At 57.8% G+C, this 57671-nt stretch carries 47 protein-coding genes and 1 pseudogene (1 of these 48 running past the window's edge); 34 read left to right on the top strand and 14 right to left on the bottom strand.

What is annotated here, in order from left to right; genetic code table 11:
- Positions 1 to 15 carry the 3' end of an SRPBCC domain-containing protein gene (locus tag ACIP02_RS22340; protein WP_400620697.1) on the top strand. 519 nt of this gene lie to the left of the window's left edge, so 15 of the gene's 534 nt are visible here — the last part of the coding sequence; its start codon lies off the left edge, out of view; it ends in the stop codon at positions 13 to 15.
- A gap of 54 nt (positions 16 to 69) precedes the next feature.
- Here ACIP02_RS22340 and ACIP02_RS22335 read toward each other — a convergent pair whose 3' ends face one another.
- From ACIP02_RS22335 to ACIP02_RS22320, 4 genes are all read right to left on the bottom strand, one after another.
- Positions 70 to 333, bottom strand: a complete 264-nt coding sequence (locus ACIP02_RS22335; protein ID WP_400620695.1) for a LysR family transcriptional regulator — start codon at positions 331 to 333, stop codon at positions 70 to 72.
- A 43-nt stretch (positions 334 to 376) separates the two neighbouring features.
- Positions 377 to 2002, bottom strand: a complete 1626-nt coding sequence (locus ACIP02_RS22330) for a methyl-accepting chemotaxis protein (RefSeq protein ID WP_400620692.1) — start codon at positions 2000 to 2002, stop codon at positions 377 to 379.
- Positions 2003 to 2095: 93 nt separating this feature from the next.
- The gene (locus tag ACIP02_RS22325) at positions 2096 to 2854 is read right to left on the bottom strand and encodes a TerC family protein (protein WP_400620689.1); all 759 of its coding nucleotides are present in this window, start codon (positions 2852 to 2854) and stop codon (positions 2096 to 2098) included.
- A 702-nt stretch (positions 2855 to 3556) separates the two neighbouring features.
- Complete coding sequence (locus ACIP02_RS22320; protein WP_400620686.1) at positions 3557 to 4615, bottom strand: AbrB family transcriptional regulator; 1059 nt, start codon at positions 4613 to 4615, stop codon at positions 3557 to 3559.
- A gap of 165 nt (positions 4616 to 4780) precedes the next feature.
- Here ACIP02_RS22320 and ACIP02_RS22315 point away from each other — a divergent pair, with 165 nt between their 5' ends.
- The 13 genes from ACIP02_RS22315 to ACIP02_RS22255 all read left to right on the top strand — a co-directional run bounded on the left by ACIP02_RS22315 (position 4781) and on the right by ACIP02_RS22255 (position 23285).
- The gene (locus ACIP02_RS22315) at positions 4781 to 5692 is read left to right on the top strand and encodes an FCD domain-containing protein (protein ID WP_400620683.1); all 912 of its coding nucleotides are present in this window, start codon (positions 4781 to 4783) and stop codon (positions 5690 to 5692) included.
- A 263-nt stretch (positions 5693 to 5955) separates the two neighbouring features.
- On the top strand, positions 5956 to 8694 hold the full coding sequence (acnA, locus tag ACIP02_RS22310; RefSeq protein ID WP_400620680.1) for an aconitate hydratase AcnA: 2739 nt from the start codon (positions 5956 to 5958) through the stop codon (positions 8692 to 8694).
- Positions 8695 to 9008: 314 nt separating this feature from the next.
- Entirely contained in the window at positions 9009 to 9752 is a 744-nt protein-coding gene (gene phbB, locus ACIP02_RS22305) for an acetoacetyl-CoA reductase (protein ID WP_400620677.1), read from the top strand.
- A 111-nt stretch (positions 9753 to 9863) separates the two neighbouring features.
- Positions 9864 to 11198 carry a CitMHS family transporter gene (locus ACIP02_RS22300; protein WP_400620674.1) on the top strand — a complete coding sequence of 445 codons (1335 nt, stop codon included), beginning with the start codon at positions 9864 to 9866 and terminating at the stop codon, positions 11196 to 11198.
- A gap of 55 nt (positions 11199 to 11253) precedes the next feature.
- Positions 11254 to 12150: an NAD(P)-dependent oxidoreductase gene (locus ACIP02_RS22295; RefSeq protein ID WP_400620671.1), complete on the top strand. Its 897-nt coding sequence runs from the start codon at positions 11254 to 11256 to the stop codon at positions 12148 to 12150.
- A 46-nt stretch (positions 12151 to 12196) separates the two neighbouring features.
- Positions 12197 to 12982, top strand: coding sequence for a 2-keto-4-pentenoate hydratase (locus ACIP02_RS22290; RefSeq protein ID WP_400620668.1), 786 nt, complete (start codon positions 12197 to 12199; stop codon positions 12980 to 12982).
- 84 nt (positions 12983 to 13066) lie between these two features.
- On the top strand, positions 13067 to 13957 hold the full coding sequence (locus tag ACIP02_RS22285) for a LysR substrate-binding domain-containing protein (protein WP_400620665.1): 891 nt from the start codon (positions 13067 to 13069) through the stop codon (positions 13955 to 13957).
- 196 nt (positions 13958 to 14153) lie between these two features.
- On the top strand, positions 14154 to 16826 hold the full coding sequence (acnA, locus tag ACIP02_RS22280) for an aconitate hydratase AcnA (protein WP_400620662.1): 2673 nt from the start codon (positions 14154 to 14156) through the stop codon (positions 16824 to 16826).
- Between the two features lie 119 nt (positions 16827 to 16945).
- Positions 16946 to 17998, top strand: a complete 1053-nt coding sequence (locus ACIP02_RS22275; protein ID WP_400620659.1) for a lactonase family protein — start codon at positions 16946 to 16948, stop codon at positions 17996 to 17998.
- A 63-nt stretch (positions 17999 to 18061) separates the two neighbouring features.
- Positions 18062 to 19378: an MFS transporter gene (locus tag ACIP02_RS22270; RefSeq protein WP_400620656.1), complete on the top strand. Its 1317-nt coding sequence runs from the start codon at positions 18062 to 18064 to the stop codon at positions 19376 to 19378.
- Between the two features lie 112 nt (positions 19379 to 19490).
- Positions 19491 to 20744, top strand: a complete 1254-nt coding sequence (locus tag ACIP02_RS22265; RefSeq protein ID WP_400620653.1) for an OprD family porin — start codon at positions 19491 to 19493, stop codon at positions 20742 to 20744.
- A gap of 97 nt (positions 20745 to 20841) precedes the next feature.
- Positions 20842 to 21570, top strand: coding sequence for a transporter substrate-binding domain-containing protein (locus tag ACIP02_RS22260; protein ID WP_400620650.1), 729 nt, complete (start codon positions 20842 to 20844; stop codon positions 21568 to 21570).
- 71 nt (positions 21571 to 21641) lie between these two features.
- A complete protein-coding gene (locus ACIP02_RS22255) occupies positions 21642 to 23285 on the top strand; it encodes an acetolactate synthase large subunit (protein ID WP_400620647.1) in 1644 nt (547 codons plus the stop codon).
- 285 nt (positions 23286 to 23570) lie between these two features.
- On the opposite strand, the gene ACIP02_RS22250 is transcribed toward ACIP02_RS22255, so the two are convergent.
- The 6 genes and pseudogenes from ACIP02_RS22250 to ACIP02_RS22225 form a co-directional block, all read right to left on the bottom strand.
- Complete coding sequence (locus ACIP02_RS22250) at positions 23571 to 25322, bottom strand: bifunctional 3-(3-hydroxy-phenyl)propionate/3-hydroxycinnamic acid hydroxylase (RefSeq protein WP_400620644.1); 1752 nt, start codon at positions 25320 to 25322, stop codon at positions 23571 to 23573.
- Positions 25312 to 26346 carry a VOC family protein gene (locus ACIP02_RS22245; protein WP_400620641.1) on the bottom strand — a complete coding sequence of 345 codons (1035 nt, stop codon included), beginning with the start codon at positions 26344 to 26346 and terminating at the stop codon, positions 25312 to 25314. The genes ACIP02_RS22250 and ACIP02_RS22245 overlap by 11 nt, the downstream gene beginning before the upstream one ends.
- 9 nt (positions 26347 to 26355) lie before the next feature.
- The gene (locus ACIP02_RS22240; RefSeq protein WP_400620638.1) at positions 26356 to 26958 is read right to left on the bottom strand and encodes an alpha/beta fold hydrolase; all 603 of its coding nucleotides are present in this window, start codon (positions 26956 to 26958) and stop codon (positions 26356 to 26358) included.
- Positions 26942 to 27226: an alpha/beta fold hydrolase gene (locus tag ACIP02_RS22235; protein WP_400620635.1), complete on the bottom strand. Its 285-nt coding sequence runs from the start codon at positions 27224 to 27226 to the stop codon at positions 26942 to 26944. Before ACIP02_RS22235 ends, ACIP02_RS22240 begins: the two co-directional genes overlap by 17 nt.
- 259 nt (positions 27227 to 27485) lie before the next feature.
- The gene (locus ACIP02_RS22230; RefSeq protein WP_400620822.1) at positions 27486 to 27902 is read right to left on the bottom strand and encodes a hypothetical protein; all 417 of its coding nucleotides are present in this window, start codon (positions 27900 to 27902) and stop codon (positions 27486 to 27488) included.
- Between the two features lie 36 nt (positions 27903 to 27938).
- Positions 27939 to 28094 (bottom strand): annotated as a pseudogene (locus tag ACIP02_RS22225) (TetR/AcrR family transcriptional regulator); the annotation flags it as partial.
- Positions 28095 to 28284: 190 nt separating this feature from the next.
- Here ACIP02_RS22225 and ACIP02_RS22220 point away from each other — a divergent pair.
- From ACIP02_RS22220 to ACIP02_RS22175, 10 genes are all read left to right on the top strand, one after another.
- Positions 28285 to 29358, top strand: coding sequence for an amidohydrolase family protein (locus ACIP02_RS22220; RefSeq protein ID WP_400620632.1), 1074 nt, complete (start codon positions 28285 to 28287; stop codon positions 29356 to 29358).
- Between the two features lie 115 nt (positions 29359 to 29473).
- Entirely contained in the window at positions 29474 to 30769 is a 1296-nt protein-coding gene (locus tag ACIP02_RS22215; RefSeq protein ID WP_400620629.1) for an OmpP1/FadL family transporter, read from the top strand.
- A 443-nt stretch (positions 30770 to 31212) separates the two neighbouring features.
- Positions 31213 to 32880 carry a bifunctional 3-(3-hydroxy-phenyl)propionate/3-hydroxycinnamic acid hydroxylase gene (locus ACIP02_RS22210; RefSeq protein ID WP_400620626.1) on the top strand — a complete coding sequence of 556 codons (1668 nt, stop codon included), beginning with the start codon at positions 31213 to 31215 and terminating at the stop codon, positions 32878 to 32880.
- Position 32881: 1 nt separating this feature from the next.
- Positions 32882 to 33826 (top strand): 3-carboxyethylcatechol 2,3-dioxygenase, encoded by a 945-nt coding sequence (gene mhpB, locus ACIP02_RS22205; protein WP_400620623.1) that lies wholly within the window; start codon positions 32882 to 32884, stop codon positions 33824 to 33826.
- A gap of 19 nt (positions 33827 to 33845) precedes the next feature.
- On the top strand, positions 33846 to 34709 hold the full coding sequence (locus tag ACIP02_RS22200) for an alpha/beta fold hydrolase (RefSeq protein WP_201176047.1): 864 nt from the start codon (positions 33846 to 33848) through the stop codon (positions 34707 to 34709).
- 15 nt (positions 34710 to 34724) lie between these two features.
- Positions 34725 to 35519: a 2-keto-4-pentenoate hydratase gene (mhpD, locus tag ACIP02_RS22195; protein ID WP_400620620.1), complete on the top strand. Its 795-nt coding sequence runs from the start codon at positions 34725 to 34727 to the stop codon at positions 35517 to 35519.
- An 11-nt stretch (positions 35520 to 35530) separates the two neighbouring features.
- Positions 35531 to 36463 carry an acetaldehyde dehydrogenase (acetylating) gene (locus ACIP02_RS22190; RefSeq protein WP_400620617.1) on the top strand — a complete coding sequence of 311 codons (933 nt, stop codon included), beginning with the start codon at positions 35531 to 35533 and terminating at the stop codon, positions 36461 to 36463.
- Positions 36460 to 37470 (top strand): 4-hydroxy-2-oxovalerate aldolase, encoded by a 1011-nt coding sequence (gene mhpE / locus ACIP02_RS22185; RefSeq protein ID WP_400620614.1) that lies wholly within the window; start codon positions 36460 to 36462, stop codon positions 37468 to 37470. Before ACIP02_RS22190 ends, mhpE begins: the two co-directional genes overlap by 4 nt.
- A 127-nt stretch (positions 37471 to 37597) precedes the next feature.
- On the top strand, positions 37598 to 38779 hold the full coding sequence (gene mhpT, locus ACIP02_RS22180) for a 3-(3-hydroxy-phenyl)propionate transporter MhpT (protein WP_400620611.1): 1182 nt from the start codon (positions 37598 to 37600) through the stop codon (positions 38777 to 38779).
- 82 nt (positions 38780 to 38861) lie between these two features.
- A complete protein-coding gene (locus ACIP02_RS22175; RefSeq protein WP_400620609.1) occupies positions 38862 to 40145 on the top strand; it encodes an OprD family porin in 1284 nt (427 codons plus the stop codon).
- A 160-nt stretch (positions 40146 to 40305) separates the two neighbouring features.
- Here the strand turns inward: ACIP02_RS22175 and ACIP02_RS22170 are convergent, their stop codons facing one another.
- Complete coding sequence (locus ACIP02_RS22170; protein ID WP_400620607.1) at positions 40306 to 41100, bottom strand: DNA-binding transcriptional regulator; 795 nt, start codon at positions 41098 to 41100, stop codon at positions 40306 to 40308.
- 175 nt (positions 41101 to 41275) lie between these two features.
- Here ACIP02_RS22170 and ACIP02_RS22165 point away from each other — a divergent pair, with 175 nt between their 5' ends.
- The 7 genes from ACIP02_RS22165 to ACIP02_RS22135 all read left to right on the top strand — a co-directional run bounded on the left by ACIP02_RS22165 (position 41276) and on the right by ACIP02_RS22135 (position 49485).
- Positions 41276 to 42406: an amidohydrolase family protein gene (locus tag ACIP02_RS22165; protein ID WP_400620605.1), complete on the top strand. Its 1131-nt coding sequence runs from the start codon at positions 41276 to 41278 to the stop codon at positions 42404 to 42406.
- Positions 42407 to 42524: 118 nt separating this feature from the next.
- Positions 42525 to 44219: an FAD-dependent monooxygenase gene (locus ACIP02_RS22160; protein ID WP_400620603.1), complete on the top strand. Its 1695-nt coding sequence runs from the start codon at positions 42525 to 42527 to the stop codon at positions 44217 to 44219.
- A gap of 11 nt (positions 44220 to 44230) precedes the next feature.
- The gene (locus tag ACIP02_RS22155) at positions 44231 to 44413 is read left to right on the top strand and encodes a DUF2783 domain-containing protein (protein WP_400620600.1); all 183 of its coding nucleotides are present in this window, start codon (positions 44231 to 44233) and stop codon (positions 44411 to 44413) included.
- A gap of 80 nt (positions 44414 to 44493) precedes the next feature.
- Positions 44494 to 45291, top strand: coding sequence for a helix-turn-helix transcriptional regulator (locus ACIP02_RS22150; RefSeq protein ID WP_400620597.1), 798 nt, complete (start codon positions 44494 to 44496; stop codon positions 45289 to 45291).
- A 143-nt stretch (positions 45292 to 45434) separates the two neighbouring features.
- A complete protein-coding gene (locus tag ACIP02_RS22145; protein WP_400620594.1) occupies positions 45435 to 45938 on the top strand; it encodes a PaaI family thioesterase in 504 nt (167 codons plus the stop codon).
- Between the two features lie 44 nt (positions 45939 to 45982).
- On the top strand, positions 45983 to 47716 hold the full coding sequence (locus ACIP02_RS22140) for a long-chain-fatty-acid--CoA ligase (RefSeq protein ID WP_400620591.1): 1734 nt from the start codon (positions 45983 to 45985) through the stop codon (positions 47714 to 47716).
- Entirely contained in the window at positions 47713 to 49485 is a 1773-nt protein-coding gene (locus ACIP02_RS22135) for an acyl-CoA dehydrogenase (protein ID WP_400620588.1), read from the top strand. The genes ACIP02_RS22140 and ACIP02_RS22135 overlap by 4 nt, the downstream gene beginning before the upstream one ends.
- Positions 49486 to 49562: 77 nt before the next feature.
- Here ACIP02_RS22135 and ACIP02_RS22130 read toward each other — a convergent pair whose 3' ends face one another.
- From ACIP02_RS22130 to ACIP02_RS22120, 3 genes are all read right to left on the bottom strand, one after another.
- Positions 49563 to 50822, bottom strand: coding sequence for an OprD family outer membrane porin (locus ACIP02_RS22130; protein WP_400620585.1), 1260 nt, complete (start codon positions 50820 to 50822; stop codon positions 49563 to 49565).
- 89 nt (positions 50823 to 50911) lie between these two features.
- Positions 50912 to 52126, bottom strand: coding sequence for a 3-(3-hydroxy-phenyl)propionate transporter MhpT (gene mhpT / locus ACIP02_RS22125; protein ID WP_400620581.1), 1215 nt, complete (start codon positions 52124 to 52126; stop codon positions 50912 to 50914).
- A gap of 186 nt (positions 52127 to 52312) precedes the next feature.
- Positions 52313 to 52786, bottom strand: a complete 474-nt coding sequence (locus ACIP02_RS22120; RefSeq protein WP_400620579.1) for a MarR family winged helix-turn-helix transcriptional regulator — start codon at positions 52784 to 52786, stop codon at positions 52313 to 52315.
- 134 nt (positions 52787 to 52920) lie between these two features.
- On the opposite strand from ACIP02_RS22120, the gene ACIP02_RS22115 reads away from it, so the two are divergent.
- The 3 genes from ACIP02_RS22115 to ACIP02_RS22105 are packed head-to-tail and all read left to right on the top strand — an operon-like array spanning position 52921 to position 57617.
- Positions 52921 to 54696, top strand: a complete 1776-nt coding sequence (locus tag ACIP02_RS22115) for an acyl-CoA dehydrogenase (RefSeq protein WP_400620576.1) — start codon at positions 52921 to 52923, stop codon at positions 54694 to 54696.
- Positions 54697 to 54733: 37 nt separating this feature from the next.
- Positions 54734 to 56761: a 3-hydroxyacyl-CoA dehydrogenase NAD-binding domain-containing protein gene (locus ACIP02_RS22110; protein ID WP_400620573.1), complete on the top strand. Its 2028-nt coding sequence runs from the start codon at positions 54734 to 54736 to the stop codon at positions 56759 to 56761.
- 10 nt (positions 56762 to 56771) lie between these two features.
- The gene (locus ACIP02_RS22105; RefSeq protein WP_400620571.1) at positions 56772 to 57617 is read left to right on the top strand and encodes a beta-ketoacyl synthase N-terminal-like domain-containing protein; all 846 of its coding nucleotides are present in this window, start codon (positions 56772 to 56774) and stop codon (positions 57615 to 57617) included.
- Positions 57618 to 57671 lie beyond the last annotated feature (54 nt).

Here is a 57671-nt window from a genome sequence, read left to right as displayed (position 1 = left end):
GATGAGTCGGCTTGACGTTCAATCGTCTGCTCGACGCCTTCTGAAATTCACTGTGACTGAAGCATCGTTTCAGGATCGTGAAGGTACTATCAGTCGGTCGAGCTCCTCAAAGATTCGTTCAACGCCTTCAGCGATCACTTTTGCCCGTTCAGTTGCCACCACTCCGCCCGCACTCTGCACCAACAGGGGATCACACAAAGCTAGCCTTAGCCTGGTCAACATTGCATCCATGACAGCTTGCGGTACTCCGATCTGCATAGCTGCCGCTTCAACGTCTTGTTCTCCCAGGAGGGCCCGCAATGCACGGAGCAGGTTCAAGTCAAAATTGCGCATGTGTCATCCCCTCTCATCAAGCTGCAGATCATCAGCTCAATGGTCAATCCGTGCGGAATTTCTTCACCATGGAATGCAGCTCCACTGCTAGCTCTGCTAGAGCTTGTGAGGCTGCGGTGACCTGCTTCGCTCCCTCGGAGGTCTGAACAGAGACATTGCGTATGGTCAGAATATTCTGGTCTACCGCACGTGCAACACGAGCCTGCTCTTCGGTTGCAGTGGTGATCTGAAGGTTCTGACGGCTGATCTCACTGCTGTTTTCGACGATGCTTTCCAGTGCAGCACTTGCCTGCTCTGCTTTGACCAGTACCTCTTGGGAGCGGGCGTTGCTGAGCTGCATAGATTTGACCGCCTTCTCGGTGCCCAATTGGATACTCCCTATCATCTCCTCGATTTCTCTCGTTGATTGTGATGTGCGGTGTGCGAGCGCACGAACTTCGTCAGCGACAACTGCAAAGCCCCTGCCAGCATCACCCGCTCTGGCAGCCTCGATAGCAGCGTTAAGCGCTAGAAGATTGGTTTGCTCGGCAATTGTCCTAATGACCTCTAATACCTTTCCAATTCCCTGCGCTTGATCAGCAAGCCCTTCCACCTCTTGAACACTAGACAGTACCTCATTCGCCAGGTTGCCAAGTGATGCCAACGTTTCTTCCATTGAACGTTGCCCATTGACCGCATTTTGTTGCGAGGTTTGAGTGAGCTCCAAGGTAAAGGCCGCATTACGTGCAACCTGCTCGATGGCGACAGACATCTCGGTTACAGCGGTTGCAGCCTGTTCAATTTCCAGGTGCTGGCGATGAGTCTCGCGGCCGCCTTCTTCGGTGACCGCATTCAACTCTTCAGCCGCAGACGCCAGCTGGGTGGAAGTACCACCTATTTGCCTGAGGGTCGATAGCAGCACTCGCTGCATCGAGCTCAACGCTTCCAGAAGCCGAGTAGCTTCATCGTTACCTGATGGACTGATTGCATTGGTCAGATCACCAGAAGCCACGGTTTGAGCGCACTTGAGTGCTTCGTTTAGCGGCTGGATGATGCTGCGGGTCAGCAGCCATGCGATGACGATCGTCCCAAGCAGTACTAGCCCTATGACGGCTAATACTCCGATTTTGGCGTCTGCGTATGAGGCTGAAGACTTATCTGCTGCGGCTTTCGCCCCTTGATCAGCCTGGGTGATCAAAAGCTCAAAACTTTTGGTCATCTGGTCGTAGGCATCACGGATTGATGCCAGGTGGCTTCTTGCACCTGTTTTGTCGCCGGCTCGGGACACTTGCAGCAGTTCCTGATGCCTTGTGGCATATGCATCCAGGCTCTGGTTGAAGGCCTGGAGCTGCTCCCTCTCGCTGTCAGTACGCAACAGCTTGCTGTACTCGGCCATCTGCTCGCGGATTTGGGATAAGCGTAATGTTGCCTTCGCTTCGTAGCCGTTCATTTCCTCGGAGGAATTGGTGAGAATGTGCTGCATCGAACCCATGCGATAGCGGTTCAAGGAGGTATTGGCAGCGGCGAGGGCTCGTACGCGTTGAAGCCAGTTGTCCTGGATCTCCAGCGCTTGTGTGCGAACCTCACTGATTTGCTGCAGAGCGAAGAACCCCAAGAAGAAACTGAGGGCTGTGATGCATGAAAAACCCAAGGTAGCGCGCAGCGCAATCCCAATTGATCTCGTGCTCATGGCGTCCTTTTCCTAATCGTGACGAACACCTCCCCGATCGCTTGAGCCTGGGCTTAGCGAAGTATCGGGAAGGTGATGGGACTTACGGGGTGATCAGTGGTCGATCACGTCTTTTCGCAGCTTCACAGGATCTTGCTTGCGAGCGTGAGCTGTACGCATACGGATGTTGAGTGCTTCAACAGCCAGGGAGAATGCCATTGCAAAGTAGACGTATCCCTTCGGCACGTGAACATCGAAAGCCTCTGCAATGAGGACGGTACCCACAACGACCAAGAAGGAGAGGGCAAGCATTTTCAAGCTGGGATGACGGTCAATGAAACCGCTGATGGCCCCGGCGCACGCCATCATGACCAACACCGCGACAACAATCGCTGCCACCATCACCGGCACGTTGGAAACCATGCCAACTGCGGTAATTACCGAGTCCAGAGAGAAAACGATGTCGATTATTGCAATCTGGATGATCGTCCCGATGAAGCCGCCGGCCAAGCTTTTAGGGTTGCTTTCAGATTCTTCTTCCCCTTCGAGACTTTGATACATCTCGGTGCTGCTTTTCCAGAGCAGGAACAGCCCGCCAAAGAATAGGATCAGATCGCGCCCGGAAAATCCTTGACCGGCGATTTCGAAAAGGTCGTTGGTCAGCCGCATGATCCACGTGATCGACAGCAAAAGCATGATTCGCGTGACCATCGCCAGTGCAAGGCCGAAGAAGCGCGTGCGTGCTTGCATATGGGGAGGCATTCGACCGACTAGAATGGCGATCATGATGATGTTATCGATGCCGAGGACGATCTCCAGAGCAGTCAACGTGAAAAAGGCGATCCAGATTTCTGGGTTCGTCAGCCATTCCATAATGCACATTCTCTCGGGTGTTTCAGGGCTTGGAAAGGCCGCATAGCGGCCGGTTTATTATTGTCAGGCCAGTGCATGAGCTGGATCTGTGGGCGGCGAATCAGCCTGTCAGCTCTCCACGCGCCACTCTTCATCCGGCCTCGATACCGAAGTGATGCCGATCATCCGTGCGCAGAGGCTTCGATCGGGTACAAGCTGGAGTGATCGGAAGGATTGGGTAAGCAAAGCTATACCGGCATTTCAGATGCCCCGCGGTGGGTGGGGCAGGCCTGCTAATCGTGTGATCGGCTCAAGCAGTCAATACAAAATCAGATTGCATTTTGTTTTAAGTAAAGTCAATATGATTTGGATGATTCAAGGATGGCTGGTGATTCGATCTATGCACATGCTCTTATTGTGCATTTGGTGCAATTTAGGCTGAGCTTTGCCATGCTGCACGTCCTGGCAGGGCTTATCCAGAGGCTGTCGCAAAGATGCGCAACCTGAATCGCCTGTCCTGCTGGTTTGTTCGGCCGTGTCACCGCGTCAAGATTTGCTCCTATGTGTTTCCTCCTCTCCCGCGACAAGGGAATGCGTGACTGCATTCATTGGCCAAAAGCTTCCTTGATCGCGGTTTTTTTCAGTCCCTCCACAGAAACCTTGGTCGCACATAGACTTGGGCTCGAAGGCAATTGTTGAATGCACGATAGGCGGGGAAGGTCGCTAGCTCTCGTCTTCTCGCCCGGGATAACGCGTACTGCCTGATTTGAGCCACAACTTTAGGATGGGCTCGGCACAAGCCATGACGACTACCAGTCGCATGATTTGCATCGCTGTCACCATACCCGCACCCAGATGCAGAGCCTCTGCGGTGAGATACATTTCAGTGCTGCTTCCCGGCATCATGCCCAGCGCCACTGTCGGCTGGGCAAAATCAGAGATCGCGCCAAAAACCCAGGCGAACAAAAATGTGCCAGCGATCATGCTGAGGGTGAATATGAGGACCTTCAGCAGGTACAGAGGTGCTTCTCGGAAAAAACTTCGGTCGATGAAACTGCCAAGTGAGCAGCCAATCATCAGCTGCGCGAAGTGACTAATTTCCGCAGGGAGCGCCATGTGCAAATCGAAGCTGGCAGTTATCAAGCCGCAAAGTGTGAGCGGCCCGAACATCCATGGGTTTGCCCATCCCATCCGTTTCCAGGCCCGAGCTGCCACTACGCCTGCTGCGAGCATGGGAACTAGCCAGTGCCAGTCCGTCGGCATGTGAGCTTGAACTGCATTCGGCGAAACGTCCGCCATGTAAAACATTGCCGCCGGAACGGTCAGGATAATGACGACCATTCGTACGCTGTGGGCGGCGGCGATCTGGCCCACATTCGCCCGGTAGCGAATGCCGATCTGGATCATTTCTGAAAAGTTCGCAGGCATGAAGGCTAGGTATGCAGTAGTTCGATCCATACCAAAACGGCTCATTAGCCCGATGCCTAGCAGCGCAAGGAGTAACGTCAAAAACGCGGCAATCAGCATGAGCGGGAAGTGCCCCACGATCTGCATCACCATGCTTTCGGTCAAGTGCAGGCCGATAGAGGTAGCAATCAGCCACTGGCCGGTTTGGCGTCCATGAGGGACTTCAATCACCAGCCAGCCTGCACATCTCACGAGGATTACAGCCAGCATGGAGCCGATGATCCAGGGCAATGGCCAGTTGGCTAATTGAGCGAGGATCGCACCTGTGATGCCTACAAATGGCGTAGGCCACCATTTTTTCCAGGTCGTGAACATGCGCGAGTAACCCCTGATTTGAGCGTCAGTCTGCATTGTTGCGTTTATGTTATCGCAAAGGCAATATGTAATTGAAAGGGGTCGTGTGGGGCGCTTTCACGCAACGATCGCGCCCGGCTCCAGCTTGTGTTTATTCTTGCTTATCTTGAAATGTAGAATCCTCGGATGACCCTCGATCTCACCTCAAGTCAGCGCAAAGCGTTGCGAGAAATCATCAGCTACGTCAGGCGCGAACGCCTTGCGCCAGGTGCACATTTGCCTGAGTGGACGTTGGCCAAGCTCATCGGGACTTCACGCTCCCCAGTCAAGGTTGCCCTGGAATGTCTAGTAGATGCAGGGTTGATGCGCTTTGATCGCAATCGTGGCTATCGACTCGAAGGTGAGTTCGACCCGTTGCCTGTAACGCTCAAGGCGTACCTGCAAGAGGTAGATGACCCTCTTTATTTGAAGTTGGCGGAAGCGCGCTTCGATGGACTCGTAGCTGACTCGGTTACCGAGGCTGATTTAACCCGTCTGCTTGATGCGTCTCGTGGAGAGGTGGCTAAGGTCCTCAATCGGGTACAGAGCGAGGGCTGGGTGGAGAAGGAAGTCGGCTATGGCTGGCGTTTCCTGCCGATGATCGACTCACTCGACGCGTATGATGATATGTATAGTCTGCGCCTTGCGATTGAGCCCGCGGGTATTTTGAGTCCGAAGTTCAGACCTGACTTGAGCCAGCTGCAGGCGTTAAGGCATGAGCAACAGGCGATTCTCGATGGTGGTTATGAGACCATCAGTGGCATCGAGCGTTTCGAGTCCAATGCCCGTTTCCATCAGACGATCGCTCAGTGGTCAGGTAACCTTTTCGCCCTCCAGACGATTCGTCGTCTCGATCAGCTGCGTCGACTTGCAGAGTACCGTCAGTCGCGCCAAGACCTCCCGCGTCAGGCATTGGCTCGCGAGCACCTGGATATCCTCAGCGCTATTGAAGTTGGTGATAACCTTCTGGCTGCCAGCTTGATGCGCCAACATATCGAGGCCGCGAGGCGGAAAAAAGCGATATCTGCTGTGTTTCAGCACCCGCTTAAGGCCGATTGAGCGCATACCCAATTTTTCTTTCGAACCGCCGCAAGGCGGTTTTTTTTCGCGAAGGGAAAACTATTATTGCGTTTTCGCGTTGACATCTACAATTTTTACAGCCTACTCTGATTGCGCTTTAGGTAGAAAATAAGCAATCGGTTGAGGGCTTGGTGCTGTCGAGGTGGTGGATGTCACTCGGTGCACAGGTCTTAGAACCTGCCAACTGCAATGGGGACCCCGTTGGGCCGAGTCTCCGAATGCACAGCCTGTCGAGATAGAGCATGAATGCAAATCACCCGTTCAGCAGTCTTCGTACCTTTGAAACCCCGGATCGCCGCCAGCACGCTTTCCACGACCTGACGACCCTTGAAGAGGTGGGATTTCAGGGAATCAATCGCCTCCCAGTGGTGATTCGGATTTTGTTGGAGTCGGTGCTGCGCAATCGAGACGACAAGAAAATCTTGATGAGCCACGTCACGGAATTGGCGAGTTGGAAGCCCAATGCGGCGCGTGAGAAGGAAATTCCCTTTGTTGTCGGTCGCGTCCTTCTGCAGGACTTCACCGGTATACCTCTGCTGACCGATTTGGCAGCCATGCGCAGCCAGGCTGCTGCACGTGGCGTTGACCCTAAAGCGATCGAGCCTCTCGTGCCCGTTCACATGGTGGTGGACCACTCAGTTCAGACAGAGCATTCCAACGTGCCAAATGCTCTACGCAAAAACATGGAAGTCGAATTTCATCGCAACCGTGAGCGATACGAGTTGATGAAGTGGGGCATGCAGGCGTTCGATACCTTCAAGGTGATACCGCCGGGGATCGGCATTTGCCACCAGATCAACCTGGAATATCTCGCCCAAGGCGTGATCGAGAAAAACGGACTGATCTACCCAGACACCTTGGTCGGCACCGACAGCCATACCACGATGATCAATGGGATCGGGGTACTTGGCTGGGGCGTTGGGGGAATCGAAGCAGAAGCCGGCATGCTCGGTCAGCCGGTGTACATGCTCATGCCTGATGTCGTAGGGGTTGAGTTGAAAGGTCAGCTACGCCCCGGCGTGACGGCCACAGATGCAGTTCTGCAGATCACGCAGACCCTTCGCGCCGCCAAGGTCGTCGGCAAGCTGGTGGAATTCTTCGGTAATGGCGCCGCCTCCCTCACCGCCACTGACCGCGCCACTATCGCCAATATGGCACCCGAGTATGGGGCAACTACCGGTTTCTTCCCTGTCGATGAGAAGACTCTCGACTACTACGCCCAGACCGGACGTAGCGAAGAGCAAGTGGAGTTGATCCGCGCTTACTTCAAAGCACAGGGACTGTTCGGCTCGCCAGCCAGGGGGGCTATCGACTATTCCGAGGTAATCGAGATCGACCTCGAAAGTATCATTCCCTGCGTTTCGGGTCCCAAACGGCCACAGGATCGCGTCGAGCTTGGTGACCTTAGTCGACGCTTCGACGAAGTGATGCTCCAGGATGCAAAGAGCGGTGGTTATGCCAAGCACGCCGATCAACTCGAAAGACGCTTCCCGGTTGACGAGCATGGCTACGATATCGGGAATGGCGACGTACTGGTCGCTGCAATCACGTCCTGCACCAACACATCAAACCCGGAGCTACTGATTGCCGCTGGCCTTCTCGCGCGCAACGCGATCCGCCGCGGACTAAAAGTGAAACCTTGGGTTAAAACCCTGTTCACACCTGGCTCCCGTGTGGTCACCGCCTATTTGAGAGATGCCGGCCTCATTGAGCCCTTGAGTGAGCTCGGTTTCGATATTGCGGCCTACGGATGTGGTGCCTGCGTGGGCAATATCGGGCCGCTCGACCCGGCCCTGGAAAAAATTGTGGTGGGCCAGGACCTGGTATGCAGCGCTGTGCTTTCGGGCAATCGCAACTTCGAAGCGCGCATCCACGGTAACCTGCGCGCTAACTTCCTCGCCAGTCCCCCGCTGGTGATTGCCTTTGCTTTAGCGGGTAGCAGCCGCTGCGATCTATCCACTGAACCTCTTGGGTACGATGTTGAAGGCCGCCCGGTCATGCTCAGCGACCTCTGGCCAAACAACGATGAGGTCAAAGCGCTTTCGGTCAAGGCTGCGAACCCCAAACTCTACAATGAGTGGTACGCCGATCTGACCCGTGACCATGATCTGTGGAACAGCATCGCTGCCGCTACCGGTGATATCTATGATTGGCCAGCTTCCACTTATGCGGCTGAGCCCGATTTCTTCGACACGCGGGACGTGGGCAAGCCGATCCTTAATGCTCGGGCTTTGGCAATTCTGGGCGATTCCATCACGACTGACCATATCAGCCCTGCAGGCAGTATCGCCAAAGATTCAAGCGCCGGCCGTTGGCTCGCGGAGCAGGGCGTCGACATTCAGGACTTCAATACTTATGGAGCCCGCCGCGGGCATCATGAAGTGATGGTGCGTGGCACCTTCGCCAACGTGCGGCTAAAGAATCTGATGTTGCCGGCCAAACTAAACGGTGCCGCGGATGAGGGGCCTTTCACTCTGCTGCAACCCTGCGGCACACGTACCGACCTGTTCGAGGCATCTCGGATGTACCTCAACGATGGTGTTCCGGCAGTAATCTTTGCCGGCGATGAATACGGTACTGGATCGAGCCGTGATTGGGCGGCCAAGGGTACCCGTCTGCTTGGGGTTCGGGCCGTGATCGCCAAGAGCTTCGAGCGTATTCACCGCAACAATCTTGCAGGCTTAGGCGTATTGCCGCTCCAGTTCCAGCCGGGTGAGGATGCGCGTAGCCTGGGCTTGGATGGCACAGAATCCTTCGATTTTCTAGGAGTCGATGGCGGTGTAGAGCCTGGTCAAAACGTGATTATGCGCATCACTCGCCGAAATGGATCTGTTCTGGATGTGACATTGCGGGCGCGCATTGATACTGCGATTGAGGCGGTTTATTTCCAAAGTGGCGGCATTCTGCCTTTTGTGCTTGAGCAGTTGATTGAGCAAACGCAAGAAAGGCAGCAGTTGGATTCAGTAACCCTGGTCGTGTGAAAGTGCATCTGTAGTGATAGCGCCCGGCGGGCCGACAGGCCTACCTCTAGAGTGCTGTTTAGTAAGTCCGTCTCAATATGAAATATATTGTTACAGATAGATGTGGTTTCATTGAATTTTGGTCCTGCCTCAGCGCAAGCTGAGGCATTCATGATTGTTCTCCAATGGAGAACGGACCCTTGCGCAAAGCTCAATTCTCAATTGCCGTGTAGTCGGTAATATGTGGTGCTATTGACTATTTAATTAGTAGATGGTCGAGCATTTTCACGTTGTTGCTCGAATAAAAATAATTATTTGTAATAAGAGAGAACGATATGAAAAAGCGGATTGCGTTTGTCACTGGCGGCATGGGCGGTATCGGTACCGCGATATGCCAGCGCCTGTTCTCGGATGGGTTTTTGGTAGTTGCGGGGTGCGGTCCCGATTCGGCTATACGTGCCGAGTGGCTGGAGCAACAACAGGGCCTTGGCTTTGAATTTGTCGCTTCCGAAGGCAATGTTGCCGATTGGGCATCTACGGTTGAAGCCTTCGCCAAAGTGAAGCGTGATGTCGGGCAGGTTGATGTGCTGGTCAATAACGCAGGAACAGCGTGCAATGTGCGCTTTAGCGATATGGGGCCCTCGGATTGGCGGACGGTAATAGACACCAATTTGAACTCGCTGTTTAACGTCACCAAACAGGTAGTCGACGGTATGACGTCCCAGGGCTGGGGGCGCATTATCAATATTTCATCAGTCAATGCACAGTTAGGTCATGTAGGCCAAGTAAACTACGCAACAGCTAAGTCATCCATTAGAGGTTTTACCCGAGCCTTGGCTAGGGAAGTAGCCTCTCGTGGTGTGACAGTCAATACGGTATCGCCGGGTTATATTGGAACTCAGCGGCTCAAAGCAATTACACGAAGCGAGCTCATGGATCGCGTAATTCAAGATATCCCTGCCCGACGACTTGGCACGCCGGAAGAAATTGCTTCCATCTGCGCTTGGCTGGCTTCTGAAGAGTCAGCCTATGCGAATGGAGCGGATTTCTCTCTCAATGGCGGTTTGCATATGAGTTAAAGGCTAGTTGTAAATAATGAATGTCGCAAAGCCTTTGAGCCAAGCGGCAACCTTGAGGCGCGATGGCGCTATTGTACAAAAATAAAATCGATTTAAATCAAGGTGTCTCATATGCTTTCATTTCTCGGTTATGCCATGATCGCGACCTTTATGGCCTTGATCATGACCAAGCGCCTTTCGCCTTTGGTTGCGTTGACTACAGTTCCTATTGCGTTTGCATTGATGGGCGGGTTTGGTCCAGAGATGGGTGACATGATTATCGAGGGGCTGCGAAAGGTGGCCCCTACGGCAATCATGGTCATGTTTGCGATCATGTACTTTGGAGTGATGTTTGATACTGGTCTTTTTGATCCGATTATCAGGACGTTTCTGAAGCTTATCAAAGGCGATCCGCTGAAAGCGGTGGTGTATGCCACTTTGCTTGCGGGCCTTGTTTCACTCGACGGTGATGGCTCCACGACCTACATGATCACCGTGACTGCCATGTTGCCCTTATTCAAGCGTCTTCGCCTGGACCCGCTATGCCTGACCTGCATGGTTATCCTCGCAGCCAGTGTTACCAACTTGCTACCTTGGAGTGGTCCACTGGCGCGGGCTGCCTCTTCGCTCCAAGTGGAAACTTCTGAACTATTCCTGCCTTTCGTTCCCGTGCTCATCATCAGCTTCCTCGGCGTCTTGGCCCTGGCCTATTTCGTAGGGCTGAGCGAGCGCAAGAGGCTGGGTACGCTTCGCTTGTCCGTAGGCGCTGCAGCAACGGTATTCGATGAAGATGCAAATGAAGGATGGACCCCTGCAATGTCCGAGGAAGATGCGGAACTGCGTCGACCTAAGATGTTTTGGCTTAATGCGATTCTCACACTGGGGCTGATGGCGGCTTTGGTGATGGAAGTTTTACCTGTTGCCGTGCTTTTCATGGTGGCCTTCTCCATTGCCCTGCTTATCAATTACCCACACATTCATGATCAGCGCAGGCGTATTTCGTCGCATGCGCCGACTGCCCTGAATCAGATCTCGATATTCTTGGCGGCAGGTATTCTTGCGGGAATTTTATCGGGAACAGGTATGGTAGATGCAATGTCTACAAGCTTCCTGTCGCTGTTGCCGGAAACGTGGGGCCCATATATGGCTCCCATAACTGCACTGGCTAGCATTCCAGGCACGTTCTTCATGTCCAATGACGCGTTTTATTACGGCGTACTGCCTGTACTGGCCAAGGCGGCAGAGGTGTATGGCATCACGCATGCAGAGATCGGCCGGGCATCTTTGATCGGTCAGCCCGTTCACTTGTTGAGCCCCTTAGTCGCCTCGACATATTTGCTCTGTGGGCTGGCCGGAGTCGAGTTCAGCGATCATCAAAAGTTTACAATGAAATTGGCATTTGCATTGAGCTTCCTGATCATGGCGCTCTCGTTGATGTTCGGATTGTTTCCAATGAGTTCGACTTGATCGTGGGGAGGGTGGCTGGATGCCACCCTTTAAAATTTAAATCATGGTGAATCGTATGAAAATAGCGTTTATTGGGCTGGGGCAGATGGGCAAGCCGATGGCGGCTAATCTTCTTCGCTACCATTCCCAGTTGACAGTAATCTCTCGAAGCACTCGAGCGTACCCTGATTTAACCAAAAGCGGAGCGACAATCGCTTCCAGTATGGACGACCTGAGTGCCAGCGATATTGTCTTCCTCTCATTGCCAGACGACCATGTGGTGTCGGAGGTATTGTTTGGTTCAAACGGATTGGCGAGCCGACTCAAGCCTGGAAGTCTTGTAGTTGATACAAGCACTATCAGTCCAGAGGCTGCATTGCGAGTGAATGATAGGCTTGCGGTGACGGGGATTAGGTTCCTAGATGCTCCCGTTTCCGGCATGGCAAAGCGAGCTCATGACGGTACGCTAACTATGATGTGTGGGGGTGATCGGGGAGCGTATGACGAAGTGCTGCCCTATTTGCATTCGATGGCAAGTAAAACCTTGTACATGGGTGATGCTGGGATGGGTCAGCTTTCAAAGCTGATCAATCAGCTTCTGTACAATATAAACTGTGCAGCCCTGGCTGAAATTTTACCATTGGCTGTCAAGCTCGGTCTGGATAGCGAAAAAGTAGCCGAGATTGTGAACAGTGGTACTGGTAGAAGTCATGCGTCTGATTACTTCTTGGAGCGTATCCTTAAGGGTGACTTTTCCAGCGCCTATCCATTGCAAGACGCTTACAAGGATTTGGTAAATGCTTCTGCTATAACCTACAGGCATGGTCTTCCGACTCCGTTGCTATCGGCGGCCTCTGGGATCTATCAAGCCGCTTTGCTTCAGGGGTATGGCAATGAGGACAAAGGCGCCATGATCAAAGTTTATGAGCAGTCTCTTGGTGTGAGATTCCGAGCAGCTGCTAATGAAGCGTGAACTGAATTTTACCTAAAGCGTATGTTCTTGAGTTGTTGGAGTCGCGATGAATCTACCGTCAATTGATACCAACGCTACAGCATCCCTGCTTCTTGAGACGTGGCGCTCAAGAAATGTGCTGGCGGAGTTGCCAGCCAGCATTCGGCCCGTTTCTCTATCGCAGGGTTATGACGCCCAGGACCAGCTGTTCAAAGCAGTTGGGTGTGAGCGTGGTGGATGGAAGCTAGGGGTGGGCAGCCGTGCGGCGATGGACACGGCAGGGTTGTCTCGTCCATTGATCGGTCAATTAGACCGGGTTCGCTGCCATGAGAGTGGTGTGCACTTGGCTTGGTCCGGCCCCAGTCCTCTGACCATTGAGTGTGAGATTGCCTTCATAATTGATCGCGATCTGCCCCCGCTCCTTGGCAGAACTATCCAGGCAGAAGATATCCGCAGTACCTTGCTGACCTTCGAGATCGTCCGATCACGCTTCATTAATCGCAAGACAGTGGGATGGCCAAGCTTCGTGGCTGATAATGTTGGATTCGAGGCCTTGGTCTTGGGCCCTTCGGCATGTTCAGGGTTCAGCCAGCAGATCCTGGATAAGCTTGTCGAGACGACGGTGGTGTCGGTTGACGGCGTTGAGAGGTCTAGAGCATTGCGGGGGGATTTGGCAACCGATCCGGTCATGGCGCTTCAATCCCTTTATGCGCATGCAGCCGAGCGGGGGATCACGATACGTGCGGGTGAAGTCATTTCAACAGGGGCGCTGTGCGAGCCATTCGATCTCTTGGAGAAGGGGCATGTGATTCAGGCGCGCTATCTGGACCGAGAGCTATCGTTTTCACTCTAGCCTCACTGTGCTTAGGGCTGTTCGTTTGGTGTGCCAAGGCTCGGGTCCACCCCCCTTAGTCTGCAGTAAGCATTTGGAGAAGCAATGCGCTACGACCTGACCAGCCTCGATGTATTTATCGCGGTGGCTGAAACATTGAATCTCACGCATGCCGCAAGCCTTCGGCACCTTGCTGTCTCGGCAGTGAGCAAGCGAATCAGTGAATTAGAGGAGCTCGCGGGTGCGCCCCTTCTCATACGCCGGGCGCGTGGTGTTGAGTTGACGCCTGCCGGCCAGTCATTGCTATTTTACGCCCGGCAAGTTCGACAGACCTTGCAAAACCTTGATGCGGAGCTCGGTGAGTTCTCTGAAGGGGTGAAGGGGCATATCCGCATACACGCAATTACCTCGGCGCTGTCTCAATTCCTGCCAGCTGACGTCACGGAGTTTGCAGCTCAGTATCCGTTGATTCGGTTCGATATTCAGGAACGGGTTGGGGCCGAAGTCATCAGCGCAGTGGCAGAAGGGCGCGCCGACCTGGGGGTTATTGCCTCGCAGACGGCTGCCAGAGGTTTGCAGACAATCCCTTATCGCTCGGATGAATTGGTCCTGGTGGTGCCCTTGGATCACCAGTTAGCTGATGCCTCCAGTGTGCGATTCGCTCAGGTGCTGGAACACGAGATGGTCGGACCTCATCAGGAAAGCTCAGTGTATGGCTTACTGACTCGGGAGGCTGAAGCGCTCGAAATGCCTCTGAAGCTCAGAATCCGTATCAGCAGTTTTGATTGCATCTGTCGCATGGTTTCGGCCGGCATGGGCATAGCTGTCTTGCCGCGATCAGTGGTAAAGCCTTACCAGCGCAGTCTGAAGCTCAAGATTGTGCGTCTCGATGAAGGCTGGTCCGCTCGACAACTGCTTTTGGTATTGCAAAGCTACGATACAGCGGCGCCGACTTTACGCAGTTTTATCGACAAGATACGGGCGCCTGCAGGGTAGTCGTTGCTGCAATCTCGACCAGACCGTTCCCTATCTCATGCTTGATCTCTCAAAGCTAGCGTTCTCTCTTGGAGAACGCTGCCATGGCGATTTATCAATTTTCAACCTGCGGCGCTGGACCTAGCATTGGTCCATCACCAGTGTCGCTTGCCTGAGCTGACGCTGTCACAACGATAAGACGCAGAGCGATTCGAGCATGACCCAGACTGCCCGCGACCTGATGAGCACCCTTGAGATCGACCGGACGCAATTCGCCTACATCGATCTTAAAAAGCTGCTGAGCACCAGCCAACTGCAGCGCCTGCCTTACTCCATTCGTATTCTCTTGGAGAATGTGGCCCGTTGCTCTCCCGAAGCTCTGGAGTCAGTCCTGGCTAGGGCAATCGGCGATGGCCCGGACTGCGAAGTGCCATTCCAGCCCAACCGCCTCATGTTCCACGACACCACGTGTTTGCCGGCCCTGGCCGACTTTGCGGGCATGCGCGATGTAGTAGCCGAACTCGGCGGTGATCCAAGCGCGATGAACCCGCTGATCCCTGCGGTGCTGACCATTGACCACTCGGTGATCGTCGAAAGCTATGCCGATGCCGATGCGGTCGAGCAGAACCTGGACATCGATTTTCGCCGCAATAGTGAGCGCTATCGTTTCATCAAATGGGCTCAGAAAAGCCTGGACAACTTTGGTGTAATCCCACCAGGTACCGGAATCATCCACCAGATGAACATGGAGGCTCTGGCCAAGGTTGTCTGGGAAAGTCGCACTGATGATGGCCGGCGCTTGCTGCATCCGGACGACATGGTCGCTACCGACAGTCACACACCTATGATCAATGCTATCGGGGTGTTGGGCTGGGGTGTAGGCGGGCTGGAGGGGCAGGCTGCCATGGTCGGTGAGCCGGTACCGATCAGCTTCCCACAGGTCATTGGGATACGAGTGACAAACGCGCTGCGTCCAGGTGTCACTGCAACTGACCTGTCTCTCCATGTTGCCGAGATTCTGCGCAAGCGTTCGGTGGTTGGCAAATTCGTTGAATTCTCCGGCCCAGGCCTCTCTACGCTTGGCTGGGCTGCTCGCGGCACTGTGTCAAACATGGCCCCCGAATATGGCGCAACGGTCGTTTTCTTCCCGTTCGACGATCAGACTCATAGCTACATGCAGCTTAGCGGTCGATCACCAGAACTGTGCCTGCAAGCCGCCACCTACATGCACGCGCAAGACCTGTATCGAAGCAATGAGCTTCCGGAGCCGTCGTTTGACGAGCTCATCGATCTGGATCTGGCCAGTATCGAGCCGAGCGTTGCTGGTCCTTACCAGCCGCATCAGCGGCAAGCATTGTCGAAATCAGGTAGCTCCTTCCGCGATGAGGTTTTGGGTGGTGGTAACCTGATCGCCGGGCCTTCTGTCGAACAATATTTCGAGCCGTCGTTCGGCGAGCCCATCACGCACGGTGCTGTAGTCATCTCCGCGATCACCAGTTGCACAAATACAGCCAATCCAGCACAAATGATCCAGGCTGGCTTGCTGGCTCGCAATGCACGCCGTCTGGGGCTGAATCGTAAACCGTGGGTCAAGACATCCCTGTCCCCAGGCTCGCAAGTTGTTTCTGACTACCTCGCTGAGGCCGGTCTGCTTGAAGACTTTTCAGCACTTGGCTTCGACTTGGCGGGCTTTGGGTGTATGACCTGCATCGGCAACTCCGGCAAGCTTGAAGAGCATGTCGAGGTCTTTGCCGACCAGGGTTTGAAGGGCGTGGTAGTGCTGTCCGGTAACCGCAACTTTGAAGGGCGAGTTAACCCCAAAGTGCCAGCAGGTTATCTTGCCTCTCCAGCCCTATGCGTTGCCTTTGCAATTGCCGGCACCATTGAGGTCGACCTCACAAGTGAACCGCTGGGTCAGGACGGGAAAGGGAATCCGGTGTTCCTGCACGACCTGTTGCCTAGCGACGAGGAAGTTGCAGCGCTGGCCGCTCAGGTAGTCAAACCGGAGTTCTTCCAGCAGCGCTTGGCCACCGTCTGGGATGGCACCCATCATTGGCAAGCACTGTCTGCCGAGGGCAGCGTCCAGTTCCCTTGGGATCCGCGGTCAACCTACCTGCGTCGTCCCCAATATCTGGCCGATATTCAGGCTGAGCCCAAGACCAGCCTGGCAATCAAGGGCGCTCGGCCACTGATGGTCCTTGGCGATAACGTCACCACAGACCACATTTCACCGGCGGGCGCCATTCCAGCCAGTAGCCTCGCTGGACAGTGGCTCTTGGAGCGCGGAGAGGATCCTCAGGATCTCAATCAGTACTCTACCCGACGGAGCAACCACGAAGTCATGCTGCGCGGTGCCTTCACTAATAAAACAGTGAAGAATCAGCTCCTTGGAGAGTCTCAGCCTGGATTAGGTGGCTGGGCGTGGAATGCGGATCACAGCGAGTGCCTGCCGTTGTACGAAGCCGCTCAGACCTATGCCGGCACTCCGATGATCATGTTCGCTGGCATTAACTATGGCGCGGGCTCCAGTCGCGACTGGGCCGCCAAGGCCCAGGCGCTGTTGGGAGTGAAAGCGGTAGTGGCGCGCAGCATCGAACGTATTCACCGCAGCAACCTCATCGGTATGGGAGTGATACCTCTGGTCTTCAAGCAAGGGCAGAGCGTTGCGGATTTGAAACTTGACGGTAGCGAGCACTTCGACTTTGTCGGCCTGGATGAGTTAGTGGTTGGTGAGAATCGAATCGGCCTTGAAGTCGTTCGAGTCGATGGCGCACGCGATCAATTTGAGTTGATTGCTCGATTCGATTCCTTGCAGGAAATTCGCTATCTCACCAACGGTGGGGTGCTGCCCTACGTGATCCGTAAGGTAGTGAAGCGAACCCGCGGATAACCCGCACGGTACTCAAGCCTTGAACTGCGGTGGCAGCGATGCTGCCGCAATGGGTACTGTTGCCTCATCAAAGGCATGTACCCGCTGTCAATTGCATCAGCAATCGGGAGAATGACCCAATGTACGCCTATGTAGGTTCGCGAACGACCCGCGAGCGTAATGCCCGGGGTGACGGTATCACCGTTTACCGGGTAGATCAGGACGCTGGCACTCTGGAGCAGATCCAGGTGCTGGATGATCTGGTCAATCCGTCGTTCCTCACCCTCAATCGGGCAGGTGACCGGCTCTACACCGTACACGGTGATCGCAGCGAAGTCAGTGCCTTCATTGTCGATCGGAACGATGGGACGTTGAGCCTACTCAACACTCAAAGTTGTGAAGGCCGCAACCCCGTTCACCTGGCATTGGATCCTAGTGAGCGTTTCATGGTTGTTTCAAACCACGTCACCGGAACGCTGGCTGTTCTTGACGTGTTAGAAGACGGGCGTATTGGTGAAGTATGTCAACTGGTGCAACTCGAAGGTCCGGTTGGTCCGCATCGTGTCGAGCAACCATTTGCCAAGCCTCACTTCAATCCTTTTGATGCATCTGGCAATTTCGTCCTGGTCCCGGATAAGGGCTTGGACCGGATCTTCAGTTTCCGTTTCGACAACGGCAAATTGTACCCAGCAGAAACCCCATTCGTAGTAACCCGTGAGGGAGCTGGCCCGCGGCATATCGCTCAGCACCCGACCGCACCCTACGCATTTGCCATCAATGAATTGGATTCAACAGTCACCAGCTATCGCCTAGACAGCCAAACTGGTGGCCTTGAACCTCTGCAAGTGCTGTCGACATTACCTTCATCCTACACCGGCAATAGCCGTGCCTCGGAAATCGAAGTCGATCAAAGCGGCAGATTTGTTTATGCGTCCAACCGTGGTTTCGACAGCATCGCGGTGTATGCCTTCAACACCGAAACGGGTGTTTTGAACCTGGTCGAGGTGCAGCCAACTGCTGGAAAAACGCCACGTTTCTTCGCGCTGACTCCCAATCAACGCTTCATCTTCGCCCTCAACGAAGACAGCGACAGCATCGTTGCCCTGTCAATCGATGCGCAGCACGGACGCTTGAGCAAGACGGGCTTTTCGGTTTCGACCGGCAGTCCGGTCTGCATGGTTTTTTCTGCCTGAACCGGCTGTTACAGATAACAATTAGAAAAGGCAGATCAAGGTCCGCCTTTCAGTGAGGTCGTCATGAACAACAACAAGACTGTCGATGAACAGGCCACTGTCCGTAAGGTCACCCTGCGCATCATTCCCTTCATGTTCCTGCTCTACATCGTGTCATACCTGGATCGCGCCAACATCGGCTATGCCGCGTTGGAGATGAACAAGGAGCTGGCCCTGACCAGCGAGGCGTTCGGCTTCATATCCGGAATATTCTTCATCGGCTACTTCCTCTTCGAAGTGCCTAGCAACGTCATGCTCAACAAGTACGGTGCGCGGGTCTGGATTGCCCGGATCCTGGTGACCTGGGGTGCGATTGCCGCCGCTACCGCCTTTGCCCAGACCGCCAACCAGCTGTACGTGCTGAGGTTCTTCCTAGGTGTGGCCGAAGCCGGCTTCTTCCCGGGCGTGATCGTCTACCTGACCTACTGGTTCCGCGCCAAGGAACTGGCAACCACCGTGGCGCTGTTCACCGCCGCGATTCCCGTCAGCTACATCATCGGTGCGCCACTTTCTACCTGGATCATGGACAACATCAAGTGGTTCGACTGGAGCGGCTGGCGCTGGATGCTGTTCCTTGAGGGCGTGCCGGCAGTCTTCCTCGGCATTGCTTGTTTCCTCTTCCTGACCGACAAGCCGGAGCAGGCCAAATGGCTGACCCAGCCGGAAAAGGATTGGCTGCTGGCCGAGCTTGAGCGCGATCGCCAGAGTCGCAAGAACGTCAAGCGTTTGGGCGTGTTGCAAACCATGGTCAACAAGAAGGTGCTGTACCTGGCCTTTATCTACTTCGTCTACCAGTGCGGCAGCCTGGGTGTTGGTTACTGGATGCCGCAGATCATCAAGGGCTTCTCCAGCGACCTGAGTCATACCCAGATCGGCCTGATTGCCATGGTGCCGTACATCGTTGCCACCGCAGCGATGATTATCTGGTCGCGCAGCTCCGACCGGCGCAACGAGCGCAAGATGCACTCGGCCATTCCGCTGGCGGTCGCAGCTCTCGGCCTGATTGGTGCGGGCATGCTGCCAAGTGCGGTGGCCTCGATGGCCATGATCTGCGTAGCGCTGTCCGGCCTGTACAGCTTTAAGTCGCCCTTCTGGGCACTGCCGACGTTGTTCCTCGACCGTGCTACCGCAGCGGTTTCGATTGCCGTGATCAACTCGATCGGCAACCTCGGCGGCTTCGTCGGGCCGTCGATGATCGGTGTGGTCAAGGGCAACAGCCAGAGCGCAGCCACGGGTTTGCTGTTCCTCAGCGCCTTGCTGGTCATCGCCTTCCTGATGACGGCATTGATGCGCGTCACTAACAAAGACCCAGATCAGCCAGTGGCCGCCTCCGCACATTGATCCTGAAAGGGGCCGCAACCTGGCCCCTTGCTGACCCGCTCCGTTTCCTTTGACTGCCCAGTGCTATGCCCCGGGCCGGGCAGTCTCATGCCAACCAGATGGAAATCGCCAGATGCACAACAATAAGAACATCCTGCGTACCTTTGTCACCCTTTCTCCTTGCATGATCGTCGGCGCTGTAAGTGCCGAGGGCTTCGTTGACGACAGCAAGCTCAACCTGCAGATGCAGAACTATTACCTGAATCGTGATTTTCGCGATGGTAGTGCGCAGTCGAAGCGTGAAGAGTGGGCCCAAGGCTTTCTGCTGGATTTTCGCTCCGGCTACACGCCGGGCACCGTCGGCTTCGGCCTCGACGCACTGGGCATGCTCGGCATCAAGCTTGACTCAAGCCCCGATCGCGCCGGCACCGGCCTGTTGCCGGTTCACGATGACGGCCGTGCGGCCGACGAATTCAGCCGATTGGGCCTAACTGCCAAGGTCAAGGTGTCGCAGAGCGAGCTTAAGTACGGCACCTTGATCCCCAAGCTGCCGACCGTGCAGGCCAACACCGGACGCATCCTGCCGCAGACCTTTGAGGGTGGTCTGCTGACCAGTAACGAAATCGACGGCCTGACCTTTACCGGCGCGCGCTTCAACCGCATGACCGACCGCGACTCCACTGATGCGCAGAAGATCACCCTCAACAACAAGAACCGGCGCTTTGCTGGGGCTGTGGAAGGGGATGACTACTGGATCGGTGGTGCCGACTATGCGCTGAGCAAGACACTGACCCTGAGCTACCAGTATGCCGAGCTGCAGGACGTCTACCGACAAAGTTTCTTCGGCGTCAATCACAGCTGGAGCATCGGCCCGGGCAAGCTGAAGAGCGACCTGCGCTACATGCTCAGCGACGATACGGGCACCGCCAAAGGCGGTGCTATCGACAGCGGTGCGTTGAGCGGCATGTTCACTTACAGCCTGGGTGGCCACGCCTTTGGTCTGGGGCTGCAGAAAATGAACGGCGATACGTCGATGCCGTTCCTCAACGGTACTGACCCCTACCTAACCAACTACATCCAGCTCAACGACTTCGCCGAGCCGGGCGAACGCTCTTGGCAGTTGCGTTACGACTACAACTTTGCCTCGGTTGGCATCCCCGGCCTTACCTTCATGACCCGCTACGTCAAAGGCGACCATGCCGATCCTGCCACCAGCAGCGAGGAAGGTCGCGAGTGGGAACGCAACACCGATATCGCCTACGTGTTCCAGTCGGGCGCATTGAAGAACGTGGGCATTCGCTGGCGTAATGCGGCGTATCGCTCCAATTTTGCCCGCGGCACCGATGAAAATCGCTTGATCGTGTCGTACACCTTACCCATCTGGTAAGGCCCATTTGCGGCCGAAGTTGCTATAGCAGGAAAAGCACGGTCCTGTATGAGCCTCTTCAGCCGCAAAGAGGTCCTCACAGACAATGGAGAACCGAATGTCTACCACAATCTCCCAGCAAGTCTTGGCCGAACTGGCCCCTAACGGCGTCCTCACTGCCGCTATCAATTTTGGTAATCCGGTTCTAGCTCAGCGCGGTCCCGACGGCGAGCCCCAGGGCGTATCGGTCGCACTGGCCAAGGCGCTGGCCGAAGAGCTCGGTGTAACCTTGAAGATGCGCACCTTCGATGCCGCCGGCAAAGTTTTCGCCGCGCTGGAGGAGGGGGCCTGGAACCTGGCCTTCTTGGCCATCGAACCGGTCCGCGAAGCGCAAATCTTCTTCAGTGAGCCCTACGTGCTGATCGAGGGTACTTACCTGGTGAAGCAGGATGCGCCGTTCGCCAGCGTCGATCAGTTGGACGCTGCAGGCCTTCGCCTGGCCGTCGGCAAAGGCGCGGCTTACGACCTGTACCTGAGCCGCACACTAGAGCATGCCGAGCTGATTCGAGCCGAAACCTCGGCTGGCGCCGTCGACCTGTTTATCGACCAAGGCCTGGACGCGGCTGCCGGTGTTCGCCAGCCCCTGCAGAAAGTGGCGGACGGTGACGCTCGTTATCGGGTGCTGGATGGCGCCTTCACCGCCATTCGCCAGGCCATGGCGGTGCCCAGGGGCAATGATGCGGCGGCTGCCTATGTGCGTGAGTTCGTCGAACGCAGCCTGCGCAGTGGGTTTGTCCGAGGTGCGTTGCTTGCCACCGGTCAGACCGATGTCAGCGCCCCACGCTGACTGAACCTAATCGCCTGCACAGCGGGCGATGTGATCTCCAATCCGAAGCAAAATCTGAGGTACGAAGCAAAATGGCCAAGGCCGCCGATGTCGTTGTGCAATGCCTGGAAAACGAAGGTGTCGAGTATGTGTTCGGCATTCCGGGTGAGGAAAACCTCGACCTGCTGGAATCCCTGCGCAAGTCGAAGATCAAGCTGGTACTCACCCGCCACGAGCAGTCCGCGGGCTTCATGGCGGCCACCTATGGCCGCCTGACCGGCAAGACCGGCGTCAGCCTGTCGACCCTCGGCCCTGGCGCGACCAACCTGGTGACCGCCAGTGCTTACGCCTACCTGGGCGGCATGCCGATGATGATGATCACCGGCCAGAAACCGATCAAGAAGTCCAAGCAGGGCCGCTTTCAGATCATCGACGTGTGCGGCATGATGGACCCCATCACCAAGTACACCCACCAGTTCGCCTCGGCCGACAACATCCCGGCGCGTATGCGCGAAGCGTTCCGCCTGGCTGAAGAAGAAAAGCCGGGCGCCGTGCACCTGGAGCTGCCGGAAGACATCGCCGCCGAGCAGACCGATGCCCTGCCGGTCCCGCGCAGCCTGCACCGCCGCCCGCTGGCCGAGCACAAGTCGATTGAAGCCGCCGTTGAAAAGCTGCAGAACGCACGCAGCCCGATCCTGGTGATCGGTGCCGGCGCCAACCGCAAGATGACTGCCAAAGTCCTCCAGCAACTGATCGACAAGACCGGGATCCCGTTCATCACCACCCAGATGGGTAAAGGTGTGGTCGACGAGCGCCACCCACGCTTCCTCGGCAACGCTGCGCTGTCGTCCGGTGACTTCGTTCACCGCGCTGTAGAAGCCGCCGACCTGATCATCAACATCGGCCACGATGTGATCGAGAAGCCGCCATTCTTCATGGTCCGTGGCGGCACCGAAGTGATCCACATCAGCTTCCGCTCCGCCGAAGTCGATGCCGTGTACTTCCCGCAGGTCGAAGTGATCGGCGACATCGCCAACGCCGTCTGGCAGATCAGCGAAGCGCTGAACGATACCGCGCACTGGGACTTCACCCGCCTCATGGCCATCCGTGAAGCGAACGAAGCCCAGATCGCCGAAGGCGCCAACGACAACCGCTTCCCGGTCTACCCGCAACGGCTGGTCGCCGACATCCGTCGTGCACTGCCATCCGAAGGCATCGCGGCCCTGGACAACGGCATCTACAAGATCTGGTTCGCCCGTAACTACAAGGCGCACAAGCCCAACACCGTGCTGCTGGACAACGCCCTGGCGACGATGGGTGCTGGCCTGCCATCGGCGATGGCTGCGCACCTGGTGTACCCGGACCGCCCGGTGATCTCGGTGTGCGGTGATGGTGGCTTCATGATGAACAGCCAGGAACTGGAAACCGCAGTCCGTCTGAACATGCACGTCACCGTAGTGATACTGCGTGACGACGGCTACGGCATGATCCGCTGGAAGCAGGCCAACATGGGCTTCACCGATTTCGGTCTGGACTACGGCAACCCGGACTTCGTCAAATACGCCGAAGCCTACGGTGCCAACGGCCACCGCGTGGAAAGCGCCGAAGGCCTGCTGCCGCTGCTGGAACACTGCATCAAGACCCCGGGCGTGCACGTGATCGACTGCCCAGTCGACTACAGCGAGAACGATCGGATCTTGAACATGGATCTCCGGGAGCGAAGCGCGACGGTGTAAGTGCTGATTCGTCATTCCTACTCGCTGCTAACAAGTATGAGGAGGATGCGAGCTGCTCGCTTCCTCCAATATCACCCTGTCTAAGCATCCAGTAGAGTCAATGCCTTTTCAGATCTGGCCTTCACGCTACGCTCTTCAGCTATGTATCTGGCCATAGGGCTCGCAGTTCTGCACACAGTTTCTGGTGCGCCTTTCGCGGCGACTAGCAGTCTCGACCGGTTCGCGTTGCTTGCGTGCAGAGGCCAATGCTAACGCTGCGCCTTGCAGATGCTTTATGGAAAACTCTCATGCGCTTTCCCTCAGGAGCGGGTGCAGGGGAGTGGTGATGTATTCCCGAGGGCTCGACTGCAGCTGGAACTTGAGCTCGTTTATCGCCCGATCCAAGTCGGTGGCCTCGACCATGGCGAAGGTGAACTTGTCCGGGCGCACCACTGCGACCGCTCCGCTTGAAAAACCCGAGCGCCTGAACCAAGCGACCATCTCGCCTTGCACGTCCTCGATCTCGAGTAGTTCACTGGTATTGGTGCGTTTGATATCGGCGCCCTGTGGGCGAGTGCCGAACGGGAATAGGGTGGCGAAGCGCGTATCCTGGATCTCAAGCAGCTGCCGGGAGGTCTGACTCAAGTGTGCGCGTGGATCGATCTCAAGACCGATCAAGGCGAAACCTTCGCCCAGTAGATCATCGAGCAATACTCGCTGGCCTTTGAAGGTGCGGACTTCGGGTTGCGGGATCATCCGACCTTCAGGTGAGTGCCGACTTCGCCGCGGCATGCCCAGATAGCTGTCCGGGGCATAGGACGGGGCTGGTTTGAATCGGCCCTCACGCACGTAACGCCCTAGAAATGGCGTTGCCAGGACGGTCTTGACCAGCAGGTTGCGTACGATGCTGGAAACCGGGCTGGACATCGAAACGAAATCTTTCATTTGTACCGAGATGTCGATCATCGCCTTGGCATGATGGAAGCGTTCGGTGCCGTACGTGTCGAGCAGGCGATCACCTGCCAGACCCTTGATCACGGCGTCGATCTTCCAAGCCAGGTTGTAGGCATCGCGTACCCCGGAGCTCATGCCTTGGCCCATGAACTGTGGAGTCATGTGCGCCGCATCGCCAGCAATCAACACCCGGCCCTTGCGCCAATCCTTCGCCACCAAAGCGTTGAAGGTGTAGACCAGCTTGCGCTTGACTTCGAATTTGTCCGGATCGACGTAACGACTGATGAGGTTGCGCACCACCGTCGGATCTTCCATCTGCTCGCGGGTTTGGCCGGGCATCAGCATGAATTCGAACCGATGGAAACGTCCCGGCTGCGGGCAGCAGACGGTCGGGCAATCCGGGTCGCAGATGAAGCTGAAGTAGGGCAAGTGACGCAGGGCATCCTCGCCTTCTTTCATCTCCAGGTCGACTACCAGCCACGGTTCAGGGAAGTTTTTTCCGCTCATGGCAATGCCCAAGGCTTCGCGAACGGTACTGCGGCCACCGTCCGCACCCACCAGATACCGCCCGCGAACAGTCTGCGGGTCGGGATCGATTTCGGATTCAGTGCGCTCATCGCTCGCCTCGCTGAAGCGGAAGGTGCTGGTGGCCTGATGGGTCACGGTAACGCCATGCTCATCCTGTTCGAACCGGGTGAGTTCACGCCCACGTGCAATTCGCACATTGGGATAACGACTGAGTAGGTCGCAGAGGGTGGTTTCCATCCAGGGCTGGTATAGAAAGTTGATGATCGGCCAGCCATAAGGGCGATCGAGGCGCCAGTATTGACCCAGAATCTTGCCGCTGGCGAGCACCCACTGCGCCGGCGTATCGACCTGCATATTGACCGCCAGTTCGGCGGCAATACCGGCAGCTTGCATGACGCGCATGCACTCGTCATCGGTGTAGACCGCCCGGGCATTGCCGTAGAACGTCGGTTCGCGCTCCAGTACCAGCACCGATAGGCCGCGTTTGCCCAGCAGATGCGCCAGCGTTGCTCCAGTCGGCCCCAGGCCAGAAATGATCACATCGACGGTTGGTACCGAATCGTTATTATTGTTCATGAGGATGCCTCTCCAAGAGCGGTGAATACTCAGGTTTGAGCAACGAGCGCATGCCGCGGATGAAGTTGCCCAGATTGTTGATTAGCGTGTGCCAGGTACCGCTTTTCTGCGGGCGATGGCCCCAGAGGCTGATGCCCTGATATGACGTCGTGCGCCACTGTGCTTCCTCGACCACCATGGCGTTGCAACCCAGTTCCAGCTCGAATCCGCTAGGGCTCATGACGTAGAAGGATTGCTCACGGTCATTCGGGTGTTCACCGATTTCATGTGCCATTTCAAAGCCGAGTTTTCGGCAGCGCAAATAGGCGTCGGTCAGTTCGCCGGCCGACGTGGTCAACAGGTTCATGTGCTGCACGCGGGTGCGTATCGGATCCATTGGCAGGCCACGCAGACGCGCGATAGCGATAGAGTGGTGACGCTCGTTGACCCTGAGAAAATCGATATCCAGCGTCAGTCCAGCAATGCGCTCGACGATATGGTCGCTGATTCGGGCATCGAATATTTCCTCCCAGAATCGTTGCATCTGTTGTGGCTTGCGTGAGGTGATCGCCAGATGGCCCATTCCGGCCGCACCGGTAATGAAGCCAGCACTGAGCATGTTCAGTGGTTTGTCTGTCAGTAGCGGCTCCCAGAACAGTTCGACGGCCATGCGTTTGGGGCCAAGCACCCGCCAGAATTTTTTCACCCCGCGATGTGCGGCTTCATCAGGTTGTCCGGGATGCGCCTCAATACCCAGGCGCTGCAAGCGATTGAGGACTTCGTCGAGGGTCGCCTGGTCACGCAATTGCCAGCCCACGGCCAGAAAGTCTTCCTGCCGGCCACGCTGGACAATGATGCGCCGTTGGTGCTGATCCATGCGAAAGGCCAGGGTCTGTTCGTCAAAGAAGGCCAAATGCAGGCCAATGCCATGCTGGAGTAACTCACGCCATTGATCGAGGTGGCAGGATTCGATCAGCGCGTAGCCCATGCTGCTGGCACCAAAAATGTCCGGCGTTGTACGGGTGGTCATCACTTGAGTGTTCATGGCAGCGGCTCAGCGTGCAGAACGGCTGATGAGGAAAGCCAGGGTCACGGCATTGAACTCGTCCGCGCGTTCCCATTGCACCCAGTGCCCGGTTCTGCCGAACAGGTAGAGATTGCAATCGGGCATGCGGCTGCGTAGGGCCTCGCCGCCGCTGGGACGGTTGACCTTGTCCTCCGTGCCCCAAAGCACCAAGGTCGGAACCTGGCAATGCTTGAGACGTGAGTCGCGAGTGAAGTCCCAGCGCGAAAAACGAGGGATTCCAATGGGGCGGCGCAGGGGTGGTGCGGCAATGACTTGCGGATCGATGCTGGCCTCGTAACGTTCCTGGATCATCTCGTCGCTGACCTGGCTGCCGTCGTACACCAAGTATTCGCGGATGAATCGGGTGATTTTGGCCAGTGTCGGACCCTCGCCGTTGTAGTAGTCGAGCAGCAGTTTGAGACCGGGCGTCGGCAGGCTGCGAGTGGTGTTGACGCCGCCGGGCCCCATCAGCACCAGTGCCGATATCCGGCCAGGTGCATCCAGGGCCATGCGCAGGGCGCAGGCACCACCCAATGAGTTGCCCACCACATGGGCGTTACTGATGTCGAGGGCATCAAGCAGGCCAAGCATCGCCCCCCGCCAGATCGCCAAACGGGTCTTTGCGATCCACGCCTTTGGTGGATCGACCATAACCGGGCATGTCGACGACGATGACCCGAAACTGCACGGCCAGTGATTCGATATTGCGCGAGTAGTTGGAGAGGCCGGACGCTCCCGCGCCGCCACCGTGAAGCATCAACAACGGATGCCCGATCCCCGTTTCGCTGATGAATATCTGTCGTCGACCCACTTGCACCGTTCGTGAGGTCAAGGCGGGGAGAGGTTCTTTATTGTTCATTGTCAGCTCCTGGCGTGAGTCAATTCGACCCGGGCAGCGGGTTGGTACCTTGAAAAGACTCTAACACTCAAGTTCATTATTGAACAATAGTGTTCAATTGCGTTTTTTGAGCGGCCGATGAGAAGCCCGGTCTGTCAGGGATGTCGCCGATCAAAAGCAGGGAGGGCAATCTGGGACTGGTGGGATGTTCAGGTGGGAAAGCAGGACGCGCAAGCCCTGCCCGCGGCGTGAAGGCGGGCAAAGTCTTGCTAGAAAAACATCAGATCGCGAGTGTCGGGAGATCCTGGGTTGCAACGCTTCGCGCTTCATCGGCCGGCACGCCGAGCGCTCTCAGCACGAATTCGGCCATGTCTGAGCCCGCCTCGCGCCAGGTCTTTTGCCCCTGAAGTACAAGCATCGTCGCACCCAGGACGCCTCCACCGATCAGCGCCATCACCGAAGGCAATTGCTCCTGCCGAAAGCTGTACTGCTGATTTGTCAGGCCGCTTAGCACATCGTGCATGGGCGGACCGCTCCACATCTGCTGTAGCGTCTCGTTACTGGCCCCGTATCGTACGATGAAGCCACCCCAGTGCGGTTCTTCATGGGCGCGGCGGATATACAGGCGGATACCGGTTGCCAGGCGAACGGCAGGTGTCGCTTCGGGATCCGCGCTTCGAGCGGCCCTGTCATTCATTTCGGCACTGAGCTGGCTGGCGACATCCTCGAACAGCGATTCCACCGAGTTGAGGTTGTTGTAGATCGTGCCGCGGGCCACGCCAGCAATCTGGGCCAGTTCGCTGACATTGACCTCTTCGACACGCTTTTCGACAAACAGCCGGATCGCTGCCTCATGGATGCGCTTCTGCACGGGAGTGAGTTTCAAAGGAATGAGCTCCGACGAAAATTTCTGTGCATTGAACAATCGCGTTCAAAATATAGCAAATCTGGGTTCGTCGACGATTGACAGAATTGAACATTAGTGTTCAATATTGAGCTCTAGAGTTAATTTGTTCTGCCCGCCACATCGAGCGCAGGAACCGCAACTGCTCGGTTGAAGCCCAACCAAGAGAGTCAGCATGTCAGTCAAGCAAGGCCGTATCGACGTCCACCATCACATCATTCCGCCCGCATTCGTCGAAGCCATGAATGCCAGAGGATTACACCAGGTTGCCGGAGCGCCGTTGCCAGACTGGACACCGGAGAAGTCCATCGAATTGATGGATGCCAACGGGATCGAGCGGGCAATCACTTCACTCTCGGCACCAGGCGTTCACTTCGGCGAAGGCGTCCAGCAGGCCAGCGAACTGGCGCGGCGCTGCAATGATTTCGCCGCGCAAATGCGCACGCGATACCCCAATCGCTTCGGTAATTTCGCGGTGTTGCCGATGCCATTTACTGATGCAGCATGCCGTGAGGCCGTGCATGCGCTTGACCTGTTGAAGGCCGAGGGCATTGTTTTGCTGGGCAGTACGGATGGGGTATTTCTTGGCGATCAGCGGTTCGACGAATTGATGGCCGAGCTGGATCGTCGCAAAACCGTGGTGCTGATCCACCCCAACATGCACCAGACCAGCGAAAGCATCGGTCTCCAGACACCGGGTTTTCTCATCGAGTTTCTCTGCGATACCACCCGCGCAGCCGTCAACCTGATCCTCAGCGGAACAATGGAGCGCTATCCCGGCATCCGCTGGATTCTCGCCCACTCCGGCGGCTTCCTGCCGTTCGTGGCTTGGCGTGTGTCGTTGGCCAACATGCTTCCAGAGTTCCAGCAGCAGGTGCCGCAAGGCGTGATGACCTATATCCGCCGCTTCTACTACGACACGGCTTTGTCGCCTTCACCTTATTCCATGGCGGTGCTCAAGGAACTGGTGGAACCGTCGCACATTCTTTTCGGTAGTGACTATCCCTTCGCCCCTGCAGCCGCCACGGCATTGCAATGCCGCACGCTGGAGAACCTGGACATGTGGTCGCCGACGATCATGTACGGCATCAACCGAGGCCATGCGCTGAGTCTGTTCCCGCAGTACCGCCAGCCAAATGAAGTCGTGACGCCCGCGCCGATCTATCAGGGCGAATCCTTTTCGCAACGGTTACGACGCAGCATGGGGCGACCGATCGGTGCGCTGGCCGAGCGGATGCGCAAGCGCTGAGTCAGCGGGCCACCTTCCATTGCCGATTCCGCTGCTGACCATTGAATCCGAAGATTCACCCGCGGTGCCCCGGGGTTTTTCTCCCCGGTACTCAAATAATAACAAGAGCCAGGTCATGAAAATAAAGAATCAGCTTTACGTGCTGGGGCTATGCTTCACCTCCACTCAACTGCTGGCCAACGGCCTGCAAATCAACGAACAGAGCATTGGTTCAGCCGGCAAGGCCTATTCCGGTCGAGCCTCTGACGTTCAGGATGCGTCCATCGTTTATGGCAACCCGGCAGGGATGTCGCGCCTGGCGGGTCAGCACATCAGTGGCGGTGTCAGTTTCATCGATGTGAGTTCGCGCATCAGCAAGGTCGAAAGCAGCGTGTCAGGCACTTCGCAAGGCGATATGGTGCCCAATCCCATTGTGGTGCCATCGGGTTTCTACACCCTGCAACTCAACGATGACTGGCACGTGGGCTTCGGAGCCTATGCACCTTTTGGCGGCAGCACGGATTATGAGAGCAGCTTCCAAGGACGCTACCGCAGCTCGCAGACTCAAGTGAAGGTCATCACACTGCAGCCGACAGTCAGTTACCGGATCAATGATCGGCTGTCCGTGGGGTTCGGACCTACGATCAACCACATCGACGGGCTACTCGAAAGCAAGATCGCAAACAACGCGGTGGGCGGGCGGGGTGACGGTACGGTCAAAGTCACCGGCAACGACACTGCCCTGGGGTTCAACCTGGGCATCCTGTTCGATCCGTTCGATGACCTGACCCTTGGGCTGACTTATCACTCCAAGGTGGACTTCAACTTGAAGGGCAAGACCAAGGTATCCGGCGCCAACGGGCTGCTGTCACCGATTCCGGCGCTGGGGCTGCCGGGCCTCAACGGCAAATATGATGCGAGCCTGGAATTCACCACGCCGGAATCCATCGATGCCTCGGCAACCTGGCGGATCAACGATCGCCTGGATATTTCCGCCGGCGCGCTGTGGAGTCGCTGGAGCCAAGTGCAGGAGCTGCGGGTGCTGAACTCCGGTGTACCACGGGCCTACGGCGACTTTGGCACTATCGTCGAAACGCTGAAGTGGCGGGATACCTGGTCGTTCTCCACGGGCATAGCCTATCGCCTGAACAAAGCATGGAAGGTTCGTGCAGGCATCGCCTATGAGCCGACCCCTATGCCGAATCAATACAGCTCCACCCGCGCGCCGACCGGGGACCGCAAGATCTTCACTATGGGCCTGAACTGGCAGATGACCGATCAGACCTCTCTGGATCTGGGATACGGCTACATCCACGAAGACCCGGTAAAGGTATCCCAGGCCACGTCACAGGGTGGTCTGCGTCCGGGTTACAGCGCCACCTACCAGAGTACGGTCAACGGCCTGGGGCTCCAGCTGAACTACAGCTTCTGATCAGTCTCGCTGCACGACAAGGTTGCGCTGGACAAATAGATCGACAGTACCGGCCGCGCTGCGGTTTCGCGCCTCAACCCTCTCGCGTGGTTTGAGGTGCCGCTCGCAGCTAGCCTGAGTTTTGACAATATTTTTCAATTAAAACAAAGATGTGCATTAAGTGCACAAGTGAGTGGTTTTTCATTGTCGAGCTGGCAGCGCCATTCCTATACTCGCCGCAACAACTACAAATGCCCTGACAAGGGGGAACACCATGCGCCATGCCTGCCTGTCGTCCTTACCCGGTGCCTGCGCCTTCCAATACCAAAGCGTAGCGCCGATGCGCTAACACCCGTACCAGCCAAAACGCCCGTTCATCCCCCTTGCGCCTGCCTGCGCGAGGACGGTCGCGGCTTGCCTGGAAACTTTCCGGGCCGCCGTGGGCAGTGTCGAGGATTACAACAATGAACAAGCCGCATCCAGATCACATCCAGGCCGACTACACCGCAGACGTGGTGATCATCGGCGCAGGCCCCGTCGGGCTGGCCATCGCCAACTATCTCGGCCAGGCCGGGGTGCAGGTGCTGCAGATCGAGAAGCTCGACCAGCTGATCGACTACCCCCGCGCCATCGGCATCGATGACGAGTCGCTGCGTACCGTGCAGGCCATCGGCCTGGTCGAGCAGGTCCTGCCGCATACCACGCCGTGGCACGCCATGCGCTTCCTGACCCCCAAGGGCCGCTGCTTCGCCGATATCCAGCCGACCACCGACGAGTTTGGCTGGTCGCGCCGCAACGCCTTCATCCAGCCGCAGGTCGATGCCGTGCTGCATCGGGGCCTGGAACGCTTCGCCAATGTGCGCACGCTGTTTTCCCGCGATGTGGTGGAGTTCCAGCAGGACGAGCAGGGCGTCAGCCTGCGCATGAACGGTCCCGAAGGCCGCCAGGAAACGGTGCGCGGCCGCTACCTGGTGGCGTGTGACGGTGGCAACAGCCTGATCCGCCGTACCCTGGACATCTCTTTCGAAGGCAAGACCGCGCCCAACCAGTGGATCGTCATCGACATCGCCAACGACCCGCTCGGCACGCCCAACGTCTACCTGTGCTGTGATCCGGTGCGCCCGTATGTCTCGGCGGCACTGCCCCACGGCGTGCGGCGTTTCGAGTTCATGGTGATGCCGGGGGAAACCGAAGAAGACCTGGGCAAGCCCGAGAACATGCGCAGGCTGCTGGCCAAGGTGCTGCCAGACCCGGACCGCGTCGAGCTGATCCGCAAGCGCGTCTACACCCACAACGCCCGCCTGGCCGGCCGCTTCCGCGTCAAGCGGGTGCTGTTGGCCGGCGATGCCGCGCACATCATGCCGGTCTGGCAGGGCCAGGGGTACAACAGCGGCATGCGCGACGCCAGCAACCTCGGTTGGAAGCTGGCCCTGGTGGCCAAGGGCCTGGCTGGCGAAGGGCTGCTCGACACCTACGAGCAGGAGCGCCGTGACCACGCCAAGGCGATGATCGACCTGTCTGTGCTGGCCGGCCATGTGCTGGCGCCGCCCAAGCGCTGGCAGGGCGCGCTGCGTGACGGTATCTCGTGGGCGCTGAACTACCTGCCGGCGGTCAAGCGCTACTTCCTGGAGATGCGCTTCAAGCCCATGCCGCAATACACCAAGGGTGCCTTGGCAGCGGTGGAAAACAGCAAGGACTCGCCGATCGGGCGCATGTTCATCCAGCCCAAGGTGGTCACCGAGTCCGGCGAAACCCGCCTGCTCGACGACATCATCGGCAGCAACTTCGCCGTCATCGCCTGGGGCAGTGACCCGCTTTGGGGCCTGAGCGCTGCCCAGATTGATGCCTGGCGCGCGCTGGGGACCTGCTTCATCCAGGTGCTGCCGGAAGTCCAACTCAAGGCCGGGCGTGAAGTGCCGGATGGGGTCATCCGCGTGGGTGACAGCACGGGCCGCCTGAAAGAGTGGTTCGGCCGCTTCCCGGTGTCCATCGCCCTGCTGCGTCCGGACCGTTTCGTTGGCGCCGTGGCCATCCCGCAGACCATTGGCCAGGCCAGCGATACCCTGCTGCGCGCCTTGGCGGCGCAACCCCAGGCGGCCCAGCAGGCGCCGCTGGCAGCGAAGGTGGCGTGAGATGAGCGCCTATCTTCACTGCCTGTCGCATACCCCGCTGGTTGGCTATGTCGACCCGCCCCAAGCCGTGCTGGCCGAGGTCGACGAGGTGATCGGCGCAGCCCGTGCCCGCATCGCCGCGTTCGACCCGGAGCTGGTGGTGTTGTTCGCCCCGGACCATTACAACGGCTTTTTCTATGATGTCATGCCGGCGTTCTGCATCGGCATGGGTGCCACCGCCATCGGCGATTTCCAGAGTGCCGCCGGCCCGCTCGACGTGCCACGCGACGTCGCTGAGGCTTGTGCCGACGCGGTGCTGGAAGCCGGCCTGGACGCTGCCGTGTCCTACCGCATGCAGGTCGACCATGGCTTTGCCCAGCCGCTGGAGTTTCTGCTGGGCGGGCTCGCCGAGAAGCCGGTGATCCCGGTGTTCATCAACAGCGTTGCGGTGCCGCTGCCAAGCTTCGCCCGCGCCCGCCTGCTTGGCGAGGCCATTGGGCGCTTCGCCCGGGCCACCGGCAAGCGCGTGCTGTTTCTCGGCTCCGGTGGCCTGTCGCACCAGCCGCCGGTACCGGAGCTGGCCCACGTCGATGCGCGCATGGCCGATCGCCTGATGGGCAGTGGCCGCGACCTGCCGGCCAACGAGCGCCAGGCCCGCCAGCAACGGGTGATCAGCGCCGCCGAAGGTTTCGTGCGCGACCAGAACACGCTGCATCCGCTCAACCCGACCTGGGACAACCACTTCCTCGACCTGCTCGAGCAGCGCCGCTTCGGGGAACTCGATGCCATGGCCAATGCCGAGCTGTCGACCCTGGCCGGCAAGTCGACCCACGAGGTCAAGACCTGGGTGGCGGCCTTCGCCGCGCTGTCCGCGTTCGGCGGCTACCAGGCCAGCGAGCGCTACTACCGGCCGATTCCCGAGTGGATCGCAGGTTTTGGCTCGCTCAGTGCCCATTCCCTTACTTGATCAACGGAGGACTTCCATCATGACCAGCATCTCTATCAGTGAAGCCGCCAGCAGCCGTTTCGCCCGCATCCGCGAAGGCGAGCTCGACCTGCAAGTGCACTACAACGACCTCGGCGAGGGCGCCGAGACCGTGGTCATGCTGCATGGCTCCGGGCCTGGTGCCAGTGGTTGGGCCAACTTCAACCGCAACATCGAACCGCTGCTGGCCGCCGGCTACCGCGTAGTGCTGATGGACTGCCCGGGCTGGAGCAAGAGCGACCCGATCGTCTGCCGCAGCTCACGCTCGGACCTCAACGCCACCGCGCTCAAGGGCCTGCTCGATGTGCTGGGCCTGGAGCGCGTGCATATCCTCGGCAACTCCATGGGCGGTCACAGCGCCGTGGCCTTCACCCTGAGCTACCCCGAGCGTGTCGGCAAACTGGTCCTGATGGGTGGTGGTACCGGTGGCGCCAGCCCGTTCGTGCCGATGCCCACCGAAGGCATCAAGCTGATCAACGCGCTGTACCGTGAGCCGACCATCGACAACCTGAAGAAGATGATGAACGTCTTCGTCTACGACCCGAGCGACCTCACCGAGGCGCTGTTCCAGACCCGCCTGGACAACATGCTCAGCCGCCGCGATCACCTCGACAACTTCGTCGCCAGCCTGGCTGCCAACCCCAAGCAATTCCCCGACTTCGGCGCACGCCTGGGCGAGATCAAGGCCAAGACCCTGGTGATCTGGGGGCGCAACGACCGCTTCGTGCCGATGGACGTCGGCCTGCGCCTGATCGCCGGTATCGCCAACTCCGAACTGCACGTGTTCAACAACTGCGGCCACTGGGCCCAGTGGGAACACGCCGACACCTTCAACCGCCTGGTTCTGGACTTCCTCCAGCACTGATTTGAGGTACACCCCATGACCATCGATTCGCAAACCCTCGAGCGCCTGGCTGCCGACCTGCGCCGCGCCGAACAGCAGGGCGAGGCCATCGCCCCGCTGCGTGACACCATCGGTGCGGAAAACGCCGAGGCGGCCTACGCCATCCAGCGCCTGAACGTCGCCCACGCCCTGGCAGGCGGGCGCCGCCTGGTGGGCCGCAAGATCGGCCTGACCAACCCCAAGGTGCAGGCCCAGCTGGGTGTCGACCAGCCGGACTTCGGCAGCCTGTTCGCCGACATGTGCTATGGCGATAACGAAAGCGTGCCGTACGCCAGCGTCCTGCAGCCGAAGATCGAGGCCGAGATCGCCCTGGTGCTGGCCCATGACCTGCCCAGCGCGCAGACCACCTTCGCCGACGTGATCGGCGCTACCGGACTTGTGCTGCCGGCGCTGGAAATCGTCGGCAGCCGCATCCAGGGCTGGAACATCCGCTTCGCCGACACCGTGGCCGACAACGCCTCCAGCGGCTGCTTCGTGCTTGGCGGCCCGGCCCGTCCGCTGCACGACCTCGACCTGCGCGGTGCGGCCATGCGCATGACCCGCAACGGTGAGCTGGTGTCCAGCGGCAGCGGCGCCGAATGCCTCGGCCACCCGCTCAACGCCGCGGTGTGGCTGGCCCGCACCATGGCGCGCCTGGGCGAGCCACTGCGTGCTGGCGACATCATCCTCACCGGCGCCCTCGGGCCGATGGTGGCGGTGGCGCCGGGCGATCATTTCGAAGCCGAGATCGACGGCCTGGGCCGTGTCGGCGTGACCTTCAGCGGCGAGTGATGGAGATCCCCATGAGCCAGAAACGCAAAGTCGCCATCATTGGTTCCGGCAATATCGGCACCGACCTGATGATCAAGATCCTGCGCAACGCCAAGCACCTGGAAATGGCCGCCATGGTCGGCATCGACCCGGCCTCCGACGGCCTGGCCCGCGCTGCCCGCATGGGCGTGGCCACCACCCACGAAGGCGTCGAAGGGCTGGCTCGCCTGCCAGTGTTCAAGGACATCGATTTCGTCTTCGACGCCACCAGCGCCGGTGCCCACGTGAAGAACGACGCCTTCCTGCGCCAGCACAAGGCCGACCTGCGCATGATCGACCTGACCCCGGCGGCCATCGGCCCGTACTGCGTGCCGGTGGTCAACCTCGAGCAGCACTTGCAGGCGACCAACGTCAACATGGTCACCTGCGGTGGCCAGGCGACCATCCCGATGGTCGCGGCGGTCTCCCGCGTGGCCAAGGTGCACTACGCCGAGATCGTCGCCTCGATCGCCAGCAAGTCCGCCGGCCCCGGTACCCGCGCCAACATCGACGAGTTCACCGAGACCACCAGCAAGGCCATCGAAGTGATCGGCGGCGCGAGCAAGGGCAAGGCAATCATCATCATGAACCCCGCCGAGCCGCCGCTGATGATGCGCGACACGGTGTACGTGCTGAGCGACGCCGCCGACGAGCGACAGGTGGCGGCGAGCGTCGAGGAAATGGCCGCCGCGGTGCAGGCCTACGTGCCGGGCTACCGCCTCAAGCAGCAGGTGCAGTTCGAACAGGTGCGCGACCTCAAGCTGCCCGGCCAGGGCACCTTCACTGGCCTCAAGACCTCGGTGTTCCTCGAAGTCGAAGGCGCCGCCCACTACCTGCCGGCCTATGCCGGCAACCTCGACATCATGACTTCCGCCGCGCTGGCCACCGCCGAGCGCATGGCCCTGGCGATGGGAGCTTTGGCATGAACGGCAAGAAACTCTACATCTCCGACGTGACCCTGCGCGACGGCATGCATGCCATCCGCCACCAGTATTCCCTGGACGACGTGCGCGCCATCGCCACGGCCCTGGACCGGGCCAAGGTCGACTCCATCGAAGTCGCCCACGGCGACGGCCTGCAGGGTTCCAGCTTCAACTACGGCTTCGGTGCCCACACCGACCTCGAATGGATCGAAGCAGCAGCCGACGCGGTCAGCCACGCCAAGATCGCCACGCTGCTGCTGCCAGGGATCGGCACCATTCATGACCTGAAAAACGCCTACGACGCCGGTGCCCGCATCGTGCGCGTGGCTACCCACTGCACCGAAGCGGACGTCTCTCGCCAGCACATCGAGTACGCCCGCGAGCTGGGCATGGACACCGTCGGTTTCCTGATGATGAGCCACATGCAGACGCCCGAGGGGCTGGCGCAGCAGGCCAAGCTGATGGAGAGCTACGGCGCCACCTGCATCTACGTGGTGGACTCGGGCGGGGTGATGAACATGGATGATATCCGTGCGCGCTTCCGTGCGGTCAAGGCCGTGCTCGACCCGGCGACCTCCACCGGTATCCATGCCCACCACAACCTCAGCCTGGGCGTGGCCAACTCCATCGCCGCGGTGGAGGAGGGCTGCGACCGCATCGACGCCAGCCTCGCCGGCATGGGCGCCGGTGCCGGCAACGCGCCGCTGGAGGTGTTCATCGCCGCCGCCGACAAGCTCGGCTGGAACCACGGTACCGACCTGTATGCGCTGATGGATGCTGCCGACGACCTGGTGCGCCCGCTGCAGGACCGCCCGGTGCGGGTGGACCGCGAAACCCTGGCGCTGGGTTATGCCGGGGTCTACTCGAGCTTCCTGCGCCATGCCGAGGTGGCCGCTGCCCGCTACGGCATCAAGGCGGTGGACATCCTCGTCGAGCTGGGCAAGCGCAGGATGGTGGGTGGTCAGGAAGACATGATCGTGGACGTGGCGCTGGACTTGCTCAAGCGCTGATCCGAGAAACGGGGCTGCTGCGCAGCCATCGCAGGGCAAGTCGCAGCGGCGAACCGCCGCTCCTACAAGGACGATGCAGCGCCCCGTTTGCCAACTCAACCCAACACAAAAACAACACGGGTGATTCATGACTTCTGCCAACAACCCGCCTCGCGTGGCCGTCACCATCGGCCTGTGTTTCCTCGTCGCCCTGCTCGAAGGTCTCGACCTTCAGGCTGCCGGCATTGCAGCCCCGGGCATGGCCAGTGCCTTCGGTCTGGACAAGCTGCAAATGGGCTGGGTATTCAGTGCCGGCATTCTCGGCCTGCTGCCCGGCGCCCTGGTCGGCGGCTGGCTGGCCGATCGTTTCGGGCGCAAGCGCATCCTGATCGGCTCGGTGGCGCTGTTCGGTCTGTTCTCGCTGGCCACGGCCCATGCCTGGAGCCTGCCCAGCCTGTTGCTGGCGCGGCTGTTCACCGGTGTCGGACTGGGCGCCGCACTTCCCAACCTGATCGCCCTGTGCAGCGAAGCCGCCGGCCAGCGCCTGCGTGGCAGCGCGGTCAGCCTCATGTACTGCGGCGTGCCACTGGGCGCGGCGATCGCCGCCGGTATCGGCATCTTCGGCTATAGCGGCGAGTGGCAAATGGTGTTCCATGTCGGTGGCGCTGGGCCGCTGCTGATCCTCCCACTGCTGGCGCTGTTCCTGCCCGAGTCGGGGCAGTTCCGCGCCACAGCCCAGGCCGAGGATAATCCGAGCCTGCGCCGCGAACTGTTCGGTCAGCCCGCCACTTGGCTGCTGTGGCTGAGCTACTTCTTCACCCTGATGGTGGTGTACATCCTGATCAACTGGCTGCCGAGCCTGCTGGTCGGCCAGGGCTTCAGCAGCCATGACGCCAGCTGGGTGATGTTCGCCCTGCAGATCGGCGCGGCCATCGGTACCCTGATCCTCGGTCAGGTACTCGTGCGCTTGCCGGCCGGCGTTACCGCAGCGCTGGTGTACGTAGGGATTCTCGCCGCCCTGGCTGGGCTTGGGGTGGCCAGCACATTGCCGGGGATGCTGGTCGCCGGCTTCTTCGCCGGTTTCTTCGCCACCGGCGGGCAGGGCGTGCTGTATGCCGTGGCGCCGAATTTCTACTCGGTGCGTGTGCGCGCCACGGGCGTCGGCGCGGCAGTGGCGGTCGGGCGCCTGGGGGCCATGAGCGGCCCACTGGTTGCCGGCCAGATGCTTGCCCTCGGCGCCGGCTCCGCCGGAGTGCTGATGGCCTCGGCACCGGGAGTGGTGATCGCCGCCCTGGCGTTGTTCCGCCTGATTGGTCGCCGCCCGGCCTGATCCTAGCGCCATCCAACCTTTGCTCGCTCCCCTGCTGCTCACGCGGCAGGGCACCCTACAACTACAAGAAAGCGATGTGATCATGCACAAGGCCCCGAAAACCTGCCTGGCCCTGGCCCTGGCCCTGGCCATCGGCCTGCTCTGCGCCAACCCGTCCCACGGTGCCGGCTTCATCGATGACAGCCATGCCGAGCTGGTACTGCGCAACTACTACTTCGATCGCAACTACGTGGGCCAGACCCCGCAGGCGGCTGCCCGCGAATGGGCCCAGGGTTTCATCCTCAACGTCAGCTCCGGTTTCACCGAGGGCCCGGTCGGCTTCGGCCTGGACGCCAAGGGCATGCTCGGCGTCAAGCTCGATTCCTCGCCTGATCGCGCCGGTACCGGCCTGCTGCCGTTCGACCCGGCCACCCGCGAGCCTGCCGACAACTATTCCGAACTGGGCCTGACCGGCAAGATGCGCATCTCGCGCACCGAGCTGCAAGGTGGCACCATCAGCACCTTCCTGCCGATCGCCTTCGCCAGCCCGACCCGGCTGCTGCCGCAGACCTTCCGCGGCGCCTACCTGCGTTCGAGCGACATCGATCGGCTGAGCCTGCACGCCGGCTGGCTCGACCGCATCAACCTGCGCGACTCCACCGACTACCAGAAAATGAGCATCGCCGCCCCCAACGGCCGCTTCAACGGCGCCGCGACCTCAGACCGCTTCGCCTTCATTGGCGGCGACTACGCCTGGTCCGACGCGTTGACCCTGCGTTACTACCATGCCGAGCTGGACCAACTGTATCGCAAGGACTACTTCGGCTTCGTCGACGAGCGCAAGCTTGGGCCTGGCCGCTTGAAGAGCGATTTCCGTCTGTTCGTGGCAGGCGAGGACGGCGCCGCCAAGGCCGGCCCGGTCGACAACCGCAACGCCGCGCTGATGCTCACCTACGCCTGGGCCAGCCACAGCCTGGGCGTCGGCTACATGCAGCTCGATGGCGACACCGCGATGCCCTACCTGTACGGCACCGAGCCGCTGGTGATCACCGAGGGCACGCTCAGCTCCGAGTTCATCAACCCCAAGGAGCGCAGCTGGCAGGTCAAGTTCGACCAGGACTTCGCCCCGTTCGGCGTGCCAGGGCTCAAGGGCATGCTGCGCTACGTACGCGGCGACAACATCGAGCTGGCACGCTTTGGCGGTGGCGGCTTGAGCGAGAGCGAGAAGGACGTGGAGCTGTCGTACACCGTGCAGCAGGGCACGTTCAAGGGCGTGGCGCTGCGCCTGCGCCATGCCTGGTATCGTAACGACTTCCTACCCGGCGCTTCGCACCGTGACGACAACGAGTTGCGGGTCAACGTGGATTACACGATCAAGATCTGGTAGGTAAAATGGATTGTGCATGTGGGAATGCTTGCCGAGCGGATTCGCAATTGGAACTGCATCGCTTGGTCGGATGTGCAGCGCCGGTGGGCGGGGTACTTTCCTGAGGACGAATCGCCATCATGCAATGAAGACCATTGCCTAACCGGTCGGCGAGTTTAGACTATAAAGATGCTTCGAGCTTTTCTTGGATCAGCTTCGATGTATTTTGCAAGGCCCCCAAATAGCGGCGTGCAGCCTGCTCGATCGACATCGCTTTCGCTACGTACACCAAGTTCAAACAGCCCAATAAGCGCTGCTCGGCGAAGACAGGAACGGCAATGGAGGCGATTTTTTCTTCGTAGTTCCAAGCCATGAAGTTTTCCCCATACCCGAGATTTCTGATTTTGCGCAAAACGTTGTCAAGTTGTACAACATTCCGCGCCAACTGAGATTCTTTCTCCTCACGCTCCGCCAATAGGGTAATGATCTGCTCACGCTCAGCGTCGCTGCAGAAGGCGAGGTAGGTGAGTCCTGTTGCCGTTTGCAGAAGAGGCAGGCGGCGTCCGATCATGGAGCGGTGAAATGAAAGGCGGCTGAAACGGTGAGTGGTCTCGCGTACTACCATCGCATCTACATCCAAGGTACAGATGTCAGTCGGCCACACCACTTCCTGTAGCAGCTCCGCCAGCAGCGGTGCGGCGATCGCGCTGATCCATTGTTCATCGCGAAAACCTTCACTCAATTCGCGCACTTTGAGGGTGAGGCGAAAACTGTCATCGGACTCGCTACGGCGCACGTAGCCCTCGTCCTGCAGTGTCTCCAGCAGTCGCCGGACGGTGGTTCGGTGGAGCCCAGTAAGCTCGGCTAGTCGGGTCGGGCTAGCGCCGCCGTCCAGCCGGTTCAAGGCATTGAGCAAAGCCAGTCCGCGGCTTAACCCGCGCACTGTCTTATAGTCGGAGCCTCGATCAATGTTCATTAAAACCTCTTTGAAAATAGGGATGTGCATCTGGTGCACATCTAAGCATTTTTTCATTGTAGGACAATTGACGCGATTCTTATACTCAGCGAACACCAAGCCAATACCCTGTCGGTAATGTCTCTGCGCTTCCTACACTCATCACGTCGCACATGATGTTCTACCCCATTGCGGGATGCGCGACATCACTGCCAGGGTGACATCGTCGTTCAGTGGCTTGCAGTTGATCGTTCATCCAAAAACAAAAAAGGCACGCACCATGAATCGCAGACAAGTCCTCCAATCCATGGCCACCGCCGCAACCGTCGCAGCAGTATCTGGCTTGGCCCCAAACTCTGCCCATGCATCCGAAAGCAGCAAGCCTGCAGGTGTTCGCGCGTCAAAAGAGGCCCGACGCATCGATACCCATCAGCATATCGTTCCACCTTTTTATGGAAAGTGGCTCGAGTCCCGAGGTATTACCGCCGGCGGCTTGCCCATCCCAACCTGGAGTGTCGAGGGCGCCTTGGACCTGATGGACAGCAACGGTATCGCAACCGGCATCCTTTCGGTGTCTACGCCAGGCGTGCACCTTGGAAATGATGCTGAAGCACGCGTGAAAGCCAAAGAGGTCAACGAGTTCTGCGCCGAGATCGTCGACAAGCATCGCGGGCGGTTTGGCTTCTTTGCAACGTTGACGCTGCCGGATGTTGCGGGCGCCGTAGAGCAGGCCGAGTATGCCCTGACCACGTTGAAAGCGGACGGCGTCATCTTGCTGGCAAACGTTCGGGGGACCTACCTCGGGGCGCCCGAATGGGATCCTCTCATGGAGGTATTGAACCGACATCACGCCACCGTGTTCGTCCACCCTTCAGAGTTGCCGGCCAAATCCGTCGACGGGATTCCACCCTATGCTGCGGACTTTCTCCTAGATACAACGCGTGCGGCCCTTAACTTGGCGAAGCGAGGATGCCTCGAACGCTATCCAGAACTGAAGATCATTCTTTCTCATGCAGGCGGGTTCCTTCCCTATGCCGCCGAGCGCATGGCCCGTGTTTGCTCAGACGACGGAAGCACCGAGCGAGGTATCCAGCGGCTGCGCAAGTTCTACTTTGATACCGCGCTGTCCAGTAGCCCTTATGCCTTGCCTGCGTTGCTGGCATTCGCCAATCCGCAGAACATCACCTTCGGCAGCGACTGGCCCTATGCTAACAAGGAGCGTTCGAGTCACTTCACCGGGTTGCTTGATACCTTCGGCTTCACCGAGCAGCAACGCTTGGCTGTCAATCGGGAAAATGCCTTGCGCTTGTTCCCCCGTCTGGCCTGAGTGCGCTGCCAGAGCGTGCGGATGTCCTCGTAAGGGGACATCGGCTCGATGAGCCTCCATTAGAGTTTTTCTGCAGTTTGAACTGCGGCTCAACAACAATAAAAGTGGAGAATCAACGATGCATTGCCCGGATACCACCCCTCGACGTTCGTTGTATTTTGATTACACGGTCTATCCGGCTTATACCGCGGATGTTGGCGTTCCAGCAGCGCGGCGAAGTGCTGTGGTAATCGTGGGGGGCGGCCCCATAGGTCTGGTGCACTCGCTGTATTTGGCCAGCTTCGGTATCGCATCGATTATCGTCGAAGCCGAGCAGCAGGTTTCAGAAGGGAGTCGCGCAATTGTCTTCACCCGACGCTCACTGGAAATTCTCCAGCAGGTGGGTATTGCTCAGCGTGTTACCGAAGCGGGATTGGAGTGGTGCTCTGGTAACTCGTACTATCGCGAACAACGGGTTTTCCGTATGGAGTCGATACGCGATGAGGATGATCGTTTTGCGCCTATGACCAACTTGCAGCAGCCCTGTCTAGAGCAACTCCTCGTCGATGCTGCCACTGAGCATCCCTTGATCGAAATGCGGTGGGGAAACAAAGTCAGCCAAATTCGGCAACAATCAGACCACGCATGCCTGACACTTGAAACACCGGCCGGAAGCTATGAGCTCGAGGCTCAGTGGGTTATTGCCGCCGATGGGGCACGGTCGGCATTGCGTTCACTCCTTGGACTCAAGCTGGAAGGTGCGGCGTACGAGGGGAAGTTTGTGATTGCCGATATCCGTACGCAATTGGACTTGCCTACAGAGCGCCAAGCATTTTTCGATCCGCCCTGGAATCGAGGCAATACCGTGCTGATGCATCGCGAGCCTAAGGATATCTGGCGCATCGATTATCAGCTCCCTTCGCATGAAACAGTAGAGCAAGCTTTGGCACCGGACTCACTGCGCACAAGAATTGATGCCCAATTGCGTTTGATGGGCGTTGAAGATCCACAGTGGGAGCTGGATTGGTCTTCGGTTTATTCTGCAAGGGCACTGACCCTGCCGAGTTACGTCCATAACCGGGTCATCTTCAGTGGCGATGCCGCTCATCTGCTTCCGATCTTTGGTGTACGTGGTGCCAATACCGGGTTTCAGGACAGCAATTGCCTGTGCTGGAAACTAGCAATGGTGATCAAAGGACTAGCATCCAAGAAATTGCTCGACTCGTATGATCAGGAACGTGTCGCTGCTGCATGGGAGATCATCGCCGAGGCGGGCAAGAGCACACGCTTCATGGCCCCCCAGACACCTGGACAGCGTCTACTGAGAGATGCTGTATTGTCACTGTCGCTAAGCCAGGAGTTCGTCAGACCGCTATACCACTGGCGCACGTCCAAACCACATGATTACCGTGACTCGCCACTGAACAGTCAGGCCGATGACGATAGCTTGTTCCGCACAGGCCCTGGCAATGGATCACCATTGCTTAATATCCGCTTTGGTGCTGATGACTATCTGTTCGACCATCTCGGTGCAGGTTTCCATTTGTTGTACTTCACTGACGAGCCCGCCGTTCCCGAGACCGTCATCGCCGAGGTTGAGGCTATTCGCAAAGAGGGAATTCCCATTCAGATCATCGCTATCGGAGTGCAAAGCGGCGTGAAAGGGGCGCAGCTGTCATTACCAGATGCCGAGGGGCGCATCAGGGCGAAGTACGGTATGGGCGCTGGAGGTGGCTATCTAGCACGACCTGACCAACATACCTGTGCCCGATGGCTGGACCTCGGTCGAGCCGATATACATGGGGCTGTGAATTGCGCTTTGGCTAGGCATTGAGGAGGGCGACAATGAGCACGTTGAGCATCTTGGAGCTGGAAACGGTATACGATCACCTTGCAGCCGTCCTGGACCAAGTCCCCGAGGATAAACGCGAGCTTTTTCTCGTAAAGTTGGCTCTGCTCAGTGCTGAAGCACTGGGGGATCCACAACATACTGCCGCGCTTACCGAAACAGCCTTGATCGATCTTTAGGATAATGACTGGTCGCTGTACGCAGGCTTCTTCACATAGCAACTGGCCTGCCTGCAAGGGCTTGAGGGGAGTTCGGCAAGATGGACTATTGGCAACTGAGGCGATTCGAGGCTGGCCTGAACATCAGCAGTGCCCATGCAGCCAAAATGCTTGCTCGTGTGGGGCCGGCCCACGGCCGCTCACTTGCGATGGACCTTTTGAGGCTGGCGGGCAAAAGTGTGGCGCTGGCTCAATGCACAATTTTCACCTACAGCGACGGACGAAACCCAGAGCTACTTTCATTCGCCGACCATGGACGCAATGTCGAGCTTGCCCGAGTTTCGGATATTTACACACAGCGTTTCTTCAGCCGCGACGGTAATCGACAAGCTATGGCGGCGCTCGGTGCCAGTCAGTGCATCATCGTTCAACGCCAATCGATCGAGGACATCGTTGACCCTCGTTATCGCCGCGTCTGCTACGAGCAGCCGAGGATCAGCGAGCGTTTGGCGCTGCTGTCGACCTGCAGTAGCGAGCGATGGTTATCGGTAAATTTCTACCGCGGGCGAGAGCATGGCTCATTGTCTTCCGGGGAAATCGATCATATCGAGGCTTTGGCACCCTTGGCTATGCAAGTCGTACGCCTCCACCATCAAGCACACCTGCAGGTCCAGGAGATGCCCTCCATTCTGGCAGAGCGGGTTGCACGCTTATGCCCAGATCTTACTGCGAGAGACAAACTGTTGCTGCGGCTGATGCTTGGCGGCAGCGATTCGATAGATATCGCGCATCGGATTGGCGTGCAGCCGTCGAGTGCTGCCACGTATATCAAGCGGCTTTATCGCAAAGTCGGTGTGAGCGGTTTGCGAGAATTACTCGCAGTGGCTACCCAGCCCTAGCCTGGCGCCGTCGGCACATTCTAGTAAGCCGATCGCTTCAAAAACAACGTCAACCAAGGTTGACATTATGCTAAAAATTGAACACGCTGCACATTGTCAATCAGTGTTGACAATGTGGCCAGCCGTGGACACGAAAGTCTGCTATGGCATGGCCATCCCTCAGTCCCATTTGGAGCATGTGGTCGATGCAGGAGCCATCACTTAGCCTGGCGGACAACCCAGACAGGCATTTCATCGAGCGGTTCATCGCAGATGGCGCGCGGGACCTGCCGGTACCGGGCAGCCCGCTCGCACGTCAGTTGTACATGCGTCTGCTGCGCGCATCACACGGTGCGGTGGACGCGTCATTTCAGATCGGCATGGATTTTACTCAAGGTGGAGGGGTCATTCAGGGCGGCATCGTAGCGGCGATGCTGGATTTTGGCCTGGCCTTTGCCGCCTTATCAGTTCTCGACACCGGCCGCACTGCGGTGACTACGTCCCTCAATGTCAACTATCTCAGGCCTGCTTCAACGGGGCTTTACCATGTTCACGCAGTTCTGGAAAAGCAGGGTCGTACGCTGATCTACGCCAGCGCCAAGTTGTTGGATGCCAATGAAAGGCCCATCGCCATAGCCAGTTCTCCCATGGCAATCGTGTCGATGTAGTCGTGTCACTGTCTGGACGGCGGTGGCCGTCACTCGGAGAGCCCATGAATAAAAACAATAGTTTTGTCGTTCCGAAATGCCTATCCCCTGTTTCTGAGTTCGGCCAACCGGAAGCGGTCGACGTGCCCTCGCATCACCTGCTGGCGAGTCACGTTTCCCGCCATCCAAGCCTGCCTGTTACCCCTGTTCAAGATGGGCTGGCAATCAATGCCAAACGATATCCGAATAAGCTTGCCATTGAATTCTACGGGCAGGCGATATCATACCGGAGCCTGCAGGAACGGGTCCTGCGGTTGGCGGGATTCCTGGCGGAAAATCTTGCTGTGAAACCGGGTGATCGGGTGTTGGTGGATATGCAGAATAGTCCATCGTTCGTTGTCGCATTCTACGCGGTCCTGGCTGCGGATGCTGTTGTAGTGCCTGTCAATCCAATGAACCTGGAGGCGGAACTGCGATGGTTGATTGAGGATAGCGGAGCCAGAGTCGTGATTGCCGCGCAGGACATTGCCGGGGCATTCAGCGCACTGCTCGAACAAGACGTTTTCGATCATCTAGTGATGGCATGCTACAGCGATGATTTGCCTGTTACCTGCAAAGAATCAATCGCCGACTTCCTCACCGCGCCACGCCAAGAGTCATTTTCGCCAGCGGTCAGCACCTTGGCTCAGGCCTATGAACACCCTCGACTCAAGCGTGAAGCTTCACGCAGAGGTGAGGACCTGGCAATGCTGGTCTACACATCCGGCACGACAGGCCATCCTAAGGGCTGCATGCTCAGTCATCGTGCGGTCAATGCGCAACTAGTAGCGCTTGAGCACTGGAACCATTGGTCGTGTGACGCCGTGGTATTGGCCACTGCGCCGTTCTTCCACGTGACTGGCCTTTGCGGATCCATGTTGCTGCCATTGTCACTGGGTGCATCAATGGTGATCTTGCCCCGCTGGGATCGAAGCGTTGCAATGGACTGGATTGAGTCCCGTGGCATCACGCACTGGACTGCCATACCTACGATGGTCATCGATTTACTGGGCTTGGATGGCATTGAACAGCGCGACTTTTCCTCACTGCAGCTTATCGGAGGGGGCGGAACCGCAATGCCGAATGCGGTTGCGAAGCGCCTTCAGACTCTGACTGGGCTCTCATATCAGGAGGGCTGGGGCATGTCCGAAGTGTGCGGAGCCATTCATCTGAATCCGCCCGGGGCAGTAAAACCTCAATGCCTGGGTATTGCGATGTTCGATGTGGATACCCGAATCATTGACATCGATCGCGGGGCAGAGCTCTTCGACGGCGAACAAGGCGAGATCGTGACGCGTTGCCCAACCCTGTTCAGCGGTTATTGGAACAATCCTCAAGCGACTCTTGAAGCCCTGATTGAGCTCGACGGCCGTCTGTTCCTGCGAACTGGTGATATCGGCGCCTTTGACCGTCAGGGGTATCTGTTCATGGCCGAGCGTCTTAAACGCATGATCAATGTGAGCGGATACAAGGTATGGCCAAGCGAAGTCGAGAATATGCTTTATCAACATCCGGCCATCCAGGAAGCGTGCGTAATTGCCGCACGATCATCCGACGGCCGCGAGACGGTGAAGGCGTTGGTAGTGCTTAGATCTTCGGCTCTCGAACCACTGGATGCCGAACGGCTCATGAACTGGTCACGTCAGCAGATGGCGGCCTACAAAATCCCCCGATTGGTAGAGTTCGTCGATTCGTTACCGAAGTCGGCAACTGGCAAAATTCAATGGCGGGCGTTGCAAAACCAGGAGAATCATCAATGACCCATTACGCTCCGCCTTTGGCAGATCTGCGATTTGTCATGGAAAACCTGCTAGATCTGGATCGCTTGTGCGAGCTCGAAGCCTTCGAAGGGTTAGACGCCAGTCTAATGGCCGCCGTGTGCGAGGAGGCCGGAAAGTTTGCGGCCGGAGTATTGGCCCCGTTGAACCAGGCTGCAGATCGAGAGGGAGTGCATTGGAGCCCGAACGGTGTAAAGACCGCCCAGGGCTTTGCTCAGGCTTACAAGCAGTTTATCGAAGCAGGCTGGAACAATGTTGCGGTACCCACCAAGCATGGTGGTCAGGGTTTACCTTGCATTGCAGCCTCGGCGATTAGCGAGATGTTCATGTCCGCCAATAAAGCCTTCGCCATGTGCCCCGGCCTTACCTTGGGTGCTATCGAAGCACTGACGGCTTGTGCCAGTGAAGAATTGCAAACCCGTTATTTGCCCTTCTTGGTCAGTGGTAGATGGAGCGGTACGATGAATCTGACCGAACCACAAGCGGGCTCAGACGTCGGAGCCATTCGGTGTCGAGCGGCACCGGACGGGAAGGGGGCCTATCGTTTGGTCGGCCAAAAGATCTTCATCTCTTGGGGGGACCAGGATCTTACCGATAATATTCTGCACCTTGTACTGGCGCGCCTGCCGGACGCCCCGGCGGGAGTTAAAGGTATTTCGTTGTTCATGGTTCCCAAGTATCTGGTCAACGATGATGGGAGCCTTGGGCCTCGTAACGACGTGCGCTGTGTGTCGGTGGAACACAAGATGGGAATTCATGCCAGCCCTACCTGCATGATGGCCTATGGTGACGAAGGCGGTGCATTTGGGGTGTTGGTAGGTGAGCCCAACCGTGGGCTGGAAGCGATGTTTGTGATGATGAACATGGCCAGGCTCACGGTGGGAATCGAAGCGGTAGGTCTATCTGAACGCGCCTATCAACAGGCTGTAGCCTATGCACGGCAACGTCATCAAGGTAGCGACCTGCATGGCAATCGTAATGTGCCTATCATTCGACACCCCGATGTCCGTCGCATGCTAATGCGAATGAAGGCCCAGACCGAAGCGATGCGAGCTGTTGCATTGGTGATCGCCCAGGCGCAGGACTTGTCCGAGCACCATCCGGATAGGGACGAGCGCAAGAATCAACTGGCTTTCATCGAGTTGATGACGCCCGTGTTCAAGGGGTGGGCGACCGAGACAAGCCTGGAGGTCACCTCGCTGGCAGTGCAGGTCCATGGCGGCATGGGCTTCGTCGAAGAAACCGGTGTTTCTCAACATTACCGAGACGCACGGATCGGTACCATATACGAGGGTACGACGGCGATCCAAGCCAACGACCTGATTGTTCGCAAGCTTATGCGCGATGGAACAGGGCAGTTCGAGTTGCTCATCAACACGATGCGCAAGGTTGCTGAAACCTTAGGGGCGGAAGACGTATTGGGTGGACGGCTTTCAGAATCTGTCGCCCATCTCGAGGAGGCCGCACGGCATGTTCGTCAATTGTTCGGTAGTGATCCGGAGCAAGTACTCGCCATCGCCGTTCCTTTCCTGATGCTTTTTGGTCGAGTGGCCGGTGGCTGGCAGTGGGGACGCATGGTAATTGCTGCCAGGCAGAAGGTTCTGTGCAACGAAGATCCAGCGTTCATGCAAGCCAAATTGCAGGTAGGAGAGTTCTATGCCGAACACATCCTGGTGGAAGTTCATGGCTTGGCGCGTACGGTCTTGATGGCGCGCTGCCCGTCTTTGGCGGTGGATGACGTGTTGTTCTAAGCACCACGGGTGTACTGAATATCGTGCATTGAGAGAAAAGCCCGTCACTCGCCTGAGGCGGGCTTTTCTATTCCGGCTTACCAGAGCTTGATAGCGTATTCGATATTCAGTCGCGTCTGATTGATGTCGCGAGAAAATGTGCTGTGGTAGGAAGAGTTGCGGGCAATGAACCCCAGACCTGCCAGTGGGCCGCTCTGAATCACGTAGCCTAATTGGACAAAGCGCTCGCTCTCATGGCCCCTTTCATCTCCTGTCGCTGGCACGAGTATGTTGTTGCCTCGAAGGTAGCGGAACCGGACATTCAGTCCGGGAATGCCGGCAGCAGCGAAGTCATATTGGTAGTTGAATTGCCAGTTGTGTTCGTCACGGTTAACCATATCGCTGACCAGCGCGCCCTCGCTGTGGACGCTCAGCACTGTGCCGGAAATGCCAGGCATGCCAGTAGCGCCTGATACTTCGTAGTAGCCTAGACCCAGGGTATGGCCGCCTACACGCCAGTTGCTCATCAACCCTAGGTATCGGCTGTCAACCTTGCCTGCAAGTGACTGCCCTGAATCCTTGCTGTCGTAGTATCGAATGTCATGTAACAGTTGCCCTACTGGCAGTGCTTGAGTGATTAAGGCACCCAAGTAGTGTTGCTGGTAGATATCGTCAAGCCTCCCCGTGTAGTAACTCAATTTGACTGCCTTGGTTGGCGCATAATCCACGCCTGCGTAATCGAACCTTTCCGACTCGGCGGCTTTGGCGAAACGGCCAAAGGGCGATGCCATTTTCATTTTCTCGAAGCGATCATCATCGCGCCCCATCACGCGGTCGAACCGCGCAGCGGTTAGTGTCCAGTCGCTCCATTCACGCGAGGTGAGTTCGCTGCCTCTAAATACCGGAGAAAAGAGGCGCACCGGCGGCGTAATCAGCACTGGAACCATGGGGGTATGACCGCCAACTCGCAGTTCGGTCTTCGACAATCGTGCCTTCGCCGTAGCGTAGCCTTTGCTATACCCAGACTGGGCTCTCCCTTCATCAGTGCGTTTAAGCAAACCGGTACCGCTGCGGTCTGGCGCTGAGTCTAGTCGCAGCGCTGTCATGCCTGTGATGTCGACCCCTAAGGCAAATGGCGTATCTGTGTAGCCGGAACGGATATCCAGAATGGCGCCTTGTGCCCATTCACGTTGGTGCGATACCGGTTGCCCAGGTGTACGGGTGTTACGGTAGTCCGAGTCGAAAAAGTAATTGCGCAAGCGCAGGTTAGAAGTGCTGTCCGCGATCACATCCGCGCCGGCAGTCGAGGGAATGATGAGCGCACAAAGAGCAGCGACACAGAAGCCGTGAGATTTCATCGGTGGCCTAATTATCTTTTTTATTGGCGAACGAGCCCCCGCGTCGGGTATGCCGACGCGCGAGGCCAATCAGTGACAAACGATGGTGTTCAGGCGGCGGCGGTGGCCGGCTGTGGTTTGCGCAGCATGAATACGGCGAGCAGAGCGGCTACCAGGGTGCAGGGTATGGCGGCAACTATTACGGCACTACTACCGATACCCTGAAGTAGCATGTAGCCCACCAGCAATGGTCCAACCATGGCTCCCAAGCGTCCCGAAGCCACTGCAAATCCCAGCCCGGTGGAGCGTATTTCGCTTGGATACACCAAGGTGGCAAGGGTGTAGAGCACCAGTTGACCACCAATGGTGAAGAATCCAGCTAGACCGCCTGCGACCAACAGCAGTGGAAAGCTTGCCGCCAGGCACAGGGCCAACAAGGAGAGAATCATTCCTGCATACATGAGGCGCACAACGTGTTCGGCTTTCCAGTGATCCAGCAGGCTGCCTAAAATCACCGATCCCGCAGCAGCGCCGAAGCTAAAGGCGGTTTGCACCCAAGTCGCCTGATCATGCTCAAGCCCTTGCTTGATCAGCAGACTGGGTAGCCAGTTGAGCAGAATGTAGACCACCATCAAGGTGAAGAAAAACACCACCCACATCAAAAGTGTGGTCCCTGAGCGGCGCGGGCCGAAAAGCGACTTGATCAACGAGCCAGTGCTGTCCGCCAAGAGCAGCACACGATTGCGTACGAAGGCGGGTGATTCTGGTAGCAGCGCATACAGAGCTGGCACCAACAGCAGTGGGGCGATACCGCCAACGTAGAAAACTGTCCGCCAGTTTCCTCCAATGCTCTCCATTCCCAATACTGTCGCCAGTGCTCCGCCCAAGGGCATACCGCAAAACATCAAGCTGACGGCGCGACCACGGTATCGCTCGCTGGCTGCTTCTGCTGTGAGTGCGATGACTGTCGGCAACGCGGCACCCAAACCGACACCGGTGAGAAGGCGAGCGATGATCAGGGTCGGCAGATTCCAGGCGTAGGCAGTAAACAATGAGCAGGTCCCGAAAATCGTGATAGCCCCTAGCAGCACGGTACGCCGTCCATAGCGGTCTGCGAGTACCCCACCAAACAATGACCCGGGCATCAGTCCCAGGATGCCGGCGCTGAATATTGCACCTAAATCTTGGGGTGATAGCCCAAGGTCCAGGCGCATTCCAGCTGCTGCAATACCTGCCGATTGTAAATCCAGACCTTCAAATAGAGCGATGCAAAAGCACAATGTAATGGTCAGCCGCGAACGGGCAGACGAAGATGGTTTGCTCATGAAACGATCCTGTTTTTGTGGGAGTTGTAAGGATGTTCATTCAGGGCAGATGGCTGCCTCAGGCGCGATCTGTCAACCTGCGGTGACAAATATCGTTGCGCGGAGCATTTTTGTCAACATAGGTTGACGTGATTTGAATGGCAGGGCGACAGCCGTCCCTCGCCTCGGCCACGGCGAGACTGGCGGTTACCAGCCATCGCTGAGGAGTCGTTTGAGCGTGTCCAAGTTCTCTTGCCCGATTCGTTCGGCTAAATCTTTTTCGATTTTTTCGAGATTACGAGTAGCAGCCGCAGACATGGCAAAACCATGTGACGTGAAGCCTACCAACTTCACGCGTTTATCTTCGGGGCTATCCACCAGTTCGACCAGATCCATGCGCACCGCTTCGTTCACCAGCTTGTGAACTGCCTGGCGAGAAATCGCCAGCTGCCTAGCTAGTACCGAGATACCGATGGGTTGGCGTTTCATCAGACCAAATAACCGACTCATCGCAGGCGTGACGTGTTCATAGCCACTGGCCTCGGCCATGTCGTACAGACGTGTTTCGATCCAATCCTGTTTCGCGCTCAGCAACTGGCGCAGAAATACCTTAGGTGTGGAAGGTTCCGCGTGGGGCAGAGGGACGGCGGTTGCGGTCGAGGTTTTCTTGGGTGGCGACACGATTTCTTCTCAAGCGTGGTTGACAGCCAATCTTAGGTAAGTCTAGTCTTTCCGTCAATGTCAACTAAGGTTGACGAAGTGTGGGTTTTGCAGCTCTCGACTATCGCGATTCATTGAACAATAAAAGGTAGAGCATGACGAGATATGTAGCTCCTTTGCGGGACATGCAGTTTGTCATCCATGAGCTTGTTGGGTTACAGCGCACTGCGAGTCTGATGTTGGGCGGCAATCTATGCAGTGATACTGTTGATATGTTGCTCGACGAAGCAGCTCGCTTTTCTCAAGAGGTCATTGCGCCGCTGAATGCCACTGGCGACAGGGATGGGGCTCATTGGGTAGACGGCGATGTGGTCACGCCGCCAGGTTTCAAGCATGCCTATCAGCAGTATGTGGAGAAAGGCTGGAATGCCCTTCGCTGCGACCCACAGTACGGAGGGCACGGCATTTGCCACTTGGCCGCGATTGCGGTAGAGGAGATGCTGGTTTCAGCCAATCTCTCCTTCGCGTTGATCCAGGCCTTGAACATGGGGGCGGTCGAAGCTTTGCAGTTAAGTGCCAGTGCCCGAATCAAAGACCGCTTCCTGGCGGAGTTGGTCGCAGGCAATTGGACCGGAACCATGAACCTTACCGAGCCTCAGGCAGGTTCGGACCTCGGTGCTATCCGGACTCGGGCAGTAGCGGAGGGTGAGCACTTCCGGCTATACGGTCAGAAGACTTTCATCACCTACGGGGATCACGACCTAGCGGAAAACATCTTGCACTTGGTGCTGGCCAGAACGCCTGGCGCACCGGCGGGAACCCGCGGTCTATCGCTGTTTCTGGTGCCCAAGTATTTGGTCAATGACGATGGCAGCCTGGGTGATCGTAATGACGTCAGTTGCATCTCGATAGAGCACAAACTGGGTCTTCATGCTTGTCCGACCGCAACCCTGTCATTCGGAGATGATCGAGGTGCGATCGGTTATCTGATCGGAGACCTGAACGCCGGTCTGAGGTACATGTTCATCATGATGAACTTGTCGCGACTCAATTCGGCCTTGCAGGGACCGGCACTGGGCGAGCGCGCATATCAACAGGCGTTGAACTACGCCCGCACACGTATCCAGGGCAGCAACTCTGTGGGCCAACCGGTCGCAATAATCGAGCACGCGGATATTAAACGCATGCTGTTGATGATGACTGCGCAGAATGAGGCAATGCGGGCGTTGGTCTATTGCGCAGCGGAACGCCTGGACGCCGCTACCCGAAAGCCCCGGGAAGAGGGGAGCGAGCAAGAGTTGCGCCGTGCCGAGCTACTCACCCCAGTCGCTAAAGGCTGGTGTACTGAAGTGGGACAGGAAGTCGTATCACTTGGCATACAGGTGCATGGCGGGATGGGCTACATCGAAGAAACCGGTGCAGCACAGCACCTGCGGGACATGCGCATTGCCAGTATTTACGAAGGCACCACTGGTATCCAGGCCAGCGACCTGCTGTTACGCAAAGTCGTCAGCGATAGTGGGGCGGTTTTGATGACCCTTCTGAACGAAATGCATGAGGCTGTGGACGCGCTAGAGGAGAAGGGCAACCCGACAGGTGGGGCGATCGCGTTTGCCGCGCGTGCTGCTATTTTGCAGTTCGCCCACAGTATCGAACATCTGCTGAGTCAGGAACGCGCCCCTCAATCTGCACTGGCAGTGCCGTTCTTGATGCAATTCGGTTACCTGTGCGGTAGCTGGATGATGGTACGCAGCGCCGCGATATCTTGCGAAAAGATTATGAGAGAAACGGTGCCTGAGCCGTTCTATGCAGCCAAGCTGCGAACTGCCTTGTTCTATATCGAGCACGTCTTGCCGAGGGCATCGGCATATGCCACCACCGTGAGCAGTAGCGCTCGTTGCGTGCTGGATTTCGAGCCTGGCTTGGTTTGAATGCACTGAAAATCCCTACCTAAAGGACCTATTCAGAATGAACGCACCCTATGAGTTGCGAGGCGATGGCGTGGCCGTCATTTGCCTAGACAACCCTCCAGTCAATAGTTTGGCCTTAAAAATTCGCAAAGCTTTGTTCAAAGCGATTAGCGATGCTCAGGAGGACTCCCGAGTAGTAGCGTTGGTGATCTCGGGCAGCGGTGATGGATTCAGCGCTGGTGGTGATCTGGTTGAGTTTGCAGGTAATGAAACCTTCGCTGCCCCAGAGCTATCGAGCATGTTGATCGGTTGCATTGAGACATCGGCCAAGCCGATCGTAGCAGCCATGCATGGTTTTGCACTGGGTGGAGGACTGGAACTGGCTTTGGCCTGTCATGGTCGAGTGGCAGACCCGACATGCAAAGTGGGGTTGCCGGAAACGACTCTCGGCTTGCTTCCAGGCGCGGGCGGTACTCAGCGCTTGCCGCGGGCAGTAGGGTTGGAGCAGGCGACCAATCTGATTATCAATGGCACGGTATTGGCCGCGTCTGCGCTGGCTGAATCATCACTCTTCGATGCGCTCAGCGAAACGACCGTGGAGCGTGCAGCGCAATTGGCATTGCAGTTGGTTGCTCGGGGTGCTCCGTGGCCTCTGCTGCGTCATCAGAGGGTTAACCATTCCAACCCTGAAGGTTTTCTGGCTTTCGCCAGGCAGCAGGCGAAGGCCAGCCGGCATTCCAATTCCGCAATCCCCCTGGCCCTGGACGCCCTGGGTCTGAGCGTAGGGACGGACTTCGATAGCGCCATTGTTCAAGAGCAAGGGCTTTTTCGTAGGCAATTGGCGGATCCGGCATCGCTGGGCATTCGCCACGCATTCCTGGCTGAGCGACTGGCACCAAGATGCGGTGTTGATATGAGCGGCAGTACCCAGGCTATCGATGAAGTTATCGTGATTGGTGCCGGGTTCATGGGAAAGGGTATCGCGACCTGTTTTGTTCGAGCGGGCTACCTCGTCAAGCTCTTTGACAGCGCGCAAGGTACGGCGCAAAAAGCAGTAAGTGAGCTGATGGCTCAGTTGGGCTGTCCGGCAGCGCAATTGACCGCTATCGATAGCTATACAGCAATGGCCTCCGCAGACTTGGTCGTGGAGGCCGCTGCCGAACGATTGGAAGTCAAACAATCCATTTTTGCGGAGCTAGATCGCCACTGCAAAACCGAGGCGATCCTTGCCAGTAACACCTCCAGTCTCGACCTCGACCAAATCGCACGGGCCAGTAATAGACCGGGGCGCGTGTTGGGCTTGCACTTTTTCGGGCCGGCTCAGGTCATGCGGCTTTTGGAAGTGGTGCGAGGTGCAGAAACGGATCAAAGGGTGTTGTCCACCGCATTGGCTGTCGCTAAACGCCTACGCAAAGTGGCAGTAATTGCCAAAGTATGTCGAGGTTTTATTGGCAACCGGCTGTTCGACAGGTATTTGCTGCAGGCATTAGCGCTGGTGAATGAAGGGGTTTCGCCTTATCGCATCGATCAGGCACTGGAACGCTGGGGCATGAAAATGGGGCCCTTCAAAGTAATAGACCTTGTAGGGGTCGATCTTCTGTATGGCGCATGGCAGGGCGTATACGGCCCGCAAGACATTCAACTCCTAGGGCACTTGTGCAAGGCAGACCGCCTGGGGCTGCGTTGTGGCAGGGGTTGGTATCGTCATGAGCGAGGTCGCAAGGCTCAGCCCGACCCTGCGCTCGCCCAGGTGATCACTGCTGCCGATCCGGCCTGCCAGGTAAGCGACGCCCTTATTGTCGACCGCTGCTTGTTGGCACTGGTCAATGAAGGAGCACGCGTGCTTGAAGAAGGCATTGCGCAACGTGCCTCTGACATTGATGTGGTGTTCGTCCTTGGCTATGGATTCCCGGCTGAACGTGGTGGGCCTATGTACTGGGCCAGTACTCAGGGTCTAGCACGTATCGAGCGAACGTTACGGCAATGGGCCAAGGATACTGGAAACGAATTCTGGAGACCGTCCGCCCTGTTGTCCGACTTGGCTCGTGACTTTAAGGATTTCACTCAATCTGCCACACAGCATTAAGGGCCTGATCATGCAACGTGCCGTCATTGTATCCACTGCAAGAACGCCTTTTGCCAAGTCATGGAAGGGCGGCTTCAACATCACTCATGGCGCCGCTCTGGCAGGGCACGTCGTTGCCTCGGCCGTCCAGCGAGCGGGCATTGACCCTGATCTGATTGAGGACGTTGTGCTGGGGTGTGCCAATCCGGAAGGTGCCACCGGAGGTAACCTTGCACGTCAGAGTGCCATTCGTGCAAATCTGCCAGTGACCGTGGCAGGGGTCACGGTCAACCGATTCTGTGCCAGTGGCTTGCAAGCGATCGCTTGGGCAGGCCAGCGCATCATGACCGGTGAGGCCGAAGTGCTGGTCGCCGGGGGCGCGGAGTCCATTTCTTGCGTGCAGAACGAAATGAACCAACACATGGTGCAAGACCCCTGGATTCTCGAACACAAGCCTGAGCTCTATTGGCCCATGGTACGGACTGCAGAAACCGTGGCTCAGCGCTTTAAGATCAGTCGAGAGGCCCAAGATCTATATGGAGTACAGAGCCAAATGCGGGCGTGGGCGGCTCAACAGCAGGGATTGTTCTCGGCCGAGATCGCCCCTATGCGTACACTGGCGGCAGTTATCGACGCCAATGACGGCATGCTGAAAACGCAGGAGGTAAGCGTTGCGCTGGATGAAGGTATCAGGCCTGAGACCCGGCTCGAGGACGTTTCACGCATTCGATCGGCCATCCCAGGCGGTTGCGTCAGCGCTGGAAACGCCAGCCAATTCTCCGATGGTGCCGGTGCATGCGTGATGATGAGTGATCAGCGAGCCGCCACGCTCGGTCTGAATCGCCCCTGGTTTCGTAGACACCTCCAAGCCTCATAATGAGGCCCAAATAGGAGGTGCCATGAGTCGTCAGCGTTACCCCGAAGAATTCAA

Source organism: Pseudomonas sp. NPDC089408, assembly GCF_044749445.1.
Classification (GTDB): Bacteria; Pseudomonadota; Gammaproteobacteria; order Pseudomonadales; family Pseudomonadaceae; genus Aquipseudomonas.
Note: the sequence above shows the minus strand (reverse complement) of the source record. Positions and strands in the feature narration are given on the sequence as shown.

Bases quoted from the DNA above. Each gene is read 5' to 3' on its own strand.
- ACIP02_RS22335 (WP_400620695.1), bottom strand. From the start codon at position 333: ATGCGCAATTTTGACTTGAACCTGCTCCGTGCATTGCGGGCCCTCCTG.
- ACIP02_RS22330 (WP_400620692.1), bottom strand. From the start codon at position 2,002: ATGAGCACGAGATCAATTGGGATTGCGCTGCGCGCTACCTTGGGTTTT.
- ACIP02_RS22325 (WP_400620689.1), bottom strand. From the start codon at position 2,854: ATGGAATGGCTGACGAACCCAGAAATCTGGATCGCCTTTTTCACGTTG.
- ACIP02_RS22320 (WP_400620686.1), bottom strand. From the start codon at position 4,615: ATGTTCACGACCTGGAAAAAATGGTGGCCTACGCCATTTGTAGGCATC.
- ACIP02_RS22315 (WP_400620683.1), top strand. From the start codon at position 4,781: ATGACCCTCGATCTCACCTCAAGTCAGCGCAAAGCGTTGCGAGAAATC.
- acnA (WP_400620680.1), top strand. From the start codon at position 5,956: ATGAATGCAAATCACCCGTTCAGCAGTCTTCGTACCTTTGAAACCCCG.
- phbB (WP_400620677.1), top strand. From the start codon at position 9,009: ATGAAAAAGCGGATTGCGTTTGTCACTGGCGGCATGGGCGGTATCGGT.
- ACIP02_RS22300 (WP_400620674.1), top strand. From the start codon at position 9,864: ATGCTTTCATTTCTCGGTTATGCCATGATCGCGACCTTTATGGCCTTG.
- ACIP02_RS22295 (WP_400620671.1), top strand. From the start codon at position 11,254: ATGAAAATAGCGTTTATTGGGCTGGGGCAGATGGGCAAGCCGATGGCG.
- ACIP02_RS22290 (WP_400620668.1), top strand. From the start codon at position 12,197: ATGAATCTACCGTCAATTGATACCAACGCTACAGCATCCCTGCTTCTT.
- ACIP02_RS22285 (WP_400620665.1), top strand. From the start codon at position 13,067: ATGCGCTACGACCTGACCAGCCTCGATGTATTTATCGCGGTGGCTGAA.
- acnA (WP_400620662.1), top strand. From the start codon at position 14,154: ATGACCCAGACTGCCCGCGACCTGATGAGCACCCTTGAGATCGACCGG.
- ACIP02_RS22275 (WP_400620659.1), top strand. From the start codon at position 16,946: ATGTACGCCTATGTAGGTTCGCGAACGACCCGCGAGCGTAATGCCCGG.
- ACIP02_RS22270 (WP_400620656.1), top strand. From the start codon at position 18,062: ATGAACAACAACAAGACTGTCGATGAACAGGCCACTGTCCGTAAGGTC.
- ACIP02_RS22265 (WP_400620653.1), top strand. From the start codon at position 19,491: ATGCACAACAATAAGAACATCCTGCGTACCTTTGTCACCCTTTCTCCT.
- ACIP02_RS22260 (WP_400620650.1), top strand. From the start codon at position 20,842: ATGTCTACCACAATCTCCCAGCAAGTCTTGGCCGAACTGGCCCCTAAC.
- ACIP02_RS22255 (WP_400620647.1), top strand. From the start codon at position 21,642: ATGGCCAAGGCCGCCGATGTCGTTGTGCAATGCCTGGAAAACGAAGGT.
- ACIP02_RS22250 (WP_400620644.1), bottom strand. From the start codon at position 25,322: ATGAACAATAATAACGATTCGGTACCAACCGTCGATGTGATCATTTCT.
- ACIP02_RS22245 (WP_400620641.1), bottom strand. From the start codon at position 26,346: ATGAACACTCAAGTGATGACCACCCGTACAACGCCGGACATTTTTGGT.
- ACIP02_RS22240 (WP_400620638.1), bottom strand. From the start codon at position 26,958: ATGCTTGGCCTGCTTGATGCCCTCGACATCAGTAACGCCCATGTGGTG.
- ACIP02_RS22235 (WP_400620635.1), bottom strand. From the start codon at position 27,226: ATGAACAATAAAGAACCTCTCCCCGCCTTGACCTCACGAACGGTGCAA.
- ACIP02_RS22230 (WP_400620822.1), bottom strand. From the start codon at position 27,902: ATGAATGACAGGGCCGCTCGAAGCGCGGATCCCGAAGCGACACCTGCC.
- ACIP02_RS22220 (WP_400620632.1), top strand. From the start codon at position 28,285: ATGTCAGTCAAGCAAGGCCGTATCGACGTCCACCATCACATCATTCCG.
- ACIP02_RS22215 (WP_400620629.1), top strand. From the start codon at position 29,474: ATGAAAATAAAGAATCAGCTTTACGTGCTGGGGCTATGCTTCACCTCC.
- ACIP02_RS22210 (WP_400620626.1), top strand. From the start codon at position 31,213: ATGAACAAGCCGCATCCAGATCACATCCAGGCCGACTACACCGCAGAC.
- mhpB (WP_400620623.1), top strand. From the start codon at position 32,882: ATGAGCGCCTATCTTCACTGCCTGTCGCATACCCCGCTGGTTGGCTAT.
- ACIP02_RS22200 (WP_201176047.1), top strand. From the start codon at position 33,846: ATGACCAGCATCTCTATCAGTGAAGCCGCCAGCAGCCGTTTCGCCCGC.
- mhpD (WP_400620620.1), top strand. From the start codon at position 34,725: ATGACCATCGATTCGCAAACCCTCGAGCGCCTGGCTGCCGACCTGCGC.
- ACIP02_RS22190 (WP_400620617.1), top strand. From the start codon at position 35,531: ATGAGCCAGAAACGCAAAGTCGCCATCATTGGTTCCGGCAATATCGGC.
- mhpE (WP_400620614.1), top strand. From the start codon at position 36,460: ATGAACGGCAAGAAACTCTACATCTCCGACGTGACCCTGCGCGACGGC.
- mhpT (WP_400620611.1), top strand. From the start codon at position 37,598: ATGACTTCTGCCAACAACCCGCCTCGCGTGGCCGTCACCATCGGCCTG.
- ACIP02_RS22175 (WP_400620609.1), top strand. From the start codon at position 38,862: ATGCACAAGGCCCCGAAAACCTGCCTGGCCCTGGCCCTGGCCCTGGCC.
- ACIP02_RS22170 (WP_400620607.1), bottom strand. From the start codon at position 41,100: ATGAACATTGATCGAGGCTCCGACTATAAGACAGTGCGCGGGTTAAGC.
- ACIP02_RS22165 (WP_400620605.1), top strand. From the start codon at position 41,276: ATGCGCGACATCACTGCCAGGGTGACATCGTCGTTCAGTGGCTTGCAG.
- ACIP02_RS22160 (WP_400620603.1), top strand. From the start codon at position 42,525: ATGCATTGCCCGGATACCACCCCTCGACGTTCGTTGTATTTTGATTAC.
- ACIP02_RS22155 (WP_400620600.1), top strand. From the start codon at position 44,231: ATGAGCACGTTGAGCATCTTGGAGCTGGAAACGGTATACGATCACCTT.
- ACIP02_RS22150 (WP_400620597.1), top strand. From the start codon at position 44,494: ATGGACTATTGGCAACTGAGGCGATTCGAGGCTGGCCTGAACATCAGC.
- ACIP02_RS22145 (WP_400620594.1), top strand. From the start codon at position 45,435: ATGGCATGGCCATCCCTCAGTCCCATTTGGAGCATGTGGTCGATGCAG.
- ACIP02_RS22140 (WP_400620591.1), top strand. From the start codon at position 45,983: ATGAATAAAAACAATAGTTTTGTCGTTCCGAAATGCCTATCCCCTGTT.
- ACIP02_RS22135 (WP_400620588.1), top strand. From the start codon at position 47,713: ATGACCCATTACGCTCCGCCTTTGGCAGATCTGCGATTTGTCATGGAA.
- ACIP02_RS22130 (WP_400620585.1), bottom strand. From the start codon at position 50,822: ATGAAATCTCACGGCTTCTGTGTCGCTGCTCTTTGTGCGCTCATCATT.
- mhpT (WP_400620581.1), bottom strand. From the start codon at position 52,126: ATGAGCAAACCATCTTCGTCTGCCCGTTCGCGGCTGACCATTACATTG.
- ACIP02_RS22115 (WP_400620576.1), top strand. From the start codon at position 52,921: ATGACGAGATATGTAGCTCCTTTGCGGGACATGCAGTTTGTCATCCAT.
- ACIP02_RS22110 (WP_400620573.1), top strand. From the start codon at position 54,734: ATGAACGCACCCTATGAGTTGCGAGGCGATGGCGTGGCCGTCATTTGC.
- ACIP02_RS22105 (WP_400620571.1), top strand. From the start codon at position 56,772: ATGCAACGTGCCGTCATTGTATCCACTGCAAGAACGCCTTTTGCCAAG.